Genomic DNA, 53,615 nt, shown 5'->3' with positions numbered 1-53,615 from the left:
CCTGGACGCCATCTGGCGCTCCCTCACCGGGTACGCCGTCGACGAGGAGACCGAGCGTGCACTGACCTCGGTCGCGGCGGTGGCGGCCGCCCTCGGGGAACTCGGCCACGGCGCCCTCACCTTGACCCCGCACCACCGCCGTCCGAGATCCCGCACCGACCCGAACCCCGCCGTTCCCGTGCCCTGTGACGTGTGGCACGATGCTGGCCACCCCCCACCTCCACCGGCTCAGCCATCCCAGGAGACGCTCCTAGTGCAGCAATCCGCCGTCCCGGAACTGGCACACACCCACACCCGGCCCATCCACTGGGTCGCCACCGCCACCGCGGTGGCCGGAGTCGTGGCCCTCTCCTCGATCCTCCAGCCCGGACCCGCGACGGCCGCCCAGGCCTCACCGCCGCACAGCAGCACCGCTCCCGCCCCCTCGGCCACCGCCCCCGCCACCACCGGCGTCGACTTCCCCCTCGACTGCGGCCCCACGGTCAAGCCGATCGTCATGCGGAAGGCCGACGGAGACCTCGACGGCGACGGCAGGCCCGAAACCGTCGCCGCCGTCCACTGCGACGCCCCCATGGGCACCCCGCCCGACGGCGTCTACGTCCTCGCCCAGGCCGCCGGCAGCACCCACGCGCGCGTGGTCGCCACCCTCGTCGACCCCAAGGACCGCACCAACGTCACCACGCTCACCGTCACCGACGGTGCCGTCCTCGCCACACTCCTCGGCTACTCGTCGGCGGACGTGCCCAGTTGCTGCCCCGACCTCAAGGACAGCGTCAAGTGGCAGTGGAAGGACGACAGGTTCATCCGCTCGACACCCGCCGCCGCCCACAGCGTCTGAATCAGGCCATCACGCCCTGTGAGAAATCAGACAACCCTCACGGCCCGTACCTGAACGGTCACTCCGCGTCCGGGCCGTACACCTCGACCCTGTCCGAAACGCGACGTACATGAATGCACTCGCCGGGACACTCCCGCGCCGAGTCCACCACATCCGTCAACAGCGGCAACGGCACCGGCACCGTCGCCCCCTTGGCCTGCAGAAGCTCGTCCTGCGCACTCTTCACGTACGCCAGCCCGTCGATGTCCAGCTCGAACACCTCCGGCGCGTACTGCGCACAGATGCCGTCACCGGTACAGAGATCCTGGTCGATCCAGACCTCCAGCGTCTCCACGCCGACACCGGCCTCCTGCTGCACGCTCATCTCTCCTGCCGTTTGACGCCGAGCCGTACGGGAACGATGCAGGCTCTGACGGGTGTTGAACACTTCGACCCTACCCCCGCCCGCTTCCCAATCATGTTCGGTGGGTATTCCCCTGGCGTGAGGGAGAGCGCAAGGGTGAAGATCGGACACACCCCGACAGTCTTTGTGATCTAGGGGTTTCAATCGACACCCGCCCAGGTAGGGTCTGGAAGCGTCCAGCTCCCCTTGGAGGAGGTGAGGACCGTGGCAGCCCACGACGACGACATGAACCGCGGCATCCGCCCGGGACGAGGGTCCGACGACCCGTCCGGGCAGATTGCCTACCTTGAGCAGGAGATCGCCGTCCTGCGCCGCAAGCTCGCCGACTCTCCGCGACACACGAGGATTCTCGAAGAGCGGATCGTCGAGCTGCAGACCAACCTGGCCGGCGTGTCCGCCCAGAACGAGCGACTCGCCAACACGCTCCGTGAGGCCCGCGACCAGATCGTGGCCCTCAAGGAAGAGGTCGACCGGCTCGCACAGCCCCCGGCCGGCTTCGGTGTCTTCCTCGCGGCGAACGAGGACGGCACGGCCGACATCTTCACCGGAGGCCGCAAACTCCGCGTGAACGTCAGCCCCAGCGTCGAGCTCGACGAGCTCCGGCGCGGCCAGGAACTGATGCTCAACGAAGCGCTCAACGTGGTCGAGGCCATGGAATTCGAGCGGGTCGGGGACATCGTCACCCTCAAGGAGATCCTCGAGGACGGCGAGCGCGCCCTGGTCATCGGGCACACCGACGAGGAACGGGTGGTCAGGCTCGCCGAGCCGCTGCTGGACGTCACCATCCGCCCCGGCGACGCCCTCCTGCTCGAACCCCGCTCCGGCTACGTCTACGAGATCGTCCCCAAGAGCGAGGTCGAGGAACTCGTCCTCGAAGAGGTCCCCGACATCGGGTACGAGCAGATCGGCGGCCTCGGCGGCCAGATCGAGGCCATCCGGGACGCCGTCGAGCTCCCGTACCTCTACCCCGACCTGTTCAAGGAGCACGAACTGCGCCCGCCCAAGGGCGTGCTCCTCTACGGGCCCCCCGGATGCGGCAAGACGCTCATCGCCAAGGCCGTCGCCAACTCGCTGGCCAAGAAGGTCGCCGAGGTGACCGGAGTGGCCGCCGGCAAGAGCTTCTTCCTCAACATCAAGGGCCCCGAGCTCCTGAACAAGTACGTCGGCGAGACCGAGCGCCAGATCCGCCTCGTCTTCCAGCGAGCCCGCGAGAAGGCCAGCGAGGGCACCCCCGTCATCGTCTTCTTCGACGAGATGGAATCCCTCTTCCGCACCCGCGGCTCCGGCGTCAGCTCGGACGTGGAGAACACCATCGTCCCCCAGCTCCTCGCCGAGATCGACGGCGTCGAGGGCCTGCAGAACGTGGTCGTCATCGGCGCCTCCAACCGCGAGGACATGATCGACCCCGCCATCCTGCGCCCCGGCCGCCTCGACGTGAAGATCAAGATCGAGCGCCCGGACGCCGAAGCGGCCAAGGACATCTTCGGCAAGTACCTCACGGAACGGCTCCCGCTGCACTCCGACGACGTCGGCGAACACGGAAACGACAAGACCACCACCGTCCAGAGCATGATCCAGACGGCCGTGGAACACATGTACGCCGAATCCGAGGAAAACCGCTTCCTGGAAGTCACCTACGCCAACGGCGACAAGGAAGTCCTCTACTTCAAGGACTTCAACTCCGGCGCCATGATCGAGAACATCGTGGGCCGCGCCAAGAAGATGGCGATCAAGGACTTCCTGGAAAAGAACCAGAAGGGCCTCCGCGTCTCCCACCTCCTCCAGGCCTGCGTGGACGAGTTCAAGGAGAACGAGGACCTGCCCAACACCACCAACCCCGACGACTGGGCCCGGATCTCCGGAAAGAAGGGCGAACGGATCGTCTACATCCGTACCCTCATCACCGGAAAGCAGGGCGCGGACACCGGACGCTCCATCGACACGGTGGCGAACACCGGACAGTACCTGTAAAGAACAGGGCGGCTGCGGGTGCCCACCACGGGTACCCGCAGCCGACTGTTTTTCAGGCCACGGCTGGAGCAAGGCAATGACGCAAATGATCTCCCCACCGGCACAGAGGCGTTCTAGGCTCTTTCCTACCGCCGGGTTGCGCAGTGCGGAGAGGACGGGCACCGCACCCGCACCGGAGCACCACCGGTATCTGAGCGGCGCCCACGACCGAGGGTGCCGCCGGGCAAGGAGGGCCGCATGACCGTACGGCGAGTAATGGGCATCGAGACGGAGTACGGCATCTCCGTCCCCGGCCACCCCAACGCCAATGCCATGCTCACCTCGTCCCAGATCGTCAACGCCTACGCCGCGGCGATGCACCGGGCCCGCCGGGCCCGCTGGGACTTCGAGGAGGAGAATCCGCTGCGGGACGCGCGAGGCTTCGACCTCGCCCGTGAGGCCGCCGACTCCAGCCAGCTCACCGACGAGGACATCGGCCTCGCCAACGTGATCCTCACGAACGGCGCCCGCCTCTACGTCGACCACGCCCACCCCGAATACAGCGCCCCCGAGGTCACCAACCCCCGCGACGCCGTCCTCTGGGACAAGGCCGGCGAACGGATCATGGCCGAGGCCGCCGAACGCGCGGCCCAGCTCCCCGGCGCCCAGCCCATCCACCTCTACAAGAACAACACCGACAACAAGGGCGCCTCCTACGGCACGCACGAGAACTACCTGATGAAGCGGGAAACCGCCTTCTCCGACATCGTGCGCCACCTCACGCCCTTCTTCGTCTCCCGCCAGGTCGTCACCGGCGCCGGCCGCGTCGGCATCGGCCAGGACGGCCACGAACACGGCTTCCAGCTCAGCCAGCGCGCGGACTACTTCGAGGTCGAGGTCGGCCTGGAGACCACCCTCAAGCGCCCCATCATCAACACCCGCGACGAGCCCCACGCCGACGCCGAGAAGTACCGCCGCCTCCACGTGATCATCGGCGACGCGAACCTCTCGGAGATCTCGACCTATCTGAAGCTGGGCACGACGGCCCTGGTCCTCTCCATGATCGAGGACGGCTTCATCGCGGTCGACCTGGCCGTCGACCAGCCCGTACGCACCCTCCACCAGGTCTCCCACGACCCGACGCTGAAGAGGCTGGTCACCCTCCGCAGCGGCCGCACACTCACCGCGGTGCAGCTCCAGATGGAGTACTACGAGCTGTCGCGCAAATACGTGGAGGAACGGTTCGGGGCGGACGCCGACGACCAGACCAAGGACGTCCTCGGCCGCTGGGAGGACACCCTCACCCGCCTGGAGAACGACCCGATGAGCCTGGCCGGCGAGCTGGACTGGGTCGCCAAGCGGGAGCTCATGGAGGGCTACCGCCGCCGTGACGGCCTCGACTGGGACGCGGCGAAGCTGCACCTCCTGGACCTCCAGTACGCCGACGTACGGGCCGAGAAGGGCCTCTACAACCGTCTCGCGGCCCGCGGGCGCATGAAGCGGCTCCTCGACGAGCCGGAGGTCGAGCGGGCCAAGGCCAAGCCCCCGGAGGACACCCGGGCGTACTTCCGCGGCCGCTGCCTCGAGCAGTACGCCGACGACGTCGCCGCCGCCTCCTGGGACTCGGTCATCTTCGATCTCCCGGGCCGGGACTCGCTCCAGCGCGTCCCAACCCTGGAACCGCTTCGCGGAACGCGAAATCACGTCAAGGAGCTCCTGGACCGCTGCCGCACGGCAGAAGACCTGGTCAAGGTCCTGTCGGGCGGCTGAGCGGGCCCGAGGAAGCTCTCCCGCGGCGGGGTGGAAACCCCGCCGCAAGGGAATCATCGAGGTGGGCCTCGTACGTTGGAGCAACTACGGGGCCGATGTCGGACCCTCCTTGTAGGGTCTGATCATCACCGATCGGCAGGAAGCCGACCTGCCGAACATGTCGGGCGAACTGAGCGGGGTGAGGGTTATGGCGACCAAGGACACCGGCGGCGGCCAGCAGAAGGCGACGCGCTCCACGGAGGAGGTCGAGGAGCAGACGGAAGAGGCGCAGGCTTCCGGCGACCTCAAGGAGCGCCACGAGAAGCTGAGCGACGACGTGGACTCCGTCCTCGATGAAATCGACGATGTCTTGGAGGAGAACGCAGAGGATTTCGTTCGAAGCTTCGTTCAGAAGGGTGGGCAGTAGGCGACTTTCTCCTTCGAATCGAAGGTGGCGGGGGATTCGAGGTTGGGGACCGAGGATGGCGTGAAGCGCTGCTCGCGGTGCAAGGAGCACAAGCCGCGAGCGGCGTTCGCGCAGAACAAGTCGATGCGTGACGGACTGCAGGCCTACTGCCGGGAGTGCGCATCTGCGCACCACCAGCAGCGGCAAGTCGCCAAGGGACGCAATGTTCGTCCGCGAGTGGACGCGCCGCCAGGGCACAAGTACTGCCGCACCTGCGGCGAGATCAAACCGCACAGTGAGTGGACGCGGAATCGAACGGCTTCTGATGGTCTGGCGACGCTCTGTAAGTCGTGCAAGGCGGTGAAGGGGCGCCAGAGGCATCTGGAGCGAAACTACGGCCTCACCGAAGCCGAGCGCGACGCGATGGTCGCCTCGCAAATGGGGCTCTGCGTGATCTGCCTGAAAGCTCCCGCCGTACATGTGGATCATTGCCATCAGACGGGTAGGGTCCGTGGCGTACTGTGCTTCAACTGCAATTCGGCCATCGGCAAGTTGGGAGACGATCCCGACGCAGTTCGTCGGGCAGCCGCCTACCTGGAAGGAACTCCGTGGAAGCCAACACTCGTAGCACCGGGCGTCTACCAGCTGCCTTCCTGACGCCTGGGTCCTCGTCCTTCATGGACTTCCTGTCCGAGCACCAGCCGGAGATGCTCCCGGGCAACCGGCAGCTGCCGCCCACGCAGGGTGTGATCGAGGCGCCGCACGGGACGACCATCGTGGGCGTGACGTTCCCCGGGGGCGTGGTGCTCGCCGGTGACCGCCGGGCCACCATGGGCAACGTCATCGCCCAGCGGGACATCGAGAAGGTGTTCCCGGCCGACGAGTACTCCGCCGTCGGTATCGCCGGTACCGCCGGTCTGGCCGTGGAGATGGTGAAGCTGTTCCAGCTGGAGCTGGAGCACTTCGAGAAGGTCGAGGGGGCCCAGCTCTCGCTGGAGGGCAAGGCGAACCGGCTGTCGACCATGATCCGCTCCAACCTGGGCATGGCGATGCAGGGCCTCGCCGTCGTGCCGCTCTTCGCCGGGTTCGACGTGGACCGCGGCAAGGGGCGCATCTTCTCGTACGACGTCACCGGCGGCCGTTCCGAGGAGCACAACTACGCGTCCACGGGCTCCGGCTCGATCTTCGCGCGCGGCGCGATGAAGAAGCTGTTCCGTGACGACCTGAGCGAGGACCAGGCCACGACCCTCGTGGTGCAGGCCCTCTACGACGCGGCCGACGACGACTCGGCGACCGGTGGTCCCGATGTCGCGCGCCGGATCTATCCGATCGTCACCGTGATCACCGAGGACGGTTTCCGCAGGCTCACCGACGACGAGTCCTCGGAGATCGCCCGTTCGATCCTCGAGCGCCGGCTGCAGGAGCCGGACGGCCCGCGGGCCGCCCTGCTGTAGCGGCCGGTCCGGTTCGTGTGGCGAGTGCTCCAGTGACTTCGACAGAAAGGGACGGATAACCGGTGTCGACGCCGTTCTATGTCTCACCCCAGCAGGCGATGGCGGACCGCGCGGAGTACGCGCGCAAGGGCATCGCCCGTGGCCGCAGCCTGGTCGTGCTGCAGTTTGCCGACGGCATCGTGTTCGTCGGCGAGAACCCGTCCCGTGCGCTGCACAAGTTCAGCGAGATCTATGACCGGATCGGCTTCGCGGCGGCCGGCAAGTACAACGAGTACGAGAACCTGCGGATCGGCGGTGTGCGGTACGCCGATCTCCGTGGGTACACCTATGACCGTGACGACGTGACCGCGCGCGGTCTGGCGAACGTGTACGCCCAGACGCTGGGCACGATCTTCTCCTCGGCGGGTGAGAAGCCGTACGAGGTGGAGCTGGTGGTCGCGGAGGTCGGTGACACCCCGGACGGCGACCAGATCTACCGGCTGCCGCACGACGGGTCGATCGTGGACGAGCACGGTTCGGTCGCGGTGGGCGGCAACGCCGAGCTGATCAGCAACTATCTCGACCAGCGGCATCAGGACGGGATGACGCTGGCGGAGGCGCTCAAACTGGCCGTGCAGGCGCTGTCCCGTGAGTCGAACGGCACGCAGCGGGAGATTCCGGCCGAGCGGCTGGAGGTCGCGGTGCTGGACCGTACGCGTCCGCAGCAGCGCAAGTTCAAGCGGGTCGTGGGCCGTCAGCTGGCGCGGCTGCTGGAGGCGGACGGCGCGGCGACCGAGGCGGAGAGCTCCGAGGAGGAGGACTCCGGGGAGGAGTAGTCCGCCCGTGGAGGCGTGCGCGCTCCCTCACCCCTTCTGTGCCCCGGCCGGGTCGACCGCCGGGGCACAGGGCGTTTCAGGAGGCGCCAGGGGGCGCTGTGGAGCCTCGTACGACCAGGTGGACGGGGATGTCCCCGGCGTCGGGTGTGCGGCCGTCCAGGACGGCGAGGAGGGCGTGCATGCCGCGTTCCCCGAAGAGCTCGGCGTCGAGGCGGACGGTGGTGAGCTCGGGGTCGAGGGCGGTGGCGAGGGCGAGGTCGTCGAGGCCGGTGACGGAGAGGTCGTCGGGGATGCGCAGGCCGAGGCGGCGGGCGGCCTTGTAGGCGCCGGCGGCGAGTTTGTCGTCGTCGCAGACGACGGCGGTGGGGCGTGGGAGGCCGGGGGTGCGCAGGGCGGCCTCGGTGGCGGTCACGGCGCCCTCGATGGAGATCGGTGCCGGGGCGGTCCGCAGGGAGGTTCCGGGGGCGTCCGTGAGGCGTGCGGCGAGTTCCCGCGCGCGTACCTCGAAGGTCCAGGAGGGTACGTCGGCCGCGAGGTGCAGGAAGTGGCGGTGGCCGAGGCCGAGGAGGTGGTCGGTGACCTGGCGGACGCCGTCGGTGATGTCGAGGTTGACGGTGGCGGCGCCGAGGCTGACGGCGGGGTCGCTGTCGAGCATGACGAGGGGGAGCTGGTCGCCGCGGATGGCGGTGAGGGCGTCGGCGGCCATGGAGGAGGCGAGGACGCCGTCCAGGGCGGCCTGGGCGGAGGCGAAGGGGTCGCGGGCGGGGCCGACGCCTTCGGGGGAGGGGTAGAGGACGACGCCGAATCCGTGGTCGGCGGCGACGCGGGCGGCGCCGGTGTAGACGCCGGCGAAGAATTCGGTGGTGAGGGCGGGGACCACGAGGAGGACGGTGCGGGTGCGGCCGAGGCGGAGGTTGCGGGCGGCGAGGTTGGGCCGGTAGCCGAGGTCGCGTGCGGCCTGGCGTACGCGTTCGGCGGTGGTCTCGGCGACCCGGCCGCGCCATTTGTCGCCGAGGACCAGGGAGACGGCGGCCTGGGAGACGCCGGCGGCCTGGGCGACGTCGCGGCTCGTGGGGCGGGTGCTGTGCTGTGCCACCGTCCGCCTGCTCCTTCGTCTGGACTCGTGAACAGCGCACATGGTACGTATGACGAAGGACGTTATACGTAAAACCTCAGACGGGCGGGTGGACGATGGCCACGGGGTACGGGGAGATCCTCAGGGCGCGGCACGCGGCCCGGCTGCTGGTGGGCACGCTGGTCGGCCGGCTGCCGAACGCCACGTCCGCGATCGCGATCGTGCTGTTCGTGCGGGCCGAGGGCGCCACGTACAGCCTGGCGGGCGCGCTGGTCTCGGTGTACGGCGTCGCGAGCGCCGTGGGGCAGCCCGTGCTGGGCCGACTGGTGGATCTTTTCGGGCAGCCGCGCGTCCAGCTGCCCGCCGCGCTGGTCTCGGCCCTGGCGATGGCCCTGTTCGCGTTCTCCGGTACGGATCCGCTGGTGCTCGCCTACGCGGCCATGGTGGTCGGAGGGCTCTTCACCCCGCCGCTGGAGGGCGGGCTGCGGGCCCTGTGGCCGTCGGTGCTGCGCCGTGAGGAGCAGGTGCCGGCGGCGTACGCGATGGACGCGGTGGCGCAGGAGGTGATGTTCACCGTCGGGCCGCTGCTGGTGACGTTGTGTGCCGCGCTGTGGTCGGAGCGGGCGGCCCTGCTGGTGATGAACGGTGTGGGGGTGCTCGGGGCGCTGTCGGTGGTGGTGTCGCCGCCCTCGCGCGCGTGGCGCTCCGCGCCGCGCGAGGCGCACTGGCTGGGTGCGCTGCGGTCGCCCGCGCTGCTGGTGCTGCTGGGCGCGCTGCTGTTCGTGGGGATCGCGATGGGGTCGATCACGGTGGCGTCGGTGCCGTACGCGGACGCGCACGGCGGTGACGCGGTGTACGGCTGGCTGATGGCGGCGCTGGGGCTGGGGGCGCTCGTGGGGGGTCTGGTGTACGGGGCGCGTCAGTGGGCGGGGGTGCCGGAGCGGCGACTGCGGGTGCTGGTGGCGTTTCTGGCGGTGTGTTACGTGCCGCTGATGCTGATGCCGGGCGCGGTGGCCATGGTGGCGCTGGCGACGCTGGCGGGGGTGTTCCTGGCGCCGGTGCTGGCCTGCGCGTTCGTGATCGTGGACCGGCACGCGCCGCGGGGCACGGTGACCGAGGCGTTCTCCTGGCTGGTGACGATGTTCACGGTGGGCGCGTCCGTCGGAACGGGTGTGGCGGGCCCTGTGGTGGAGGCCGGTGGCGCCGTTTGGGGGTTTGCGGTGCCGGGTGTCGCGGGCGGTGTGTCGTTGCTGGTTTTGCTGGTCACGGGGCGGGTATTGGCAGCTCCGGCCGTAAGCGCGGTGGTTGCGTCTTCATCGGAAAATGATCCGAACCGTGCTGCCGAATCCCGTTTCAGCTCCGAGGATCGGGCGTAATGTTCAGTCATGGACCGCCGCATTTTCGGGCTGGAGAACGAGTACGGCGTCACGTGCACGTTCAGGGGACAGCGCCGCCTGTCGCCTGACGAGGTGGCGCGGTACCTCTTCCGCCGTGTCGTGTCATGGGGCCGTAGCAGCAATGTCTTTCTGCGGAACGGCGCCCGCCTGTATCTCGACGTGGGTTCGCATCCGGAATACGCCACACCGGAATGTGACAACGTGACCGAGTTGGTCACCCACGACAAGGCCGGCGAGCGCATTCTCGAAGGACTCCTGGTGGACGCGGAACGACGCCTGCACGAGGAAGGAATCGCGGGCGACGTCTACCTCTTCAAGAACAACACGGACTCGGCGGGCAACTCCTATGGTTGTCACGAGAACTATCTGGTGGCCCGGCACGGGGAGTTCTCCCGGCTCGCGGACATCCTCATCCCGTTCCTGGTGACCCGCCAGCTGCTGTGCGGCGCGGGCAAGGTGCTGCAGACGCCCCGCGGGGCGGTGTACTGCGTCAGCCAGCGGGCGGAGCACATCTGGGAGGGCGTCTCCTCGGCGACGACGCGTTCCCGGCCGATCATCAACACGCGCGACGAGCCGCACGCGGACGCGGAGCGTTACCGCCGGCTGCACGTCATCGTGGGCGACTCGAACATGTCCGAGACGACGATGCTGCTGAAGGTCGGCGCGACGGACCTGGTGCTGCGCATGATCGAGGCGGGCACGGTGATGCGGGATCTGACCCTGGAGAACCCGATCCGGGCGATCCGCGAGGTCAGCCACGACATCACGGGCCGGCGCAAGGTGCGGCTGGCGAGCGGGCGTGAGGCCTCGGCGCTGGAGGTGCAGCGCGAGTACTACGAGAAGGCCGTCGACTTCTGCGAGCGCCGCGGGATCCGTACGGGCACGGTCGAGCAGGTCCTGGAGCTGTGGGGCCGTACGCTGGACGCGATCGAGGCCGAGGACCTGGACCGGATCGGCACCGAGATCGACTGGGTGATGAAGTACAAGCTCATCGAGCGGTACCGGGCCAAGCACAACATGACGATGTCGCATCCTCGGGTGGCGCAGATAGACCTCGCCTACCACGACATCCACCGTCGTCGTGGTCTGTACTACCTGCTGGAGCGCAAGGGGCAAGCGACGCGGATCTGCAACGACTTGAAGATCTTCGAGGGCAAGTCGGTGCCGCCGCAGACCACTCGGGCGCGGTTGCGCGGTGACTTCATCCGGCGGGCGCAGGAACAGCGCCGGGACTTCACGGTGGACTGGGTGCATCTGAAGCTGAACGACCAGGCACAGCGGACCGTGTTGTGCAAGGACCCGTTCCGTTCGGTGGACGATCGGGTGGAGAAGCTGATCGCCGGCATGTGAGCGCCGGAACGCAACACGGGCGCCGTACGTTTCCCGTACGGCGCCCTTCTCACGCCGTAGAGTTGCGCGCACGCCCTTCCCAAGATCGACCGATTACGAGGCTTCATCGTGCGCCGACGCTCACTGCTCCTTGCCGCCGTTCCCGCAGGGCTGGTCACGCTCTCCGCCTGTGGTGACGACAAGTCCGACTCGAGCAAGGCGAGCGAGGACGCGTCGCCCTCGGCGTCCGCGACGTCCGCCGCGCCGGCGCCGAAGATCGTGGACGGTCCGCTGCCGGCCATCACGGCGGGGACGAAGTTCGGTGAGAAGCCGACGGTGGCCAAGGGCACGGGTGAGCCCTCGGACCAGCTCGCGGTGAAGACGGTGATCGCGGGCGGTGGCCGGACCGTCGCGGAGAAGGACTTCATCTGGGCCAACTACCTGGGTCAGATCTGGGATACCGGAAAGGTGTTCGACAACTCCTACGACCGCAAGACCCCGCTGTTCATCCAGCTCGCCGAGGGCTCCATCATCGACGGCTGGCGCTATGCCCTGACCGGCAAGAAGGTGGGCAGCCGGGTGGAGTTCTCGGTGCCTCCGACCTGGGGTTACGGCAAGGAGGGCCAGTCGCAGGCGGGCATCAAGGGCACCGACACGCTGGTGTTCGTGGTGGACCTGGAGGACACCTTCAACGCCAAGAGCTCGGCCAAGGGCACGGACGTCCCGCAGGACGACGCGAAGCTGCCGACGGTCGGGACGAACACCGACGGCGACGCGCCGTCCGTGAAGATCCCCAAGACGGACCCGCCGACGAAGCTGGTGGCGACCTATGTGATCGAGGGCGACGGCGAGAAGGTCGCGGCCGACAGCACGGTGGTCGTGCAGTACCAGGGCTTCGTCTGGGACACGAGCAAGAAGTTCGACTCGTCGTACGACCGCAGCGCGCCCACCTCGTTCTCGCTCCAGCAGGTCGTCAAGGGGTGGGCGCAGGGCCTGACCGGCAAGAAGGTGGGCAGCCGGGTCCTGATCGTGATTCCGCCGTCGCTGGGCTACGGGGACAACCCGCCGAGTGGCAGCGGTATCGAGAAGGACTCCACGATGGTGTTCGTGGTCGACATCCTCGCGGCGTCGTGACGCCGTCCGGGATGAAAGACTGTGCGTGGTGCCTTTCCACAGACCAGCAGTAGACAAGCAGGAGCAGTGACGTGAGCAACGAGAAGCCCGAGATCGACTTCCCCGAAGGCCAGCCCCCGGCGGACCTCGAGATCAAGGACATCTGGGAGGGCGACGGCGAGGTTGCGCAGGCCGGTCAGACCGTCACCGTCCACTACGTGGGTGTCTCCTTCAGCACGGGCGAGGAGTTCGACGCCAGCTGGAACCGTGGCGCGCCGTTCAGCTTCCCGCTGGGTGGCGGCCGCGTCATCAAGGGCTGGGACCAGGGTGTGCAGGGTATGAAGGTCGGCGGCCGCCGCCGGCTGACCATCCCGCCGCACCTGGCCTACGGCGACCGGAGCCCCACGTCGGCGATCAAGCCGGGTGAGACGCTGATCTTCGTCGTGGACCTGATCGCCGTCTGACGTCGTCCGGAAGTCGTCGGAGTCGACCGGCAGTCGTCCGGCGGTCGTCCGACCGGTCGTGACCGGCCGGGGCCCATGCCTGCGCGGGCATGGGCCCTCGGCTTTTGCCGGGGCACCGCGGGGCGGTACGGTCGACGATCGTAAGTACCAAAGGGGAGGCGAAGGGCGTCGATGGCCATTGCCAAGGCCGAGCGGCTGATGAACCTCGCGCTGTGTCTGCTGGGCACGCGCAGGCCGTTGAGCAAGCGTGAGCTGCGTGACTCCATCGAGGCTTACGTCGAAGCCTCCGGCTCCAGGGCGGAGACCAGCGACGACTCCTTCAACCGGATGTTCGAGCGGGACAAGGACGATCTGCGCGAGCTGGGCCTGGTCATCGAGACCGTGGAGAGCCTGGACGGCGAGATCGGCTATCTGGCGCGCCGGGACAGCAACCGGCTGCCGCCGATCACCCTGGACGCCGAGGAGGCCGCCGCTCTCGGTCTGGCCGCGAAGGTGTGGCAGCAGGCCCGGCTCGCGGGCGCGGCCAGCGGCGCGCTCCAGAAGCTGCGCGCGGCCGGTCTGCCCGAGGACGTCGATCCGTACGAGGCGCACGGCGCGCTGGAGCCCAGGATCCCCGTGCACGAGGCGGCGTTCGAGCCGCTGATGCTGGCCTGCCGGGACCGCCGGCCGGTGGTGTTCGACTACCGCAAGGCCACCGCCGCCCGTCCCGAGCCCCGCCATGTGGAGCCGTGGGCGCTGGAGTGCTGGCGCGGGCACTGGTATCTGGCGGGCTTCGACCGGGACCGGGGTGCCGAGCGGGTGTTCCGGCTGTCGCGGATCACCGGCCGGGTCCGTTCGCGCGGGGCGCGTTTCACCGCGCCCGTCCCCGATGTCGTGACGGTCCGGGAGACCGTGGCGAGCTGGGCGGGGGAGACCGCGGACCGCAGCGCGCTGATCCGGCTGCGCACGGGCGCCGGGTACCCCTTGCGGGCGAAGGCCACGGCCGCCCGGGAACTCGGGGACGGCTGGGACGAGTTGGAGATTCCGTACGGACACGGGCTGGACGCCTGGCTGGTGGAGTTCGGGCCGGACGTGGTCGTGCTGGAGCCCGCGGAGCTGCGGGCGGACGTCATGGACCGGCTGCGGGCCGTGGCCAAGGGCTGAGGGGGAGCGGAGCAAGACAGTGGCAGGCAAACCGGTCAGGCCGGCGAACGCGATCGACCAGACCCGTCGGATGCTCTCCCTGGTGACGTATCTCAGGGAGCGTCCGGGGGCCCGGATCGAGGACGTGGCGCGCGCCTTCGGCATCACCGAGGACGAGCTGGTCTCGGACCTCGACGTGCTGCCCATGTGCGGCACCAGCTTCCGCGGCGGCGATCTGCTCGACATCGACACCGACGGCGAGCGCATCTGGTGGCACAACCCGGCGGCGCTGGGCGCGGAGGCCGCGGAACCGCTGCGGCTGGCGGCCGACGAGGCGACCGCGCTGCTGGTCGCCGCCCGCGCGGTGGCGACGCTGCCCGGTCTGCGCGAGGGCGACCGGCAGGCGCTGCTGCGGGCGACGGCGAAGGTGGAGGCGGCGGCCGGTGAGGCGGCGGGCGCGAGCGCGCGGCTGTCGGTGACGTTCGAGTCCGAGGGCGGGGTCTTCGCGGACGTCGACCGGGCGATCTCCGAGCGCCGCCGGCTGTGGATCCGCTACTACTCGCCGGCGCGCGACGAGCTGAGCGAGCGCGAGATCGACCCCATCCGCCTGGTCAGCGTCGGGCACACGTATGTGGAGGCCTGGTGCCGCCGCTCCGAGGCGCGGCGCACGTTCCGGCTGGACCGGGTCGCCGAGATCAAGATCCTCGACGAGCCGTCGGCGCCGCCGGAGATCGAGCTGCGGGATCTGTCGGAGGCGCTGGTGCAGCCGGCCGCCGAGGATCCGGAGGTCGTGGCCGAGGTCGGTCCGGGCGGCCGCTGGGTCGCCGAGTACTACCCGCACGACAGCGCCGATGAGCTTCCCGACGGCGGGCTGCGTATCACTCTGCGCACGCCCGACCCGGCCTCGCTCAGGCGCCTGGCCCTGCGGCTCGGCCGCGACGGCCGGATCGTCTCGCCGCCGGACCTCGCCGACAGCGCCCGCCGCGCCGCCCGCGACGCGCTGGCCGCGTACGACGGCATCGAGGCGCGGGAGGCCGCCGACGGCTTCGAGGCGCCCGGTGCGGCCGGTGCGGCCGGGGCGGCGGCGCCCGACGGGGCCGCGACGCGGGGAGCGGCCGGCGAGCCGTCCGGCCCCGGCGACGGGAGGCGCGGCGGCCCGGCCGGCGGTGAGGCCGAGGCGTCGGCCGGCGTGCGGTACGACGGGCGGACCGAGAGCCGGTCCGACGCGCGGTACGAGGGGCGGTAGCAGCGGTGAGCGAGTCGGTGGCGTCCGGTGCGCGGGGCATCTCGGTGGCTTCGGCGTTCGCGGGCATGCGGAGTGTGGGCCCGGTGACGTTCCGGGCGGGCTGCCCGGACTGCCGCGGGTATTTCGAGCTGGCGGCGGGCGCTCTGCGGCTGGCCATCGGCGCCACCAGCCGCACCACGTTCTACTCCTTCACCTGCCCCGACTGCGGTGTGGCCGTGCGCAAGCCGGCCGGTGAGCGGATCGTGGAGCTGCTCCTGGGCGGCGGGGTGCGGACCCTGCGGCTCCAGGCGCCGTAGCAGGGTCTAGGCTCGCCTCATGTTCTGGCCGATGTTCGCGGTAGCCGTGGGTTTCGTGGGTCTCGCCGTGCTCGCGTGGTTCGCCGTCCGGGTCTTCGTGGAGGCGGGGCGGCTGGGCCGGCAGGTCACGGAGTCCGCCCGCCGGATCAGCCGGGCCGCCGAGGAGCTCGAGCGGGCGTCGGTGAGCGCGGCCGGGGCTGTGGACGCGCTGTGAGTGGCGCTGTGCTGACCCTGGCGTAGGGCTGTGGTGGTTCTGTGAGTCGGGCGCCGAATGCGTTTTGGGCCACTTCGCCCTCCCGCCGTGGCGCCGGGGGCGGGTAGTGTGCAGATCGCGGCCCGGAGAACGAGGCCTGGACCGCGGACCGGGAGTACGCACGGGGATTGCCTCACGTTCACCCCTGAGCGTTACGATCGCTGCCAGCACGATCGTTCGGACACCTGTCCGACCGGTCGCACAGCACCCCCACCCAGCCGCCTCGGTGAGAAGGTAAAGACTTATGTTCGGAAGGCTCGGCGCCCCCGAGATCATTCTCATCCTCGTCGTCGTCATCCTGCTGTTCGGCGCCAAGAAGCTTCCCGACATGGCGCGCTCCCTCGGCAAGTCCGCCCGCATCCTCAAGAGCGAGGCGAAGGCGATGAAGGAAGAGGGCAACAGCACCGCCACCCCGGCGGGCCCGCCGAACCCCGGCGAGGAGGCCCCCGCGCAGCGCACCATCCAGGCCGCTCCCGGCGATGTGACCAGCTCCCGCCCGGTCACCGAGCCGACGGACACGACCAAGCGCTGACGCAGGGCCGGTGACCTCCGGCCCGCCGCACGAGATGGGAACGTGGGTTGCTGAAGTCTGCCCGCAAGGAGGAGAAGGACCCCGAGGGGCGGATGCCCCTCGCGGATCACCTTCGTGAGCTGCGCAACCGGCTCGCGAAGGCGATGCTGGCCATCGTGCTCGTGACGGTCGTGGCCGCCTTCTTCTACAACGACATCATCAACTTCCTCACCAAGCCGATCCTCGACTCGGTCGGCTGTGGGAAGACATTCGAGCAGATCGCGACCGCGCTCAAGGACGGCGACGACGTCAACAAGTGCGCGAGCATCACGATCAACGGTCTGCTCGCGCCGTTCACGCTGGCCCTTCAGGTCTCCCTGATGGCCGGCATCGTGTTCGCCTCGCCGGTCTGGCTCTACCAGCTGTGGGCCTTCATCGCGCCGGGCCTGCACAAGCACGAGCGCAAGTACGCCTACGGGTTCGTCGGCACCGGTGTCCCGCTGTTCCTGGGTGGCGGCTACTTCGCGTACCGGGTGCTGCCGACCACCGCGAAGGTGCTGATCGACTTCACCCCGGGCGGTGTCAACAACCTGCTGCCGCTGGACGACCTGCTGCAGCTGGTCACGCGCATGGTCGTGGTCTTCGGTCTCTCCTTCGAGCTGCCGCTGCTGCTGGTCATGCTCAACATGACCGGGATGGTCACCGGTGCGCGCATGCTCGGCTGGTGGCGCGGAATGATCATCGGCATCACGGTCTTCGCGGCCGTGGCCACCCCCAGCACGGACCCCATCTCGATGCTGGCCCTCGCCGGTCCGATCTGGATCCTGTACTTCGGCGCGACCGCCTTCTCGCTGCTGAACGACCGTCGCAGGCGCCGGCGCGACGCCCTGGGTCCCGCCGACGACGAGGCCTCCGAGCTGGATCTCACCCCCGAGGCGATCGGCGAGGTCGAGTCCGTGTCGGCGAGCCGTGCCCTGCCCGAACAGGCGGGTCCGGAACGCGTCAACGGATACGACGACGTCACCTGATCCCCCGACGCCCGAGCGGCCGGCGCGCACACCCTGCGCGACCGGCCGCTTTCGCGTCCCGGCGCGCGCCGTGGCCGGGGCAGTACGCACAGTAGGCCCCTGAACTGCGCGATCACAGGTTTCACCGACGTCTATCCGGATATTGATCGTCCTGTTGTCACAGGCTCCCGGTACGCTCGAAAGCACGATGACAGACGACCTCTCCCCGGCCGAGCGGTACGCGGCGGCGCGCAGTCGTGCCGCCGAGCAGGCCACCGCGCTCGCTTCCTTCCGCGAGATGTACGACTTCGGTCTCGACCCCTTCCAGATCGAGGCATGTCAGGCACTCGAGGCGGGCAAGGGCGTCCTGGTGGCCGCTCCTACCGGCTCCGGCAAGACGATCGTGGGCGAGTTCGCCGTCCACCTCGCCCTGCAACAGGGCAAGAAGTGCTTCTACACGACACCCATCAAGGCGCTGTCGAACCAGAAGTACTCCGATCTGTGCCGCCGTTACGGCGCCGAGAAGGTCGGCCTGCTCACCGGCGACAACAGCGTCAACTCCGACGCCCCGGTGGTCGTGATGACCACCGAGGTCCTGCGGAACATGCTGTACGCCGGCTCGCAGACCCTCCTCGGCCTCGGGTACGTGGTGATGGACGAGGTGCACTACCTCTCCGACCGCTTCCGGGGCGCCGTGTGGGAGGAGGTGATCATCCACCTCCCCGAGTCGGTCACCCTGGTCTCCCTCTCCGCGACCGTGTCCAACGCCGAGGAGTTCGGCGACTGGCTGGACACCGTCCGCGGCGACACCGAGGTGATCGTCTCCGAGCACCGGCCGGTGCCGCTGTTCCAGCACGTGCTGGCCGGGCGGCGGATGTACGACCTGTTCGAGGAGGGCGAGGGCCAGCGCAGGGCGGTCAACCCCGACCTCACCCGGCTGGCCAGGATGGAGGCCAGCCGGCCCTCCTACCAGGACCGCAGACGCGGCAGAGCCATGCGCGAGGCCGACCGGGAGCGGGAGCGGCGCCAGCGGTCCCGAGTGTGGACCCCGGGCCGGCCCGAGGTCATCGAGCGGCTCGACGCCGAGGGCCTGCTGCCCGCCATCACCTTCATCTTCAGCCGCGCCGCCTGCGAGGCCGCCGTCCAGCAGTGCCTGTACGCGGGGCTGCGGCTCAACGACGAGGACGCGCGCGCCGAGGTGCGCGCCCTGGTCGAGGAGCGCACGGCCGCGATCCCCCGCGAGGACCTGCACGTCCTCGGCTACTACGAGTGGCTGGAGGGCCTGGAGCGCGGGATCGCCGCCCACCACGCGGGCATGCTGCCGACGTTCAAGGAGGTCGTCGAGGAACTGTTCGTCCGCGGTCTGGTCAAGGCCGTGTTCGCGACGGAGACCCTCGCGCTCGGCATCAACATGCCCGCCCGGTCGGTGGTCCTGGAGAAGCTCGTCAAGTGGAACGGCGAGCAGCACGCCGACATCACCCCCGGCGAGTACACCCAGTTGACGGGTCGTGCGGGGCGCCGCGGGATCGACGTCGAGGGCCATGCCGTGGTGCTGTGGCAGCGCGCCATGAACCCCGACCACCTCGCGGGACTGGCCGGCACGCGCACGTACCCGCTGCGCTCCAGCTTCAAGCCGTCGTACAACATGGCGGTCAACCTGGTCGAGCAGTTCGGGCGGCACCGTTCGCGGGAGCTGCTGGAGACCTCCTTCGCCCAGTTCCAGGCGGACCGCTCGGTCGTCGGGATCTCCCGGCAGGTGCAGCGCAACGAGGAGGGGCTGGAGGGCTACAAGGCCTCCATGACCTGCCACCTCGGCGACTTCGAGGAGTACGCGCGGCTGCGGCGTGAACTCAAGGACCGGGAGACCGATTTGGCCCGGCAGGGCGCGGTCGAGCGCCGGGCCGAGGCGGCCGTCGCCCTGGAGAAGCTCAAGCCGGGCGACGTCATCCATGTGCCGACGGGCAAGTACGCCGGTCTGGCGCTGGTCCTGGATCCCGGGCTGCCGGCCGGGCGGGCCAACGGACACCGCGGCTTCGAGCAGCACGACGGGCCGCGCCCGCTGGTGCTGACGGCCGAGCGGCAGGTCAAGCGGCTGGCGTCGATGGACTTCCCGGTGCCGGTCGAGGCGTTGGAGCGGATGCGGATCCCCAAGTCCTTCAACCCGCGCTCCCCGCAGTCCCGTCGGGACCTGGCGTCCGCGCTGCGCACCAAGGCCGGGCACATCCCGCCGGAGCGGGCCCGCAAGAAGCGGTCGCAGGCCGCCGACGACCGCGAGATCGCACGGCTGCGCACCGCGATCCGGGCGCACTCCTGCCACGGGTGCGCCGAGCGTGAGGACCACGCCCGGTGGGCCGAGCGCTACCACCGGCTGCTGCGGGACACCTCGCAGCTGGAGCGCCGGATCGAGGGGCGCACCAACACCATCGCCCGGACGTTCGACCGGATCGTGGCGCTGCTGACCGAACTCGACTATCTGCGGGGCGACGAGGTCACCGACGACGGCAAGCGGCTGGCACGGCTCTACGGCGAGCTGGATCTGCTGGCGAGCGAATGCCTGCGGGCCGGGGTGTGGGAGGGGCTGGCCCCCGCCGAACTCGCCGCGTGCGTCTCCGCGCTGGTGTACGAGGCGCGCGTCGGGGACGACGCGATGGCCCCGAAGCTGCCGTCCGGCAAGGCCAAGGCCGCGCTGGGCGAGATGGTCCGGATCTGGGGGCGGCTGGACGCTCTGGAGGAGGACTTCCGGATCAACCAGACCGAGGGGGTCGGGCAGCGTGAGCCCGATCTCGGGTTCGCCTGGGCCGCGTACATGTGGGCGTCCGGGAAGGGCCTCGACGAGGTGCTGCGCGAGGCGGAGATGCCGGCCGGTGACTTCGTGCGCTGGTGCAAGCAGGTCATCGACGTGCTCGGGCAGATCTCCGCGGCGGCTCCCGTGGAGGGCTCGACCGTGGCCAAGGCCGCGCGCAAGGCCGTTGAGCAGGTGCTGCGGGGAGTGGTCGCCTACTCGTCCGTGGGGTGATCCGGTGTGACGCGGGTGCGGGGAGTCTCTGGCCGGTCGCGCAGCTCCCCGCGCCCCTGGCGCATCACCCCCGGTTCACATACGAGTGCCAGCCTCCGTACCGTGTGATGTCCTCGGCGTCCGTCAGGGCGCCCGGTTCGCACAGGAATCCGGGGACCGCGGTGCCGTCGGCCAGTTCCACCCTGCCCAGGGTCATGGGGCGGGGGAGGGACGACAGGAGGCGCCCCAGGCCCTCGGCCGGCAGGCGCCAGACCTCGGCCTCGATCCCGGCGCCGTTCTCTTCCACCCGCACCAGTCCCGGCTTCGGAGGTGTCGTGTCGAGGGCGTGCAGGCGGTAGACGGGGGCCGTGGTCGTCGTACGTTCCAGCCGGGCGCCCAGGGACAGGAGCTGGGGGTTCAGGGGCTGGCCGGTGAGGTGTGCGCCGACCACCGCGAGACGGGTCTCCGGTGTGAGCCGCCCGGCGATCCGCGCCAGGCGCTCGTCCGTGTGGGCGGGGCCGATCAGCATCACGCCGAACGGGAGGCCGTTCACCTCGCCCGCCGGGACGGCCACCGCCGCCAGGTCGAAGAGGTTGGTGGAGTTGGTGAAGCGGCCCAGCCGGGCGTTGGCGCCCAGCGGGTCGGCGGCGACCTCGGCGAGGGTGGGGTGCCCGGGGGCGGTGGGCAGGAGGAGGGCGTCCGCGTCGGCCAGTTCGGCCAGCGCACGGGTGCGCAGGGCGGCCAGCCGGTCCTGGTCCGCGAAGAGACGGTGGGCCGGGATGTCCCGGGCGCGGGTGATGATGCCGGCGACGGTGGGATCGAGACCCCCGTCGTCCTGACCGCCGTCCTCGATCAACTTGTCGACAAAGGCGCCCACGGCGGTGTAGCGCTCGGCGACGAAGGCGCCCTCGTAGAGCATCGCGGCAGCCTCGGTGAACGGGGTGAGGTCGAGGGGGCGGAGCTCGGCCCCGGACGCCTCCAGGTGCCGTACCGCGGCCTCGTAGGCCTCCGCCCAGCCCTCGTCCAGTTCGCCGAGCTGGGCGCGCGGGGGGACCGCGATGCGCCAGGGGCCGGGGGCGCGGGCCGGGACGGTCGCGGGCACCGCGCCGGTCGCCATGTGGGTCAGGGCCTCCTCCGCCTCCCGGAGGGTGCGGGCGAACACCGTCACACAGTCGAGCGAGGCGCAGGCCGGGACCACGCCCTCGGTGGGGACCAGGCCACGGGTGGGCTTGAGGCCGACGATGCCGTTGAAGGCGGCGGGCACCCGGCCCGAGCCCGCCGTGTCGGTGCCGAGGGCGAGGTCCACGAGGCCGAGGGCCACCGCGACGGCCGAGCCGGAGCTGGAGCCGCCGCTGATGCGCAGGGGGTCGACGGCGCCTCGTACCGCCCCGTGCGGGGAGCGGGTGCCCACCAGGCCCGTCGCGAACTGGTCGAGGTTCGTCGTGCCGAGCAGCAGGGCGCCCGCCGCCCGCAGCGAGGCGACCACGGGGGCGTCGGCGGCGGGCCGGTAGGCGTAGGCGGGGCAGCCCGCCGTGGTGGGCAGGCCCGCCACGTCGATGTTGCCCTTGGCCGCGAACAGCCGGCCCGCCAGCGGGAGGCGCTCGCCCCGCGCGACGCGGTCGTCGAGGGCGCGGGCCTCCGTCTCGACCTCGTCCCGCGGGCGCAGGTCGATCCAGATCTCCGGACGGTCGACCGCCTCGATGCGGGCGTAGGCGGCACGGACGCGGGAGAGCGCGGTGGACAGCGCCTGATCCGGTGCCTGATCCTTCGCCTGGTTCTTCGCCTGATGCATTGCCGGGTACCTCTCTCAGTTCGCGGCCGGGGCCAGGACGAGCAGCGCCGTCCCCGCCTCCACCTGGTCGCCGGGGCGGGCCAGGACCTCCGCCACCACGCCGGCCGTCGGCGCGTGCACCCTGGACTCCATCTTCATCGCCTCCAGCGCGAGCAGCGGCTGACCCGCCGCCACCGCGTCGCCCGGCGACACGTTCACCTGCCAGACCGACGCGGCGAACTCGGCCTCGATCAGCCGCCCGCCCGCCGGGACGCTCACCTCGGCCGGGGCGGCGGGCGGTGCGGACGCGGACTCGGCGCGCGCGAACTCGCCCGCCGCCTCCCACGCGTCGCGCTCGGCCGTGAACGCCGTCTGCTGCCGCCGCCGGAACTCCGCGATGGACGCGGCGTGTTCGGTGAGGAAGGCCTGGTGCTCCGCCAGGGAGAAGGTGCCCTCCTCGATCCGCGGCACGAACCGGCCGGAGGCGAGGTCGGCGCGCAGGTCGAGGAGTTCGTCGGCCTCGACGGGGTACCAGCGGATCCGGTCGAAGAAGCGCAGCAGCCAGGGGGAGCCCGGCTCGAACGCGCCGCGCTGCTGCCACGCCGACCACACCTGGGTCGTACGGCCCACGAACTGGTAGCCGCCGGGGCCCTCCATGCCGTAGACGCAGAGGTAGGCGCCGCCGATGCCGACCGAGTTCTCGGCCGTCCAGGTCCGGGCGGGGTTGTACTTCGTCGTCACCAGGCGGTGGCGGGGGTCGAGCGGGGTGGCGACGGGGGCGCCCAGGTAGACGTCGCCGAGGCCGAGGACCAGGTACTCCGCCGCGAAGACCGTGTCGTAGACGTCCGCGACCGAGGGGAGACCGTTGACGCGGCGGATGAACTCGATGTTCCACGGGCACCAGGGCGCGTCCTCGCGGACCCCGGCCATGTAGCGGGCGATGGCCTCGCGGGTCGCCGGGTCGTCCCAGGACAGGGGGAGGTGGACGGTGCGGGAGGGCACGACCAGCTCGTCCGTGGGCGGCAGGGCGCGCGCCATCCGCCGTACGGCCGTGAGGAGTTCGGGCAGGGGCAGCAGGGCCGGGTCGGTCCGGATCTGGAGGGAGCGGATGCCGGGGGTGAGGTCGCCGACGCCCGGCAGGGCGGCCGCGGCGACCGCCTCCATGAGGGCGTGGACCCGCATCCGCAGGGCCAGGTCCAGCTGCATGGGCCCGAACTCGACCAGCAGGTTGTCGTCGCCGCTGCGGCGGAAGGTGACATCGCCGTCCCGGGCGAGGATCCCGCCGTCGACGATCGCGGGGCGGACCGCGCCGTGTGTGTCGACGGGGGTGAAGCGGACCGTGTCGCCGGGCCGGAGCTGGCCCAGTTTCCAGCGTTCGGAGCTGAGGACGGTCGCCGGGCACACGAACCCGCCGAGGGAGGGGCCGTCGGGGCCGAGCAGCACCGGCATGTCGCCGGTGTAGTCGACGGCGCCGACGGAGTACGGGGTGTCGTGGATGTTGGAGGGGTGCAGTCCGGCCTCGCCGCCGTCGGTGCGGGCCCAGCGCGGCTTGGGGCCGACCAGCCGCACCCCGGTGCGGGCCGAGTTGAAGTGGACCTTCCAGTCGGCGGCGTAGAAGTCGTGGATGTCGTCCTCGGTGAAGAACTCCGGTGCGGCGTGCGGGCCTTCGACGGCGCCGAGGTGCCAGACGGAGCCGAAGGACGGGCGGTCGGTGACCGGGGTGCCCTCGGTGACCTCGCCGCCGTGCAGGACGTCGCCGGTGCGCAGGGCCCGTCCGCCGTGCCCGCCGAACCGGCCCAGGGTGAAGGTGCTCGCGCTGCCGAGGAAGGAGGGGACGTCCAGGCCGCCCGCGAACAGGACGTAGGTGCGCAGGCCGTGTTCCGTCGGCGCGCCGATCTCCAGCAGGGCCCCGGCCGGGACCGTCACCGGCTCCCACTGCGGCACCGGGGCGCCGTCGACCGTCACCGGGGCGGGGGCGCCGGTCACGCACACGGTCGTGGGGTGGGTGAACCGCAGCGAGGGCCCCTGGAGGGTGCATTCGAGGCCGGGGGCGCCCTCGGGGTTGCCGAGCGCCCGGTTGCCGAGCCGGAAGGAGCGGTCGTCCATCGGGCCGGACGGCGGGACCCCGACCTGCCAGTGCCCGGTGCGGCCGGGCCGGTCCTGCACGGTGGTGAGGGTGCCGCCGGCGACGACCTCGATCCGCGGGGTCGGGTCGTGCACCTCGGCGAGGGTGGCCGTGGAGTGGGTCGCCGTGCGGAACCGCGGGTCCGCGAGCGCGGCCCGCACCAGCCCCAGGTTGGTCTCGATGCCGTCGACGCGGGTGCGCTCCAGCGCCTCGTCCAGGCGGCGCAGCGCGTCGGCGCGGTCCGCGCCGTGGGCGATCACCTTCGCGAGCATCGGGTCGTACGACGTCGTCACCTCGGTGCCGGTCTCCACCCAGCCGTCGACGCGGACGCCGTCGGGGAACGCGACCCGGGTCAGCAGGCCGGCGCCGGGGCGGTGGTCGCGGCTCGGGTCCTCGGCGTAGAGCCGGGCCTCCACGGCGTGTCCGCGCGGGGGGCCGGGGTCGCGGACGACGTCCCGTTCGCCGCGGGCCAGGCGCAGCATCCAGGCGACGAGGTCGACGCCGTAGATCTCCTCGGTGACCGGATGCTCCACCTGGAGGCGGGTGTTGACCTCGAGGAACCAGGCCTCCTCGCGGGCCGCGTCGTAGACGAACTCGACCGTGCCGGCGGAGCGGTAGCCGACGGAGGCGCACAGCTCGCGGGCGGAGGCGGCGAGCTGCCGTCGCACGGGGTCGGGCAGGTCGGGGGCCGGGGCCTCCTCCAGGACCTTCTGGTTGCGGCGCTGGAGGGAGCAGTCGCGGTCGCCGAAGGTGACGACCCGGCCCTCGCCGTCGCCGAAGACCTGCACCTCGACATGGCGGGCGTGTTCCACGAGCCGTTCCAGGAAGACGCCGGCCGAGGAGAAGGAGGCGGCGGCGACGCGCTGGACGCGTTCCCAGGCGTCGGTGAGTTCCCCGGGGGAGCGGCAGGCGGACATGCCGATGCCTCCGCCGCCGCCGGTGGCCTTGAGCATGACCGGGTAGCCGACGTCCTCGGCCCGTGCGAGGGCCTCGGGGAGGTCCGCCAGGAGTCCGGTGCCCGGGGCCAGCGGCACCCCGGCCGCCTCGGCCGCCGCGCGGGCGGTGTGCTTGGTGCCGAACAGCTCCAGCTGCTCGGGTGTCGGGCCGACGAAGACGATCCCGGCGTCGGCGCAGCGGCGGGCGAAGGCCGCGTCCTCGGAGAGGAAGCCGTAGCCGGGGTGGATCGCGCCCGCGCCGGTGTCCTTGGCGGCCTTCAGGACGAGGTCGGCGTCGAGGTACGACTCCTTCGCGGGTGCCGGGCCGAGCCGTACCGCCTCGTCGGCGAGCCGGACATGGGGGGCCGAGCGGTCGGGGTCGGAGTACACGGCGACGGTGCGCAGGCCGAGTTCGCGGGCGGTGCGCAGGATACGGACGGCTATCTCGCCCCGGTTGGCGACGAGGAGCTTGGAGAAGGTCATCCGGCGCTCCCGGTGATCGTCATCTCCACCGCCGTCGGCTCGAAGCCGTTGCACGGGTTGTTGATCTGGGGGCAGTTGGAGACGAGGACGAGGACGTCCCGTTCGGCGCGCAGGGCGAGGGAGAGGCCGGGGGCGGAGAGGCCGTCGACGATGCCGAGGGTGCCGTCCTTCTCGACGGGCACGTTCATGTACCAGTTGATGTTGGAGACCAGGTCCCGCTTGCCGAGGCCGTACTTCGCGCCCTCGGCGAGGAAGTTGTCCACGCACGCGTGCTGGGTGTACGTGTGGTGGCCGTAGCGCAGGGTGTTGGACTCCTTGGAGCAGGCGCCGCCGACGGTGTCGTGGCGGCCCACCGCGTCGGCGGTCACCGTCATCAGCGGGGTGTGCTCGTCGGACATCAGCACACTGCCCGTGGTGAGGAAGATGCCGCCCTGGGCGTGGATCGTGTCGGGGGCGCTGTAGCGCACGGACGTGTCGTGGGCGTCGTACACGAGGAAGTCGACGGCCTGGTTGCCGTGCAGGTCGGTGATGGTGAGCGTCTCGCCCTCGCGGACGATCGCGGACCAGGCGGCGCGGGCCGGGACGACGGTCTTCGTGCTCATGCGAGCCCCCTCGCGGTGAGGAATTCGGCGGTGTTGAGGAAGGCGCGGCGGCCTTCGGGGGTGGCGTCCCACAGGGGGTCGCCGGGCCGGGTGGGGGCCGCGCGCCAGGCGAGGACCTCCAGCGGGGTGCTGACGTAGTCCGGGCGGGGGTCGGCCGGGTGCGGCACGTTGGCGATCAGGACGGTGAGGTCCTGTTCGGCGCGCAGGGTGACGCTGCCGCCGGGGCCGGCCGAGCCGGTGAAGTCGAGGGTGCCGTCCTCGCGGACCTCGACGCCCTGGAAGAAGGAGAGGGAGGGGGGCAGGTCGCGGGGTTCCAGGCCGTTCTTGGCGGCGGCCAGCTTGAACAGCTCGCGGCCGGCGGGGGAGGGGCCCTGCGGGGTGCCGTCGCCGTAGCGGGCGGTGTTGCGGGCCAGGGTGGAGGTGCCGGCGAGGGCGTCGTGCCGGCCGGAGGTGTCGGCGATCAGGGAGGCGAGGACACGGCCCTGGTCGGAGAGGAGGAGCACGCCCTCGCCGAGGTAGGCGTTCCACTGGACCTTGACCGTGTCGGCGACGTTCAGCCGCTCCCAGGGGCGGCCGTCCACGTGGAGCAGCAGATGGGCGCAGGCGTCGCCGTGCAGGTCGGTCAGGCGCAGTTCGGTGCCGCGGGCGAGGACCCGGTGGGTGTAGTTGCCGCCCGCCACGGTCTCGGCCCACACCAGGTGGCCCGCCTCGCAGGGCGGGGCCGGCCAGTCGGCCGCCGGGACGACGGGCATGGCCTCGGCCCGGGTGCCCTCCTGGGCGCGGGCGTGGTCGCGTGCTCCGTACGTGGTCGCTGTCGCCGCCATCGCGGACCTCCGGATGTCCGTCGCGCGACGTCCGTCGCGCAATTTCTGTCGCGTGACAGAAATTAGGGCCGGGGCGGGTCGCCGGCATTGCGCGTCCGTTGCCGCCCGGTTACCGAGCCCTCACCGGCGGCTCTCGCGAAGATCGCCGTCCGGCGCGGTGTGCGAGGATCGAACGCATGGGGACGAGCAGGGAGACCGGCGGGCGGCGCGTCGGCCGGCCGCGGGCCGCGCAGCGGCCGGACAGCGGCCTGGAGCCGCGCGCCGAACTGCTCGCCGCCGCCGCGGAGCTGTTCACCACGAACGGCTACGCCGCCACCACCACCCGGGCGGTGGCCGAGCGGGCCGGTATGCGCCAGGCCTCCATGTACCACTACGTCTCCGGCAAGGAGGAACTCCTCGCCGCCCTGCTGGAGTCCACCGTCACGCCGTCGCTGACGTACGCCCGCGCGCTGCTCGCCGAGGACGGGCGGGCGGCCGAGGAGCGGCTGTGGGAGCTGTGCCGCACCGACGTGGAGCTGCTGTGCGGGGGGCCGCACAACCTCGGCGGGCTGTACCTGCTGCCCGAGGTGCGCGCCGAGCGGTTCGCCGGTTTCCATGCGGTGCGCGCCGAACTCAAGGACGCCTACCGGCAGTTGATCGCCGGGACGGCGGTGGGGGGCGGGCTCGCCAAGGGTGAGCTGGATCTGCGGACCGATCTCGTCTTCGGCCTCATCGAGGGCGTCATCCTGGTCCACCGCTCGGACCCCGAGCGGCCCGTCTCCGACTTCGCCCGCGCCACCGCCGACGCGGCCCTGCGCATCACCGGGGCCTGAGCACCGCCTGGGAGTGACCGGCTCACCCGTCCGGGCGGGCCGCTTTTCGTACACCCTTGCGTGATCACTGTATGTGTTCGAGTGGTGCCCGAGTGTGCAAATGGGACTGAGGTTACTCCACTCACGCGATCGGTTTCAGAGGGTCGCCGAATATGACACAGCGATGATCCGGTCGGACTAAGCTCGCCCGCGGCGCACCGAGTTGCGGTGTATTCGTGCGTCTGTTCCCAAATGCTCCGAAGATACCGACAGATCCCTACAGAGGGTGCCCACATGGTGAGTGTTCAGTCCCCACCCGGTCGCCGAGAACTTTCCTTCGCCCGGCTGCTGTTGCTGCCCGCGATACTGATGGCCGCGGTGACCGGAGCCGCCGTCGCCCTGGTGGCGGGGCAGGCACGGCTCGCCGTCGGCGTCTGCGGAGCGGTGGCCACCCTGCTCATCACCGCGGCGGGGGCCGACGCCCGGCGCCGCTGCCGCCGGCTCTGGGAACTGCGCACCGCTTCGGAGCAGCGCGTCACCCATCTGGAGCGGCGCCTCGCCGCCCAGCAGGACGAGAACAGGTTCATCGCCAAGGAACTCGTCCCCCTCGCCGTGGAGTGGCTGCGCGGCGGGAATTCCCCCGAGGAGGTGATGCACCACCTGGGGGAGCGCGAGCCGTTCTTCCACGAGATCGACGACGGACAGCGCGCCCTCGTCAAGCGGTTCCTGGACGCCATCGACTACGAGAACGCCCTGCGCGACTCCGTCCAGCGCGCCTTCGTCAACGTCGCCCGACGCGTCCAGGCGATCGTCCATCAGCAGTGCGCGGAACTGCGGGAGATGGAGGAGGACCACGGCCGCAACCCCGAGGTCTTCGACGACCTGCTCCGCATCGACCACGGCACCTCCATGATCGGCCGCCTCGCCGACTCCATCGGCGTCCTCGGCGGCGGCCGCCCGGGCCGCAGCTGGCCCAATCCGGTCCCGCTCTACAGCGTGCTGCGCGGCGGCATGTCCCGGATCCTGGAGTACCCCCGCATCAAGCTGAACTCCATCGCCAAGGTCAACATCCGCGGCATCTCCGTCGAACCGCTCATCCACGCGATCGCCGAACTCCTCGACAACGCCACCCGGTTCTCACCCCCGAACTCCAAGGTGCAGGTCAACGCCATCGAGGTGCAGACCGGCATCGCCATCGAGATCGAGGACGCCGGCGTCAGCCTCAGCGAGGAGTCCCGCGCCAAGACCGAGAAGATGCTCGACGACGCCATGCGCGGCGTCACCATGCAGGACCTCGGCGGCGCCCCGCGCCTCGGCCTCGCCGTCGTCGGCCGGCTGTGCACCTCCTTCAACCTCCAGGTGTCGCTGCGCACGTCGGCGTACGGCGGGGTCCGCGCCGTCCTCGTCGTGCCCCGCGAGATGATGACCTCCGACCCGGCACCCGGCTACGCCCACGGCATCGGCGCCGCCTCCGCGCAGATCGACCTGAGCAACCTCGAGGGCCCCAAGCGCCCGCCCAAGCGGCGCCGGCCCACCAACCCGAAGATCCCGGCCAACGTCTCCCTCGAGGACGACGTGCCGGTGATCACCGAGTGGACCGACAAGGGCCTGCCGCAGCGCCGCTCCAAGGCCATCGTCCCGATCAGCCAGCGCTACGCCGAGGCGTACGCCGCCCAGGAGGCCGCCGAGCGCGCCGAACGCGAGGGCAGGCCCGACCCGTTCGCGCAGGCGCAGCCCGAACCGCCGAAGCCCAAGAAGAAGAAGCAGGAACCCGGAGTGGCCTTCGAGGCCTTCTGGGAGGGCCTGAAGAAGATCGCCCCGCCGGGTGTCCACCCCACCGACTTCACCCGCAACCCCACCGCATACCTGCACCTGATCCAGGACAAGCCGAAGCCGCCCGAGGCCGACGACGAAGGGGACCTCACGTGATCCAGCAGCGCCAGAACTTCGACTGGGTGCTCAAGGAGCTCTACGACGGCGTCCCCGGCATCGAGATGATCGTCGTGCTCTCCTCCGACGGCCTGCGCATCGCCCGCTACGCCGGTGAACCCGACGCCGCCGACCGCGTCTCGGCCGCCTGCGCGGGCATGCAGAGCCTCGCCACCGCCATCGCCCAGGAGATGGAGTGCGTCGAGGGCGACATGAACCTCATCATGATCGAGATGGACGGCGGCTACTTCTACATGATGTCCGCCGGCGCCAACGCCTATCTCGCCGTCCTGTCCGACGTGTGCTGCGAACCCGGCCGGATGAGCGCCTCCATGCGCGACCTCGTCGTCCGGATCGGAGCCCATCTGACCAGCCCGCCCCGCCGCAACGGGCAGACCGTATGACGCCTCCGCAACGCAGGCGGCGCCAGCCCCTGGCGCTCCCGCCCCCCGCACCGGCCCCGCCCGCCGAATCCCCGGTGGACCGGGAGAAACAGCCCGACCGGCTCTACACGCTCACGGGACCCGACGGCGAGCGGGCGCCGCTGGACCTGGTGACGTTAATCGTGGCGTGTGCCGACCCCCCCTCGTCCGCCACCCCGGAACAGACCGTGGTGCTGCGGATGTGCGCCGCCCCCCTGTCGGTGGCCGAGGTGTCGGCCTACCTCGGCCTGCCGTTCACCGTGGTGACGGTCCTGCTCACCGAGATGCTGGCGGCCGAACTGGTCCAGGCACGCGCCCCGATCGTCCGCCAGAAGCTCCCCGACCGATCCCTGCTCGAAGCGGTGATGCATGGACTTCAAAGGCTCTGACACGGTCCCCGGCCCACGGGCCGAGGACCGGCTTCCGCAGACCACCACGGCCGCGGCGAAGATCGTCATCGTGGGCGGCTTCGGCGTCGGCAAGACGACCATGGTCGGCGCCGTCAGCGAGATCAAACCGCTGACCACCGAGGAGACCATGACCCAGGCCGGCGTCGGCGTCGACGACGACTTCGGCTCCGACACCAAGACCGCCACCACCGTGGCCATGGACTTCGGGCGCATCCGCATCACCGACCAGGTGGTGCTCTACCTCTTCGGCACCCCCGGCCAGGAACGCTTCTGGTTCCTGTGGAACGGGCTGTTCGAAGGCGCCCTCGGCGCGGTCGTCCTGGTCGACACCCGCCGCCTGGAGGTCAGTTACGAGGTCATGGGCCGGCTGGAGGAGGGCGGAGTGCCCTTCGTCGTGGCCGTCAACACCTTCCCCGACGGCCCCCGTTACCCCCTGGAGGACCTCCGGGCCGCCCTCGACCTGGCCCCGGACGTACCGATCGTGGAGTGCGACGCCCGCCGGCGCGCCTCCAGCCGGGACGTCCTGATGACCCTGATGCGGTTCCTGCACACCCTCTCGCTCAGAGGCAGCCTCACCTAGCCCCGAGCCCCCCATTTTTTCTCCCACCCCCCGACAACGAATCCCCCACAGCTGCGGAGCGACCCCTGTGACGCCTGAACACCCCACGACGACCGGACCCCACGACCTCGCCCTGGACCCACCGCCCGGCTGCCCCGCCCACGCCACCGGCACCGGCGGACTGACCCGGCTCTACGGCCCCGGCGCGGAGGACCTCGGCGACCTGTACGAGCAACTGCGCGAGCAGTACGGCCCCGTGGCCCCGGTCCTGCTCCACGACGACCTGCCGATGTGGATGGTGCTCGGCCACGCCGAGAACCTCCAGATGCTGCGGACGCCCTCGACGTTCACCAAGGACACCCGCGTCTGGACGCCGCTGCGTGAGGGCCGGGTCCGGCCCGACCACCCGTACATGCCGCACATCGCCTGGCAGCCGATCTGCGCCCACGCCGAGGGCGACGAGCACAAGCGGCTGCGCGGCGCGGTCACCGCCGCCATGGAGACCCTCGACGAGCGCAGTGTGCGCCGGTACATCTACCGGGCCACGCAGACCCTGGTCAACCGCTTCTGCGAGGAGGGCCGGGCCGACCTGGTCGGCCAGTTCGCCGAGCACCTCCCGATGGCGGTGATGTGCCAGCTCCTCGGCATGCCCGACGAGTACGACGACAAGATGGTCGCCTGCGCCCGGGACGCGCTCAAGGGCAGCGAGACCGCCGTGGAGAGCCACGCGTACGTCGTCGACGCGCTCAGCCGGCTGACCCTGCGCCGCCGCGCCGCCCCCGCCGAGGACTTCACCAGCCATCTCCTCGCCCACCCGGCCGGGCTGAGCGACGACGAGGTCCGCGAGCATCTGCGCCTGGTGCTCTTCGCCGCCTACGAGGCCACGGTCAACCTGCTGTCCAACGTCCTGCGCATGGTCCTGACCGACCCGCGTTTCGTCGCCCGGCTCAACGGCGGCGAGATGACCGTGCCGGAGGCGGTCGAGCAGTCCCTGTGGGACGAACCGCCGTTCAGCACCATCTTCGGCTACATGGCCAAGCAGGACACCGAGCTGGGCGGCCAGCGCATCCGCGCGGGCGACGGACTCTTCTTCGCGCCCGCCCCCGCCAACGTCGACCCCCGGGTGCGCCCCGACCTCTCCGCCCACATGCGGGGCAACCGCTCCCACCTCGCCTTCGGCCGGGGCCCGCACGAGTGCCCCGGCCAGGACATCGGGCGCGCCATCGCCGACGTCGGCGTCGACGCGCTGCTGTCCCGGCTGCCGGACATCCAGCTCGCCTGCGAGGAGGACGAGCTGCGCTGGACGACCTCGATCGCCTCCCGGCACCTGGTGGCCCTGCCGGCGCACTTCGAGCCCAAGCCCCAGCAGGACGTCAAGCTGAAGCCGACCCACGCGGCCTCCGTGCCGCCGCAGCGCGCCTTCCGCCCGCTGCACATCGACCCCAGGCCGACACCCCCCGCCCCCGAGCCGATGGCCGCCCCGCAGCCCGAACCGGCCGCCCCCCAGCAGCCGGTCCGCCGCCCCGGCGCCTGGCAGCGGTTCCTGCTCTGGTGGCGGGGCTACTGAGCCGCCGCCCGGCGGCTATCCGGCCCAACGGGCGTACGACACCCAGGACTCCAGCACCCTGCCGCTGCGCAGCCGGTGCCGGACACCGGTGACCGGATCGGTGAACTCCAGCTCCCGCGCCAGCAGTTGCAGCGGGCGCCGGAAGTCACCGGCCGGGCCGGGCGGGGCCACCTCCGGGTAGAGGGGGTCGCCGAGGATCGGGACGCCCAACGCGTTCATGTGGACGCGTAGTTGATGGGTCTGACCGGTGTGGGGGATCAGCCGGTAGCGGGCCAGCCCGTCCGGCCGGTGCTCGACCGGCTCGATGTCGCTGACCGCGTTCGGCTCCCCCGGCACCTCGAACGCGGCCAGCGTGCCGCGCTCCTTCACGATCCGGCTGCGCACGGTCACCGGCCAGGCCCGCGCCGGGTCGTACGGGGCGACGGCCTCGTACACCTTGCGCACCCGGCGGTCGCGGAACAGCGTCTGGTAGGCGCCGCGCTCCTCGGGCCGGACCGTGAACAGCACGAGCCCGGCGGTGAGCCGGTCCAGACGGTGCGCCGCGCCCAGGGCGGGGATGCCGAGCTCCCGCCGGAGCCGGGCCAGCGCGGTCTCGGTGACATGGCTGCCGCGCGGGGTGGTGGCCAGGAAGTGCGGCTTGTCCACGACGACGATGTGCTCGTCGCGGTGCACGACCTCCAGCGGGAACGGCACCGGCACCTCGGCGGGCAGCTCCCGGTGGAACCACACGAACATGCCCGGTACGTACGGGGCGTCCGGCGCCACCGCCGTCCCGTCGGCGCCGACCACGAGACCGGCCCGCAGCATCCCGTCGACGACCCCCGCGCCCGCCCCGCCGAGCCGCTCCACCAGATGGTCCCGCACGGTGGCCCACCCGCCCTCACCCGGCAACCGCACCCGCACCGCGTCGATCCCGTCGCGCTGCGGCAGAGGGGAGGGCGGGGGAGGGGTACGGCGTCTCATCGGGGTCCAGGGTACGAGGGCACCGGAAAATCCGTTGGCCCGGGCGGGCGTCGTTGGCAGGATGCGCCCCATGCCCTACACCGCCGCCTCGGTGCTGCCCGCCGGAACCCTGTCCGCCTCCCCGCAGCCCGTCCTCGCCACCGGGGACGGACTGGTCCTGCGCCCGTGGCGGACCGAGGACGCCCCCGCCGTGCACGCCGTCTTCCAGGATCCGCTCATCCACCAGTGGCAGCTCCGGGCCGCCGAGTCCCTGGAGGAGGTCGTCGGCTGGATCGAGGAGTGGCAGCAGGCCTGGGCCGGGGAGAAGGACGCCCAGTGGGCCGTCGTCGACGAGGGCACCGACCGGGTGCGGGGGAGGGTGGCACTGCGGGAGATCCTGCTGGGCGAGGGGACGGCCGAGGTGGCGTACTGGACCGCCCCGGAGGCCCGCGGCGGCGGCACGGCGGGCCGCGCCACGGCGGCGCTCGCCCGCTGGGCCCTCGACGAGATCGGCTTCCACCGCCTGGAGCTGACGCACGCCACCGCCAACGAGGCGTCCTGCCGGGTCGCGACGAAGGCCGGTTTCGTCCTGGAGGGCACCCGGCGCAGCGCCGTCCTGCACCGGGACGGCTGGCACGACATGCATCTGCACGCACGCGTGCAGGGCGACTGAGAACCATCACTCGATCGTGGTCACCACCCGGGCACACGCCCCACAAGGGGTCATTGAGGACGCATGATGCGATCTCCGCCACGCTCGTCCCGGGGGACCCATGCGCCAGACCGCCACCGCCGTCCTGCTCGCCGTCACGCTCGCGCTCGCGGGCTGCTCCGGGGGGAGCGGCGACACGGACGCCGAGCCCGGAGCCGAGCCGGGAGCCGAGGCCAGGTCGCCGACACCTACGCCGACACCTACGCCGACACCTTCGGCGACGCAGGAGAGGCTGCGGCCCGTCTGGGGGCCCAGGCTCGAGGCCGCCGCAGGCAAGGGCGGTGAGGGCACGTCCGCCTGCCACCGGCCGTCGAGCGACGCCTGCGCCGGATACGTGCGCGACATCATGGCGGTCGTCACGGGCCTGGCGGACGCGATCAGGACGTCGGGACGCGCGTACCCGAAGGCTCGGGCCCAGATCGCCAGGATGAAGCACGCGCAGGCGGCGTACGCGGCCGCCGGGTGCCACGGGGACCCCGCGGCGGACGATCCGGACTCGCGGTGTCACGGGGTGGTGGCCGTCACCATCGGCGCGTCCACCCTGGACGTGACGCTGCTGACCGACGAGTTCGGCAGGTAGGCGCACGGGCCGGCAGGCCGGGGCACGGTCGGCGGGGCACTGTCAGTGGTGGCGCATAGCCTTCTCGCATCACCGTTCACGCATGCTGCTGGCTGCGCACGCTGAACGCACCGATGCCCCGCCCGTCGGACAGCGCCGACGGCGGGGCATCGCTGTGCCTCGGTCACTCCAGGCCGGGGTCACGACGGCGGACGGCCCGGTAGACGAGCCCGGTTCCCACCGTGACCAGCAGGAACAGCACGGTGAACCACTGGAAGTACCAGTGGCCGCCCGCCGGGTCGTACACCGCGGCCCGGGGCCAGGCCAGGTTGACGGTCATCAGCAGGCCGTAGAGCAGGGCGAGGGCGTTGACGGGGATGCCCCAGCGGCCCAGGGAGAACAGCGGGGCGCCGCTCTCGTCGGTGCCGGCCGAGGGGAGGCCGCCGCGCAGCCGGCGCACCAGCAGCGGGCCGGTGACCATCGCGTAGGCCAGGTACAGCATCACGATGCAGGTGGTGCCGATCGCCAGGAAGGCGTCCGGCGAGGCGAAGTTCAGCAGCAGGAGGGCCGCCGCGAGGACGCCGACGACGAGGGCGGGGGCGCTCGGCATGCCGGTGCGCGGGTTCACCCGGGCGAGGCGTGCGGAGAACGGGAGTTGGCCGTCGCGGGCCATGGAGAACAGCATCCGGCAGGCCGCCGTCTGGATGGCGAGCGTGGCCACCGCGATCGCCACCACCACGTCCGCGAGGAGCACCTTGCCGACGCCGTCGCCGAGGCTGCTGGTCAGGACGTAGGAGAGTCCGTCGACGCCGAGGTGTCCGTCGGTGAGGCTGGGGGCGGCGAGGAGTCCGCCGAGCACGATCAGTCCGCCGAGCAGCCCGGCGGCGCCGAGCGCGGTGAGGATCGTGCGGGGCGCCGTACGGCGGGGGTGGTGGGTCTCCTCGCTCATCTCGCCCGCGCTGTCGAAGCCGATCATCACGTACGCGGCGGTGAACGATCCCACCGCGAGCGCCCCGAACAGGCCCGACTGGGCGGCACCGGTGGTGTGGAAGGTGATGCCGGGCGTGCGCTCGGAGTGGGTGAGCAGCAGGACGACGATGAGGACCGCGCCGATGATCTCGGCGGTCACCCCGACCCGGTTGATCACCGACATGACCCGGTTGTCGACGACGTTGACGAGGGTGGTCAGGGCCAGCAGGACCACGCCGAGCAGGGCCGCGTTGGCCGCGCCGTCGGGGGAGACGGGTGAGGGGTCGGTGCCGATCAGCTGGAAGCCGGACCAGATCGCCGGCAGCACCATCTGCAGGGCGAGCGCGGCGGCCGCGACGACGACGATCTGCCCGATGACCATGATCCAGCCGGCGAACCAGCCGAACGTCGGCGTCGACAGCCGTGACGACCACTGGTAGATCGCGCCGGAGATCGGATAGCGGGCCGCCAGTTCGGCGAAGCAGGCCGCCACCAGCAGCTGCCCGGTCAGCACCACCGGCCAGGCCCAGAAGAAGACGGGCCCGCCGAACGCGTACCCGAAGGCGAAGAACTGGAAGACGGTGGTCAGGACGGAGATGAAGGAGAAGCCGGCGGCGAACGAGGCGTACCGGCCCAGACTGCGGTGCAGTTCCTGGCGGTAGCCGAACTCCGAGAGGGAGCGGTCGTCCGGGTCCGGGGCGTGGGCGGGGGAGTGCGGCGGGTCGGGGCGTACGTCGGCGGGGGAGCTGGTCGTCACGGCGGCACCTGCCTTGGGCGCGAATTCCTGTCGGGCGACAGAAATTAGGGACGCCCTGTTTCGCAGGTGTCACGCCGCCGTGTCCGGGGCGGGCCCAAGTCCTCACGCTCCCCCGGGGAGGGCTACGCGGCCGGTGCCGCACCCTCCTGCTCGGCCTCCACGCGCGCGTTCCAGTCGCGCTTCGCGGCCTGCCAGCCGTCCTCGTTGTGGCCGAGCCGCCAGTAGCCGGAGATCGACAGGTCCTCGCGCGGGACGGCCAGCTCGACGCGGAGCAGCCGGCGCAGTTCCTTCACGGCCGCCGCCTCGCCGTGGACGAACGCGTGCACCCGGCCCTCGGGGAACTCCAGCGCGCTCACGGCCTCGACCAGCCGCTCACCCACCGGCCTGCCGTCGCGGTGCAGCCAGACGACCTCCACGTCGGAGTCGATCTTCTGCTCCTCCTCGGGACCGTCGATCTCGATGAAGGCGTGCGCCACCGCACCGGAGGGCAGCGACTCCAGCGCGGCCGCGATCGCCGGCAGGGCGCTCTCGTCACCGGCGAGCAGATGCCAGTCGGCGGCGGTGTCGGGGGTGTAGGCGCCGCCGGGGCCCATGAAGCGGACGGTCTCGCCCGGCTGGACGCGCGCCGCCCACGGCCCGGCCAGGCCCTCGTCGCCGTGGATCACGAAGTCCAGGGTCAGTTCACGGTGTTCGGGGTTCCAGGCCCGTACGGTGTACGTCCGGGTCACGGGCCACTGCTCGCGCGGGAACTCGGCGCGGATCCGCTCCAGGTCGAAGGGCTCGGGGTAGGTCACACCCGCGGGGCCGAAGAGGAGCTTCACGTAATGGTCCGTGCAGGCGCCCGCCGAGAACTCGGCCAGGCCCTCGCCGCCGAGCACCACGCGCTGCATGTGCGGGGTCAGCCGTTCGGTGCGGACGACCTGCGCGGCGTGGGGCGTGCGCGGCTTGCGTGCCGGACGTTCTGCCATGACGGCCTCCCATGTTCTATGGTTAGGTTTACCTAAGTTAGCATCTCTCCCCCGGGTGATGCCTCTCCTTCGAGAGGTGGATTCACCTCTCGTGTCGAGGATGGCTTTCCGCCGCCGCGCATGTCATTCCGTACGGCGAGAACAATGCTTACGCGCCGGCCGCCCCGGACGCGCCCAGAGTGAGCAGCAGGCGCTGCAGCGACCCGCCGAGGCCCCAGCGCTCCGCGAGCGCCTCCAGTGTCGCCCCGTCCCGGGGCGCGTGGGGCAAAGAAACGTTCACGTCCGGCAGGGGGACGTCACCGGCGACCCGGACCACCTGCGGCGCGACCGCGACGTACGGCCGCGCCTCGTCCAGCCGCTTGCGCTGCGAGGGGGTGAGCTTCGCCTTCGGGTCGTCGACCGCCGCCATGATCCCGGCCAGGTCGCCGAACTCGGCCAGCAGCTTGGCCGCCGTCTTCTCCCCGATGCCCGGCACCCCCGGCAGTCCGTCGCTCGGGTCGCCGCGCAGCAGCGCCAGATCCGCGTACCCGGGCCCGTCGACGCCGTACTTCTCGCGCAGCCAGGCCTCGTCGGTCGTCTGGAGCGTGCCGACGCCCTTGAGCGGGTACAGCACCCGCACCCCGCGCGCGTCGTCCACCAGCTGGTACAGGTCGCGGTCGCCGGTGACGATGTCGACCGGGCCCGTCGCCCGCGCCGTGAACGTGCCGATCACGTCGTCCGCCTCGTATCCGGCGACACCCACCCGCGCGATGCCCAGCGCGTCCAGCACCGCCTCGATCACCGGCACCTGCGGCGACAGCGTGTCCGGCACCTCCTCCTCGTCCGGGCCCACCGGGCGCTCCTCGGCGACGCGGTGCGCCTTGTACGAGGGGATCAGGTCGACCCGCCACTTCGGGCGCCAGTCGGCGTCCATGCAGGCCACCAGCTCGTCCGGCCGGTGGTCCTTGACCAGGCGGTCGATGAAGTCGAGCAGTCCGCGCACGGCGTTCACCGGCGTGCCGTCCGGGGCCTTCACGGAGTCCGGGACGCCGAAGTAGGCGCGGAAGTAGAGCGAGGCGGTGTCGAGGAGCATCAGTCGTCCGGTCACGCCTCGCATCATGCCCCACGGGTGTCCCGGTGACCGGCCGGTATTCACCCCCGTGGCAGGTGTGAACATCGTCTGCATGGCTTGTGAACTGGGACACTTGTGCGTTTGTCCCGCAGGGGCCAGGGCAGGCGCGGCCCCGGAGCGGCACCGGGTTGCACCAGCACATGCCAATGCCCATGCCCGTGCCCTCCTGTCCTGTCCCCGAACGAGTAGGCAATCGTGTCAGCGAGGCTTGAGGCCGAACATCTCTTCAAGGTGTTCGGCGCACGACAGAACCAGGCGAACGAGGCGGTCGAACGGCTCCGCGCCGGAGCCACCCGGGAGGAACTGCGCACCGACGGCACCACCGCCGCCGTCATCGACGCCTCCTTCACCGTCGACCCCGGACAGATCTTCGTCGTCATGGGTCTGTCCGGCTCGGGCAAGTCCACCCTGCTGCGCATGCTCAACGGCCTGCTGGAGCCCACCGCCGGACGCGTCCTCTTCGACGGCCGGGACCTCACCGCCCTGAGCGGCCGCGACCTGCGCGAGGTCCGCGCCCGGAAGGTCAGCATGGTCTTCCAGCACTTCTCGCTCTTCCCGCACCGCAGCGTCCTCGACAACGCCGCCTACGGCCTCGCCGTCCAGGGCGTGCCCCGCGCCGAGCGCGAGCAACGGGCCACCGAGGCGCTCCGCCTGTGCGGCCTGGCCGGCTGGGAGAAGTCCTGGCCCGACGAGCTGTCCGGCGGCATGCAGCAGCGGGTCGGCCTCGCCCGCGCCCTCGCCACCGACGCCGACCTCCTCCTCATGGACGAGTCCTTCAGCGCGCTGGACCCGCTGATCCGCCGGGACATGCAGGACCAGCTGCTCACCCTCCAGCAGACCCTGAAGAAGACCATCGTCTTCATCACCCACGACCTCAACGAGGCCATGCGCCTCGGCGACCGCATCGCCGTGATGCGCGACGGCCGGATCGTGCAGACCGGCACGGCCGAGGACATCCTGCTGCGCCCCGCGGACGACTATGTGGCCTCCTTCATCCAGGACGTCGACCGCTCCCGGGTGCTGACCGCCTCCGCCGTCATGGACCCCCATGTCCGCGGCGACGAGGCCGACTGCGGCTGCGAGACCGCGACCCCCGACACCCCGTTCACCGCGCTGTGCGCGCTCAGCGCCCGGCTGCCCCACCCGGTCGCCGTCCTCGACGGCGGGCGCGGGCTGGTGGGAGTCGTCCCCCGGCAGCGCCTGGTCGGCCTCCTCGGCGACGTGGACGGCGACGCCGTGACGTGCGACCACGGGGAGAAGGTGACCGCCCGTGCCTAGGCTGACCCTCGGCGACCGGGTCGACTCCGGCGTCGACTGGCTCGTCACCCACCTCTCCTGGCTCTTCGACGCGGTCAAGACGGTCGTCGAAGGCATGTACGACGGTATCGACGCCGTCCTCACCGCCCCCCAGCCGCTGCTGCTCGCCGGCATCCTCGCGGTGCTCGCCTGGTGGCTGCGCGGCCTGGTCGCGGGCGTCCTCGCCTTCGCCGGATTCGCGCTCGTCGACTCGCTCGCGCTGTGGGACGAGGCGATGTCGACGCTGTCCCTGGTGCTCGTGGCGACCGCCGTCGCCCTGGTGATCTCGATCCCGCTCGGCATCTGGGCGGCCCGCTCCCAGCCGGTCGCCGCGGTCCTGCGCCCGGTCCTCGACCTGCTCCAGACCATGCCCTCGATGGTCCTGCTGATCCCCGCGATCCTGTTCTTCGGCATGGGCGTCCCGGCCGGCGTCGTCGCCACCCTGATCTTCGCGCTCGCGCCCGGCGTCCGGATGACCGAGCTGGGCATCCGCCAGGTCGACTCCGAACTCGTCGAGGCCGCCGAGGCGTTCGGCACGACACCGCGCGACACCCTGCTGCGGGTCCAGCTCCCGCTCGCCCTGCCGACCATCATGGCGGGCGTCAACCAGGTCATCATGCTCGGCCTGTCCATGGTCGTCATCGCCGGCATGGTCGGCACCGGCGGCCTCGGCGGCGCCGTCAACGAGGCGATCGGTCAGCTGGACATCGGCCTCGGCTTCGAGGCGGGCCTCGGGATCGTCGTCCTCGCCATCTACCTGGACCGGATGACCGGCGCCCTCGGCACCCGGATCTCCCCGCTCGGCCGCCGGGCCGCCGCCCGGGCCCGCACGAGCCCGTGGGCGCACCGCCCGCGTCCGGCCGTCGCCCTCTCCGGCGTGGCCGTCCTCGCCCTGGTGGCGGGCGGACTGGGGATCCTCGGCCCCTCCTCCGGCAGCGCCGCGACCTCCGCCACGGACGTCGGCCGGGGCCGCGAGATCACCATCGGCTACATCCCCTGGGACGAGGGCATCGCCTCCACCTACCTCTGGAAGGAACTCCTGGAGGAGCGCGGCTTCGAGGTGAAGACCACCCAGTACGCCGCCGGACCCCTCTACACCGGGCTCGCCACCGGCCAGATCGACTTCCAGACCGACTCCTGGCTGCCCACCACGCACGCCGCGTACTGGAAGAAGTACGGCGACCGGCTCGACGACCTGGGCCGGTGGTACGGCCCCACCTCGCTGGAGCTCTCGGTCCCCTCGTACGTGAAGGACGTGAACTCGCTCGCGGACCTGAAGGAGCACGCCGCCGAGTTCGGCGGGCGGATCACCGGCATCGAGCCCAGCGCCGGGATGATGGGCCTGCTCAAGGACAAGGTCCTGAAGCGGTACGGCCTCGACGGCGCCTACCGGGTGGTCGACGGCTCCACGCCCGCGATGCTCGCCGAGCTGAAGCGCGCGTACGCCAGGAAGCAGCCGATCGTCGTCACGCTCTGGTCGCCGCACTGGGCCTACAGCACCTACGACCTCAAGAAGCTGAAGGACCCGGAGGGCGCCTGGGGCGAGGGCGACGGCGTGCACACCCTCGCCCGGCAGGGCCTCACCGCCGACCAGCCCGAGGTCGGCGCCTGGCTGAAGGACTTCCGGATGACCGAGGACCAGCTCACCGGCCTGGAGGCACAGATCCAGAAGGCCGGCAAGGGCAAGGAGCAGGACGCGGTCCGCACCTGGCTGAAGGGCCACCCCGGTCTCGTCGACCGCTGGGCCCCGGTGGCCGGGGCCGGACAGGGGAGCCGGGCGGCCGGGTGACCTGACAGCCCCGTCACCGCCTGTCGAGGGGCGGGTTCCGGCGTACGACGCGACGCGTACGCCGGGGCCCGCCCCTCGTGCCGTGTGCGCAGCTGGGAGGCACCTTCGCCACGGCAAGGATCCGGCCAACCACGCAGAGCCACCCCCAGGCCTGGGCTGAGGTGCTTGCTAAGCCGGGGACGAGCGGGAACACTCACGGCCGTTCGCGCATTGAACCGGAAAGCAGAGGGCGAGTGAGCGCCCGGCGACTCGGGCGGCCCGTTCCGCTGGCGCGATCTGTGGGGTCGTGTGTCACGTGGTGTGTCCTCGATGTGACGGGCACATGAAACGGTTTGCCGAACATGCGTAGGGTGCAGAGAACTCTTCAGGACATCGGCGGTTTCGACGAGTGAAGGAGGGAGCCGGAGCGATGGGCGACCACAAAGAACAGCCCCTGCGGGTCGGCGCGGCCGTACGGCGGCGACGCCGGGCCCTGGACCTCACCCTCGCCGTCGTGGCCGAGCGCAGCGGCCTCTCGGTCCCGTTCCTGAGCCAGATCGAGAACGACCGGGCCCGGCCCAGCACCAGCTCCCTGGAGAAGCTCGCCGACGCGCTGCGCACCACGGCCGTCGAACTCCTCGCCGCCGCCGACCCGGCGTGCAGCGTGGACGTCGTCCGCGCCGAGGTCACCGAGACCCCGGAACCCGCACCGCGCTCCCGCTCCCTGGTCCGCGGCCATCACCAGATGCACGCCACGGAGTTCACCGGCGACCACGAGGCCGGCCGTGAATTCCAGTACCGCAACGACCAGTTGATGTATGTCGCCGACGGCGCCGTGGAGATCGAGGCGGAGGGCCGCGCCTACCGCCTGGGCCGGGGCGACACCCTGTATCTGACCGGCGGGGTCCGCCACCGCTGGCGGGCGACCGTCCCGGACACCCGGGTGGTCGTCGTGGCCGTCGCGGAGCACATCGAGGCGGTCCGGAACCGGAAGCGCTGACGCCCGTGCGGATCGTCTCGCTGGTGCCCTCGCTGACCGAGGTGGTGGCCGTCTCCCTGCCCGGCGCGCTGGTCGGCGCCACCGACTGGTGCAGCCATCCGGCCGACCTGGACGTCACCCGGATCGGCGGCACCAAGAACCCCGACGTCTCCCGCATCACCGCCCTCGCGCCCGACCTGGTGATCGCCAACGAGGAGGAGAACCGCGAGCCGGACCTCTCCGCCCTGCGTGCGGCGGGCGTCGAGGTGCTGGTCACGGAGGTGCGGGACGTCCCGCAGGCCTTCCGGGAACTGGCCCGCGTCCTCACGGCCTGCGGCGCGCGGTCCCGGCCGCGCTGGCTGGACGAGGCCGAGGAGGAGTGGGCCGGGCTCAAGGAGCCGGAGACCCGCCTCTCGGCCGTCGTACCGATCTGGCGCCGCCCCTGGATGGTGCTGGGCCGCGACACCTTCGCCGGGGACGTGCTCGCCCGCCTCGGCGTCGACCACCTCCACACGCACCATGAGGACCGCTACCCGAGGATCGCCCTGGAGGAGCTCCGGGCGGCCGCCCCCGACGTCGTCGTCCTCCCCGACGAGCCGTACCGCTTCACCCCCGAGGACGGCCCCGAGGCCTTCCCCGGACTTTCCTGCGCGCTCGTCAGCGGACGGCAGCTGACCTGGTACGGCCCCTCGCTCGCCGAGGCGCCGCGGGCACTGGCCGAGGCCCTGCGGGCAGCGCTCCGCTGAGCAGCCCCCGGACGGTGCACGCGGCGACGACACCCCACGCGGCCACGAGGACGGCGTACAGCGCGACCGAGAGCACGGCGAAGGCGACCAGCCCCGTGTGCCGGGCCAGGACCGCGGCGCCGGTCACACAGGTCCCGACCGGGAACGTGAACGCCCACCACGTCATCGTGAAGCACATTCCCTCCCGGCGGGCCCGCGCCACCTGCGCGCCGGCCAGGCACAGCCACAGCAGGGCGAACCCCATGACCGGCACGCCGTACAGCACGGCGAACACCGCGAAGGCCCGGGCCTCCGGCCCCGGTACGGCCCCCGGCGCCGCCTCCGCGAAACGGCCGACGGCGGTGGTGGACTGGCCCAGCGGACCGAGGACCAGGAAGAGGGCCGGGGTGAGCGCCGGCGGCAGCGGGCCGCCGGTCAGCAGCCGCCCGAACACCACCGGCAGCAGCGCGAGGGTGGCCAGCAGACTCAGCCCGAACAGCGCGAGACACGCGAGGAGCAGGGTCGCGCGGGCCTGACCGGGCGGCAGATACGGCACCAGCGCCGGTCCCGAGGCGGCCGACACCATGGGGGCGACGAGCGGCAGCAGCCACACCGGCGTCGGCTCCGCCCCGTGGTGGCGTACGGCCATGAGGTACGGCACCCCGACCGCCGCCGCCAGCGCCACGACCGTACCGGCGCCGAACAGCACGGCGTCGAGCACGACCGCGGGCCCGGTGCCGAGCCAGTCCCGCCCGACGGACAGGGCACCCGCGCCGACGGCGAGCAGCGCCATCGCCAGACAGCCGTAGAAGGGCGCGGCCGCCGGGTCGAGGAGATCGGCGCGGGCCCGGTCGCGGTGGTGGCGCCAGTGCAGGGCGCGGGCGGTCAGGAGGGTCACCAGCAGGATGAGGGAGAGCGCCCACAGGGCCGTGCAGGCCGGGCGCAGGCCCGGTGGGTGGACGGGCAGGGCGGCTCCGGCCGTGCCGACGACCGCCGTGCCCATCACGGTGGCGTACCAGTTCGGCCCGAGATACCGGACGAAGGGGAGCGCGGGGCGGGGGGTGAGGGGCAGCGCGGGGGCGACGGTGACCATGGTCTCCACGGTCGTGGTTCCCCGCCGTCCGGACCAGGGACGCCCTCGCTATGGGGACATAAACTGGACTTATGAGCAGGGGTACGTCGGAGGAAGAGCCCGGGGTCACGGGTTCCCTCGCGCATCGCGTCCCGGAACTCGGGGCGCTGGAGCTGCTGCTGGCCGTGGCCAGGCTGGGCAGTCTGGGGGCCGCCGCGCGCGAGCTGGGCATCACCCAGCCGGCCGCGAGCAGCCGGATCCGTTCCATGGAACGGCAGCTCGGGGTGGCGCTCGTCGACCGTTCGCCGCGCGGGTCCCGGCTCACCGACGCGGGCGCGCTGGTGACGGACTGGGCCCGGCGGATCGTGGAGGCGGCGCAGGCCTTCGACGCGGGGGCGCAGGCGCTGCGGGACCGGCGGGACTCACGGCTGCGGGTGGCGGCGAGCATGACGATCGCGGAGTATCTGCTGCCGGGGTGGCTGGTCGCGCTGCGCGAGGGCCGGCCCGACACGGCCGTCTCCCTCCACGCCGGGAACTCGGCGACCGTGGCGGAGCGGCTGCTGTCCGGGGAGGCGGACCTCGGCTTCGTGGAGGGGCTGACGGTCCCCGCCGGTCTCGACTCCGCCGTCATCGCCCACGACCGGCTGATCGTGGTGGTGGCACCCGGGCACGCCTGGGCCCGGCGCCGGCGGGGGCTGGCCGCCGCCGAGCTGGCCGTCACCCCGCTGATCCTCCGGGAGAAGGGCTCCGGCACCCGGCAGGTCCTCGACACGGCGCTGGGCGGGCTGGCGCGGCCCCTGATCGAGCTGTCCTCGACGACGGCGGTGAAGGCGGCGGCGGTGAGCGGGGCCGGGCCCGCGGTGCTCAGCGAACTGGCGGTGGGGGAGGAGCTGTCCCTACGGCGGCTGGTGGGTGTGCCGGTGGAGGGGGTCTCGCTCGCCCGGGACCTGCGCGCAGTGTGGCCCACCGGGCACCGCCCGACGGGCCCGGCGCGGGACCTGCTCTCCCTGACCCGCGGCTGACCCGACCCATGCCCAGCCACCACCCGACCCGGCGGGGAGAAAGGCCGGCGACCACGGGCGGGCCCCGGGCGCCGCGGCCCCCGCCTGGCTCAGGGAGTGGTCCCGGTCGCCTCGATCAGCGCACGCAGCACCCGCAGGTCCTCGCCCATCTCCGGATGCCACTGCACCCCGAGCACCCAGCCGTCGTCGGCCGCCGGCTCCACCGCCTCCACGGTCCCGTCCGCCGCGTACGCGCTCGCGACCAGACCGCGGCCGAGACGGTCGACGGCCTGGTGGTGGTACGTGGGCACGGCGCTCTCCTCGGGGACGGCGGCGGCGTACCGCGTGCCCGGGACCGGCTTGACCGGGTGGCTGCCGAACACCCCGACCACCTCCGCGTGCCCCTCGATGTGCTGGGTCAGCGTGCCGCCGAGCGCCACGTTCAGCAGCTGCATGCCCCGGCAGATCCCCAGCAGCGGTACGCCCGCCGCCAGCGCCGCGTCGATCAGGGCGAGTTCCCACGCGTCCCGCTCCCGGGCCGGCGGGCCGGTACGGGGGTCGCGCTCGGCGCCGTAGCGGACCGGTTCGACGTCAGGGCCGCCCGCGATCACCAGGCCGTCCAGGCGGGCGACCGTCGCCGCCGCGTGTCCGGGCACGTCCGGCGGCAGCAGCGCGGCCAGACCGCCCGCCCGCTGCACCAGGCGCGGATAGCCGGCGGGCAGCAGCACGGCGTCCAGTTCCCACACGCCCCAGCGCGCCCCGGCCTCCAGATACGTGCTGACCCCGATCAGCGGGCGGCCGCCGTCCGTCATCCGTCCTCCCGACCCGTTCCGTCACCCCGTCCGTCCAATGGACTGTACGCGCACCTTTCGACGGCCGGAAGATCGCGCCGGGCCGGCGGATCCGGGACGACCGCCCGGCGGGGCTCACGCCAGGAAGCCCCTCAGCAGCGCCGCCGTCCCCGCGCAGTGCTCGCGCATCATCTCGCGCGCCCCGTCCGCGTCCCCGTCCAGCACCGCCTCCACCAGGGCGATGTGCTGGCGCTGCGAGTGCTCCAGGTTGCGCACAAGGAGCGGGATGCAATCCAGCAACTCGTTCACCGTCGCCCGCACGGCCGCGTACTGCGCCGTCAGCGAGGGGGAGCCGCACAGCTCGGCCAGTGTGAGATGGAGCAGGGTGTCCAGCCGCCGGTAGTCGGCCAGCGGGGCGTCCCCCGTCCGGGCCAGGGCGTCCCGCAGCCGGTCCGCCTGCTCACCGGTCAGCCCGTGCGCCGCGCACAGTCCCGCCGCGCCGACCTCCAGCACCTCGCGGAACCGCAGCACGTCCTCGATGTCGACCTCGGCGATCCGGCGCCGCAGCTCGTCCTCGCCGCCGGCGTCCGCGCGCGGCAGCACGAACGTTCCGCCGTAGCGGCCCCGCCGGGACTCCACCAGACCCTGGTCCTGGAGCACCTTCAGCACCTCGCGCAGCGTCACCCGGCTGATCCCGAGCCGCTCCGCCAGGTCCCGCTCGGCCGGCAGCCGCTCACCGCCGGGCACCAGACCCAGCCGTACGACCTGGAGGATCTGCTCCAGCGCCTCCTCGAAGCCGTTCCCCGCGCGCACCGGCCGCAGCACCGGGGTCAACCGGTCGTCGAGCCCGCCGTCCGCGTCCCACGACATCCGGCCGTGCCCCCTTCCCAAGCAATGGTTCTCAGCAATACCTTATCTCCCGGTCACCGGATCCAGTAGAGGAAGCCCGAAGGAGGCCCTCCCGTGGCAGACCGCACACCCCCGCTCGGCGTCGAGGAACTGCACGCCCTCGTCGCGAGCGGTGAGATCGACACCGTCGTCCTGGCCTTCCCCGACATGCAGGGCCGACTCCAGGGCAAGCGGTTCGCCGCCCGCTTCTTCCTCGACGAGGTCCTCCACCACGGCACCGAGGGCTGCAACTACCTCCTCGCCGTCGACACCGAGATGAACACCGTCGACGGCTACGCCATGTCCTCCTGGGAGCGGGGCTACGGCGACTTCGCCATGCACCCCGACCTGTCCACCCTGCGCCGCGTGCCCTGGAACGCCGGGACCGCGATGCTCGTCGCCGACCTCGCCTGGAACGACGGCTCCCCGGTCGTGGCCGCCCCGCGCCAGATCCTGCGCCGCCAGCTGGAGCGCCTCGCCGAGCACGGCCTCACCGCCCAGGTCGGCACCGAGCTGGAGTTCATCGTCTTCAAGGACAGCTACGAGCAGGCCTGGGACGCCAACTACCGGGGGCTGACCCCGGCCAACCAGTACAACATCGACTACTCGGTCCTCGGGACCGGACGCATCGAGCCGCTGCTGCGCCGCATCCGCAACGACATGGCCGGTGCCGGTCTCACCGTCGAGTCCGCCAAGGGCGAGTGCAACCCCGGCCAGCACGAGATCGCCTTCCGCTACGACGAGGCCCTCGTCACCTGCGACCAGCACGCGATCTACAAGACCGGCGCCAAGGAGATCGCCGCCCAGGAGGGCTGCTCCCTCACCTTCATGGCCAAGTTCAACGAGCGCGAGGGCAACTCGTGCCACATCCACCTCTCGCTCACCGACGCCGACGGCCGCAACGCGTTCGCCGCCGAGGACGGCGGGATGACCGACACCATGCGGCACTTCCTCGCCGGCCAGCTCGCCGCCCTGCGCGACTTCTCGCTCCTCTACGCCCCCAACATCAACAGCTACAAGCGGTTCCAGCAGGGCTCGTTCGCCCCGACCGCCGTCGCCTGGGGCCACGACAACCGCACCTGCGCCCTGCGGGTCGTGGGACACGGCCGCTCGCTCCGCTTCGAGAACCGGCTGCCCGGCGGGGACGTCAACCCGCACCTCGCGGTCGCCGGGCTGGTCGCGGCCGGGCTGTACGGCATCGAGCAGCGGCTGGAACTGCCCGAGGCCTGCCCCGGCAACGCCTACACCGCCGACTACGCGCACGTCCCCGGCACGCTCCGCGAGGCCGCCGAGCTCTGGGAGACCAGCCCGGTCGCCAAGGCCGCCTTCGGGGACGAGGTCGTCGCCCACTACCGCAACATGGCCCGCGTCGAGCTGGAGGCCTTCGACGCCGCGGTCACCGACTGGGAACTGCGCCGCTCCTTCGAACGCCTGTGAAAGGTCCTCTCTTGTCCGACCCGCACGAGCTCGTCGTCCTGAACCCGGCCACCGAGGAAGTCGTCGCCACCGTCCCCGCCGCCGACCCGGCCGACGTGGACGCGGCCGTCCGGCGCGCCACGGGGGCCCAGCACCGGTGGGCCGCGCTCGCACCCGCCGACCGGGCCCGACTGCTGCGCCGGTTCGCCGACACCGTGGACACGCACCTCGAAGAGCTGGCGCGGCTGGAGGTCCGCGAGGCCGGTCACCTCCTCGGCAACGCCCGCTGGGAGGCCGGCAACGCCCGCGACCTGCTGCTCTACGCGGCCGGCGGCATCGAACGCCTCACCGGCCGGCAGATCCCGGTCCCCGGCGGCTGGGACGTCACCTTCCACGAGCCGCTCGGCGTGGTCGGCGTGATCGCCCCCTGGAACTTCCCGATGCCGATCGCCGCCTGGGGGTCCTTCCCGGCCCTCGCGGCCGGCAACGCGGTCGTCCTCAAGCCCGCCGAGACCACCCCGCTCACCGCCCTGCGCCTCGCGGAGCTCGCGCTCGAAGCCGGCCTGCCCGAGGGGCTGTTCCAGGTCCTGCCCGGGTACGGCGCCGTCGCCGGACGCGCGCTCGTCGACCACCCCGGCGTGGCGAAGATCGTGTTCACCGGCTCCACCCGCACCGGCCGCGAGGTCATGGAGCGCTGCGCCCGCCAGGTCAAGCCGGTCACCCTCGAACTCGGCGGCAAGAGCCCCAACGTCGTCTTCGCCGACGCCGACCTGAAGCGGGCCGTCGACCCCTTCTCGTTCCTCGACAACTCCGGCCAGGACTGCTGCGCCCGCACCCGGATCCTCGTCCAGGAGTCGGTGTACGACGAGGTGGCCGACCTCCTCGCCGCCGCGCTGTCCGCCGTCGTGGTCGGCGACCCGGCCGACGAGGCCACACAGATGGGGCCGCTGATCTCCCGTCAGCAGGTGGACCGCGTAAGGTCGTTCGTCCCCGACGACGCCCCCGGGCTGCGCGGCGGTGCGCCCGACGGGCCCGGCTTCTGGTTCGCGCCGACCGTCCTCACCGGCGCCGCGCCCGACTCCGACGCCGCCCGCGAGGAGATCTTCGGCCCCGTCGCCGTCCTGCTGCCCTTCACCGACGAGGCGGACGCGATCCGGCTCGCCAACGACACGCCCTACGGCCTCTCCGGCTCCCTCTGGACCCGGGACATCGGCCGCGCCCTGCGCGTCTCGCAGGCCGTGCGCGCGGGGAACCTGTCCGTGAACTCCCACTCCAGCGTCCGCTACTGGACCCCGTTCGGCGGCTTCAAGCAGTCCGGCGTCGGCCGCGAGCTGGGCCCGGACGCCCTGACCGCCTTCACCGAGACCAAGAACGTGTTCATCTCCACGGAATCCAACACGGCAACCAGCACGGAGGGCCCCGCACAGTGACCGAACAGAGTGTGTGCCGTCGTCTCGTCGGCCGTACGGCCGTCATCACCGGAGCCGGCAGCGGCATCGGCCTCGCCACCGCCCGCCGGCTCGCCTCCGAGGGCGCCCACGTCGTCTGCGGCGATGTCGACGAGGCCCGCGGCAAGGCGGCCGCCGAGGAGGTCGGCGGGATCTTCGTGAAGGTCGACGTCACCGACGCCGAGCAGGTCGAGGCCCTGTTCAAGACGGCGTACGACACCTACGGCAGCGTCGACGTCGCCTTCAACAACGCGGGCATCTCGCCGCCCGACGACGACTCCATCCTGGAGACCGGCCTGGAGGCCTGGAAGCGCGTCCAGGAGGTCAACCTGACCTCCGTGTACCTGTGCTGCAAGGCCGCGATCCCGTACATGCGGCGCCAGGGCAAGGGCTCGATCATCAACACGGCGTCGTTCGTGGCGAGGATGGGCGCGGCCACCAGCCAGATCTCCTACACCGCGTCCAAGGGCGGCGTCCTCGCCATGTCCCGTGAGCTGGGCGTGCAGTTCGCCCGGGAGGGCATCCGCGTGAACGCCCTCTGCCCCGGGCCGGTCAACACCCCGCTCCTCCAGGAGCTGTTCGCCAAGGACCCGGAGCGGGCCGCCCGCCGGCTGGTGCACATCCCGGTGGGCCGGTTCGCCGAGGCCGAGGAGATCGCCGCGGCCGTGGCCTTCCTGGCCAGCGACGACTCCTCGTTCGTCAACGCCGCCGACTTCCTGGTGGACGGCGGTATCTCGGGGGCGTACGTCACCCCGCTGTAGGGCTCACAGGAACGTGTGGCCCTCACCCCGGTAGGTGGGCACGGTCGCGGTGACCGTGTCCCCCTCCACCAGGTGCAGCACGTCGAACCGCTCGCACAGCTCACCGGCCTTCGCGTGCCGGAACCACACCTTGTCGCCGATCAGCAGATCGTCGGCGGGGGAGCCGATGAGCGGGGTCTGCACCTCGCCGGGGCCCTCCTGGGGGTCGTACCGCAGCCCCTCGGGGAGGTACGGCACGGGAAGCCGGTCGGGCCCGGCCGCACCGGAGGCCGGGTACCCGCCGCCGAGGACGGTCACGACCCCGACTCCCGGCCGCCGTACGACGGGCTGGGCGAACAGGGCGGCCGGACGCCCGGTGAACGACCTGTAGTTGTCGAAGAGCCGCGGCACGTACAGCCCCGACCCGGCGCCGATCTCCGTCACCGCGTCCTCGGCGGCCGTGTGCTGCACACTGCCGGTGCCGCCGCCGTTGACGAACTCCAGGTCCGGGGCGACGGCCCGGACCGCCCGCACCACCGCGGCGCGCCGCTCGGTGAGTTCACGGCGGGCCGTGGCCTGCATCAGCCGGATCGCCCGGGACCGGAAGGGCCGCCCGGCCACGTCGTCCCCGACACCGGCGATATGACCCTCGTACGCCATGATCCCCACGAGCCTGAACCCCGGCCGCCGGGCCACCGCCCGTGCCACCTCGGCGACCTGGGCCGGCGTGTGCAGCGGGGAGCGCAGGGCGCCGACCCGCACCCGGCCGCCGAGCAGCTTCAGCGAGGTGTCCAACTCCAGGCAGACCCGGATGACTTCGGTGCCGCCGGCGCGTGCCGCGTCGATCAGGTCCAGCTGGGCGACGTCGTCGATCATCACCGCGACGGCGGCCGCGAGCTTGGGGTCGGCGGCGAGCTCGGCGAAGGCGGTGCGGTCGGCGGAGGGATAGGCGAGCAGGATGTCGTCGAAGCCGGAACGGGCGAGCCACAGGGACTCGGCCAGGGTGAACGACATGATGCCCGCGAAGCCGTCCTTGGCGAGGACCCGCTCCAGCAGGGTCCGGCAGCGCACGGACTTGCTGGCCACACGGATCGGCTTGCCGCCGGCCCGGCGGCGGAGGTCCTCGGCGTTGGCGTCGAAGGCGTCCAGGTCGACGATCGCGAGAGGGGCGTCGAGATGCTCGGTGGCCCGGTCGTAACGGGCCCGGTCGGCGGCGCGCGCAGTCATGAACGAAGCCTGCCAGACTCGATTACCGCAGGGTAGGGGGATGTTCCGGGCAGATGCCCCGTCGGTCACGGACCGGTTCCCGTTCGCTCGGCAACAAGCCGTAGAGTGACGCGCACGCACGGAGGTCGGCTCCGGCCGGAGATCCGCGCCGGGATGCCGCTCACTCCGCGCGGGTATGCGTGCCTGGACGGACCACCGCGTCCGCGCCGGGCCGCCCGGGCACACGCACGACGGCCCGCGTACGAGAACGACGGCCCGGGCCAGAGGAAACGGGGGGTGCATGAGTACGGAAGCACGCCGCGCCTCGGTTCCCCCGCGCCCTGACGTGCCGCCCTCGGTGGGCGAGGGCCACGAGGAACAGCCGACCGCCGCACCCGGGGAGAAACCCGCGAACGACACAGCGAAGCCGTCCGGAGCCGAGGGGAACGGCACGAACGGCGTCGCGGGGCCGCGGAACGGCGCCCCGCACCCCCGAACCCCGTCCCCTTGGGTCCGCCCGTACGCCCCGCCCGCCGGCCAGGAGGCCGGCGGCCCGCCGTTCACGCCTCCGGACCGGACCCTGCGCTTCTCCGCCCCCTTCGCCCCGGATCCGGCGGACACCCCGCTCCCACCCCCCGCGTCGGCCCGCTTCCCCGACGCCCCGCCCCCACCGCCCGCCCCTCCGCGCACCGGCTCCGCACCGGAGGCCCGCCTGGGTTCCGGCACCGCAGCGACCGATCGCCCGGACGCCGGCACCGCACCGGGCGACCGCTCGACGGGCCGGGGTCCCGGCCCGCGCCCCGGTGCTCCGGCCGGCGATCGCGCGGACAGCACCACCGAGCTGCGCTTCGGCGGTCGTGCCCCGGGCCCGGCGGCGTCCTGGTCCTCCGACTTCTTCGGCCCGCGTCCGGGGACGACGGCTCCGCGTACCGCCGAGCCCGCCGACGGCAGCGGCTCGCGTCCCACCGCTCCCGTCTCCGGCAGTGCCTGGAGCCCGCTGCCCCGCAGCTGGGTCCCGAGCCCGAGTGCCGCCGTGGAGCCGGAGACGGGGCAGGGCCCGGGCTCCGCCCGACGCTCCGCCGCCCCGCAGCCGTCGGCGACCGAACCGGACGACCGGCCGGCCTGGACGCCCACCTCCGCCATACCGCCCCCCGACTTCACCCTCCCGCCCCCGGCCCCCCGCCAGGCACCCCCGAAGCCCACCACGCGCCCGACACCGGCCCCACCCACGCGCCCGGCCACGGGCGACTCCGCCGGTCCCCCGTCCGACCCGAGCACCACAGCCCACCCCGCGACAGCCACGGGAGCCTCTGGCCGCCCTGCCCCGGCCACGGGAGCCCCCAGCCGCCCCACCCCGGCCACGGGAGTCTCCAGCCGCCCCGCCCCGGCCACGGGCGTTCCAGGCGGTCCCGCTTCGGGCCCGGGT

General features: G+C 71.9%; 48 protein-coding genes and 1 pseudogene. 35 read left to right on the top strand and 14 right to left on the bottom strand.

Annotated features, from left to right (window positions below):
- Nucleotides 1–253: 253 nt before the first annotated feature.
- Nucleotides 254–838 carry a hypothetical protein gene (locus tag ABZ490_RS27425; protein ID WP_358995179.1) on the top strand — a complete coding sequence of 195 codons (585 nt, stop codon included), beginning with the start codon at nt 254–256 and terminating at the stop codon, nt 836–838.
- 58 nt (nt 839–896) lie between these two features.
- Here ABZ490_RS27425 and ABZ490_RS27420 read toward each other — a convergent pair whose 3' ends face one another.
- Nucleotides 897–1,202, bottom strand: coding sequence for a ferredoxin (locus ABZ490_RS27420; RefSeq protein WP_358995154.1), 306 nt, complete (start codon nt 1,200–1,202; stop codon nt 897–899).
- 243 nt (nt 1,203–1,445) lie between these two features.
- Between ABZ490_RS27420 and arc the strand changes: the two genes are divergently transcribed.
- The 6 genes from arc to prcA all read left to right on the top strand — a co-directional run bounded on the left by arc (nt 1,446) and on the right by prcA (nt 7,615).
- Nucleotides 1,446–3,212: a proteasome ATPase gene (gene arc, locus ABZ490_RS27415; RefSeq protein ID WP_358995151.1), complete on the top strand. Its 1,767-nt coding sequence runs from the start codon at nt 1,446–1,448 to the stop codon at nt 3,210–3,212.
- A 237-nt stretch (nt 3,213–3,449) separates the two neighbouring features.
- Nucleotides 3,450–4,961, top strand: a complete 1,512-nt coding sequence (dop, locus tag ABZ490_RS27410; protein WP_358995148.1) for a depupylase/deamidase Dop — start codon at nt 3,450–3,452, stop codon at nt 4,959–4,961.
- Between the two features lie 187 nt (nt 4,962–5,148).
- Nucleotides 5,149–5,367: a ubiquitin-like protein Pup gene (locus ABZ490_RS27405; protein ID WP_358995145.1), complete on the top strand. Its 219-nt coding sequence runs from the start codon at nt 5,149–5,151 to the stop codon at nt 5,365–5,367.
- A gap of 42 nt (nt 5,368–5,409) precedes the next feature.
- Nucleotides 5,410–6,003: an endonuclease VII domain-containing protein gene (locus ABZ490_RS27400; RefSeq protein WP_358995142.1), complete on the top strand. Its 594-nt coding sequence runs from the start codon at nt 5,410–5,412 to the stop codon at nt 6,001–6,003.
- Nucleotides 5,955–6,800: a proteasome subunit beta gene (gene prcB / locus ABZ490_RS27395; RefSeq protein WP_358995139.1), complete on the top strand. Its 846-nt coding sequence runs from the start codon at nt 5,955–5,957 to the stop codon at nt 6,798–6,800. The genes ABZ490_RS27400 and prcB overlap by 49 nt, the downstream gene beginning before the upstream one ends.
- 62 nt (nt 6,801–6,862) lie before the next feature.
- Complete coding sequence (prcA, locus tag ABZ490_RS27390) at nt 6,863–7,615, top strand: proteasome subunit alpha (protein WP_358995136.1); 753 nt, start codon at nt 6,863–6,865, stop codon at nt 7,613–7,615.
- Nucleotides 7,616–7,691: 76 nt separating this feature from the next.
- Here the strand turns inward: prcA and ABZ490_RS27385 are convergent, their stop codons facing one another.
- Nucleotides 7,692–8,711, bottom strand: coding sequence for a LacI family DNA-binding transcriptional regulator (locus ABZ490_RS27385; protein ID WP_358995133.1), 1,020 nt, complete (start codon nt 8,709–8,711; stop codon nt 7,692–7,694).
- Nucleotides 8,712–8,806: 95 nt separating this feature from the next.
- Here ABZ490_RS27385 and ABZ490_RS27380 point away from each other — a divergent pair, with 95 nt between their 5' ends.
- The 11 genes from ABZ490_RS27380 to ABZ490_RS27330 all read left to right on the top strand — a co-directional run bounded on the left by ABZ490_RS27380 (nt 8,807) and on the right by ABZ490_RS27330 (nt 20,444).
- Nucleotides 8,807–10,066, top strand: coding sequence for an MFS transporter (locus ABZ490_RS27380; protein WP_358995130.1), 1,260 nt, complete (start codon nt 8,807–8,809; stop codon nt 10,064–10,066).
- A gap of 9 nt (nt 10,067–10,075) precedes the next feature.
- The gene (gene pafA / locus ABZ490_RS27375) at nt 10,076–11,437 is read left to right on the top strand and encodes a Pup--protein ligase (protein ID WP_340382033.1); all 1,362 of its coding nucleotides are present in this window, start codon (nt 10,076–10,078) and stop codon (nt 11,435–11,437) included.
- A 108-nt stretch (nt 11,438–11,545) separates the two neighbouring features.
- Entirely contained in the window at nt 11,546–12,550 is a 1,005-nt protein-coding gene (locus tag ABZ490_RS27370) for an FKBP-type peptidyl-prolyl cis-trans isomerase (RefSeq protein ID WP_358995125.1), read from the top strand.
- A 71-nt stretch (nt 12,551–12,621) separates the two neighbouring features.
- The gene (locus ABZ490_RS27365) at nt 12,622–12,993 is read left to right on the top strand and encodes an FKBP-type peptidyl-prolyl cis-trans isomerase (RefSeq protein ID WP_358995122.1); all 372 of its coding nucleotides are present in this window, start codon (nt 12,622–12,624) and stop codon (nt 12,991–12,993) included.
- Nucleotides 12,994–13,164: 171 nt separating this feature from the next.
- On the top strand, nt 13,165–14,136 hold the full coding sequence (locus ABZ490_RS27360) for a WYL domain-containing protein (RefSeq protein WP_358995119.1): 972 nt from the start codon (nt 13,165–13,167) through the stop codon (nt 14,134–14,136).
- Nucleotides 14,137–14,155: 19 nt separating this feature from the next.
- Nucleotides 14,156–15,361: a WYL domain-containing protein gene (locus ABZ490_RS27355; protein WP_358995116.1), complete on the top strand. Its 1,206-nt coding sequence runs from the start codon at nt 14,156–14,158 to the stop codon at nt 15,359–15,361.
- 5 nt (nt 15,362–15,366) lie between these two features.
- Nucleotides 15,367–15,657 (top strand): hypothetical protein, encoded by a 291-nt coding sequence (locus tag ABZ490_RS27350; protein ID WP_067250484.1) that lies wholly within the window; start codon nt 15,367–15,369, stop codon nt 15,655–15,657.
- Between the two features lie 19 nt (nt 15,658–15,676).
- The gene (locus tag ABZ490_RS27345) at nt 15,677–15,871 is read left to right on the top strand and encodes a hypothetical protein (RefSeq protein WP_358995113.1); all 195 of its coding nucleotides are present in this window, start codon (nt 15,677–15,679) and stop codon (nt 15,869–15,871) included.
- Between the two features lie 283 nt (nt 15,872–16,154).
- Nucleotides 16,155–16,442 carry a Sec-independent protein translocase subunit TatA gene (gene tatA / locus ABZ490_RS27340; protein WP_358995110.1) on the top strand — a complete coding sequence of 96 codons (288 nt, stop codon included), beginning with the start codon at nt 16,155–16,157 and terminating at the stop codon, nt 16,440–16,442.
- 47 nt (nt 16,443–16,489) lie between these two features.
- Nucleotides 16,490–17,449 carry a twin-arginine translocase subunit TatC gene (tatC, locus tag ABZ490_RS27335; RefSeq protein WP_358995107.1) on the top strand — a complete coding sequence of 320 codons (960 nt, stop codon included), beginning with the start codon at nt 16,490–16,492 and terminating at the stop codon, nt 17,447–17,449.
- A gap of 142 nt (nt 17,450–17,591) precedes the next feature.
- Nucleotides 17,592–20,444, top strand: a complete 2,853-nt coding sequence (locus ABZ490_RS27330; RefSeq protein ID WP_358995104.1) for a DEAD/DEAH box helicase — start codon at nt 17,592–17,594, stop codon at nt 20,442–20,444.
- A gap of 64 nt (nt 20,445–20,508) precedes the next feature.
- On the opposite strand, the gene atzF is transcribed toward ABZ490_RS27330, so the two are convergent.
- Genes atzF through ABZ490_RS27310 form a run of 4 tightly spaced genes read right to left on the bottom strand, consistent with a single transcriptional unit; the run spans nt 20,509 to nt 27,163 of the window.
- Nucleotides 20,509–22,215: an allophanate hydrolase gene (gene atzF / locus ABZ490_RS27325; RefSeq protein ID WP_358995101.1), complete on the bottom strand. Its 1,707-nt coding sequence runs from the start codon at nt 22,213–22,215 to the stop codon at nt 20,509–20,511.
- A 15-nt stretch (nt 22,216–22,230) separates the two neighbouring features.
- Nucleotides 22,231–25,737: a 5-oxoprolinase/urea amidolyase family protein gene (locus tag ABZ490_RS27320; RefSeq protein ID WP_358995098.1), complete on the bottom strand. Its 3,507-nt coding sequence runs from the start codon at nt 25,735–25,737 to the stop codon at nt 22,231–22,233.
- Nucleotides 25,734–26,339: an urea amidolyase associated protein UAAP2 gene (locus tag ABZ490_RS27315; RefSeq protein ID WP_358995095.1), complete on the bottom strand. Its 606-nt coding sequence runs from the start codon at nt 26,337–26,339 to the stop codon at nt 25,734–25,736. Before ABZ490_RS27315 ends, ABZ490_RS27320 begins: the two co-directional genes overlap by 4 nt.
- Nucleotides 26,336–27,163, bottom strand: a complete 828-nt coding sequence (locus ABZ490_RS27310; RefSeq protein ID WP_358995092.1) for an urea amidolyase associated protein UAAP1 — start codon at nt 27,161–27,163, stop codon at nt 26,336–26,338. The genes ABZ490_RS27315 and ABZ490_RS27310 overlap by 4 nt, the downstream gene beginning before the upstream one ends.
- Nucleotides 27,164–27,339: 176 nt before the next feature.
- Between ABZ490_RS27310 and ABZ490_RS27305 the strand changes: the two genes are divergently transcribed.
- The 6 genes from ABZ490_RS27305 (at nt 27,340) to ABZ490_RS27280 (ending at nt 32,841) form a co-directional block, all read left to right on the top strand.
- Nucleotides 27,340–27,975: a TetR/AcrR family transcriptional regulator gene (locus tag ABZ490_RS27305; protein ID WP_358995089.1), complete on the top strand. Its 636-nt coding sequence runs from the start codon at nt 27,340–27,342 to the stop codon at nt 27,973–27,975.
- 273 nt (nt 27,976–28,248) lie between these two features.
- The gene (locus ABZ490_RS27300; protein WP_358995086.1) at nt 28,249–29,883 is read left to right on the top strand and encodes an ATP-binding protein; all 1,635 of its coding nucleotides are present in this window, start codon (nt 28,249–28,251) and stop codon (nt 29,881–29,883) included.
- On the top strand, nt 29,880–30,287 hold the full coding sequence (locus ABZ490_RS27295) for a roadblock/LC7 domain-containing protein (RefSeq protein WP_055638917.1): 408 nt from the start codon (nt 29,880–29,882) through the stop codon (nt 30,285–30,287). The genes ABZ490_RS27300 and ABZ490_RS27295 overlap by 4 nt, the downstream gene beginning before the upstream one ends.
- Nucleotides 30,284–30,694, top strand: a complete 411-nt coding sequence (locus tag ABZ490_RS27290; protein WP_358995082.1) for a DUF742 domain-containing protein — start codon at nt 30,284–30,286, stop codon at nt 30,692–30,694. The genes ABZ490_RS27295 and ABZ490_RS27290 overlap by 4 nt, the downstream gene beginning before the upstream one ends.
- The gene (locus ABZ490_RS27285; protein ID WP_358995079.1) at nt 30,675–31,295 is read left to right on the top strand and encodes an ATP/GTP-binding protein; all 621 of its coding nucleotides are present in this window, start codon (nt 30,675–30,677) and stop codon (nt 31,293–31,295) included. The genes ABZ490_RS27290 and ABZ490_RS27285 overlap by 20 nt, the downstream gene beginning before the upstream one ends.
- A gap of 67 nt (nt 31,296–31,362) precedes the next feature.
- The gene (locus ABZ490_RS27280) at nt 31,363–32,841 is read left to right on the top strand and encodes a cytochrome P450 (protein WP_358995076.1); all 1,479 of its coding nucleotides are present in this window, start codon (nt 31,363–31,365) and stop codon (nt 32,839–32,841) included.
- 15 nt (nt 32,842–32,856) lie between these two features.
- Here ABZ490_RS27280 and ABZ490_RS27275 read toward each other — a convergent pair whose 3' ends face one another.
- The gene (locus ABZ490_RS27275) at nt 32,857–33,804 is read right to left on the bottom strand and encodes an RluA family pseudouridine synthase (RefSeq protein WP_358995073.1); all 948 of its coding nucleotides are present in this window, start codon (nt 33,802–33,804) and stop codon (nt 32,857–32,859) included.
- Nucleotides 33,805–33,874: 70 nt separating this feature from the next.
- On the opposite strand from ABZ490_RS27275, the gene ABZ490_RS27270 reads away from it, so the two are divergent.
- Together ABZ490_RS27270 and ABZ490_RS27265 are read left to right on the top strand one after the other, a co-directional pair.
- Nucleotides 33,875–34,456 carry a GNAT family N-acetyltransferase gene (locus tag ABZ490_RS27270; protein WP_358995070.1) on the top strand — a complete coding sequence of 194 codons (582 nt, stop codon included), beginning with the start codon at nt 33,875–33,877 and terminating at the stop codon, nt 34,454–34,456.
- Between the two features lie 100 nt (nt 34,457–34,556).
- Entirely contained in the window at nt 34,557–35,075 is a 519-nt protein-coding gene (locus tag ABZ490_RS27265) for a hypothetical protein (RefSeq protein ID WP_358995067.1), read from the top strand.
- A gap of 163 nt (nt 35,076–35,238) precedes the next feature.
- Here the strand turns inward: ABZ490_RS27265 and ABZ490_RS27260 are convergent, their stop codons facing one another.
- The 3 genes from ABZ490_RS27260 to ABZ490_RS27250 form a co-directional block, all read right to left on the bottom strand.
- Nucleotides 35,239–36,780, bottom strand: a complete 1,542-nt coding sequence (locus tag ABZ490_RS27260; protein ID WP_358995064.1) for an amino acid permease — start codon at nt 36,778–36,780, stop codon at nt 35,239–35,241.
- A gap of 122 nt (nt 36,781–36,902) precedes the next feature.
- Nucleotides 36,903–37,748: a siderophore-interacting protein gene (locus ABZ490_RS27255; protein WP_358995061.1), complete on the bottom strand. Its 846-nt coding sequence runs from the start codon at nt 37,746–37,748 to the stop codon at nt 36,903–36,905.
- A gap of 148 nt (nt 37,749–37,896) precedes the next feature.
- Entirely contained in the window at nt 37,897–38,844 is a 948-nt protein-coding gene (locus tag ABZ490_RS27250; RefSeq protein ID WP_358995176.1) for a 5'-3' exonuclease, read from the bottom strand.
- A gap of 210 nt (nt 38,845–39,054) precedes the next feature.
- Here ABZ490_RS27250 and ABZ490_RS27245 point away from each other — a divergent pair, with 210 nt between their 5' ends.
- The 4 genes from ABZ490_RS27245 (at nt 39,055) to ABZ490_RS27230 (ending at nt 43,648) form a co-directional block, all read left to right on the top strand.
- Entirely contained in the window at nt 39,055–40,137 is a 1,083-nt protein-coding gene (locus ABZ490_RS27245; protein ID WP_358995058.1) for a betaine/proline/choline family ABC transporter ATP-binding protein, read from the top strand.
- A complete protein-coding gene (locus ABZ490_RS27240; RefSeq protein ID WP_358995055.1) occupies nt 40,130–41,944 on the top strand; it encodes an ABC transporter permease/substrate binding protein in 1,815 nt (604 codons plus the stop codon). Before ABZ490_RS27245 ends, ABZ490_RS27240 begins: the two co-directional genes overlap by 8 nt.
- 409 nt (nt 41,945–42,353) lie before the next feature.
- The gene (locus tag ABZ490_RS27235; protein ID WP_358995052.1) at nt 42,354–42,923 is read left to right on the top strand and encodes an XRE family transcriptional regulator; all 570 of its coding nucleotides are present in this window, start codon (nt 42,354–42,356) and stop codon (nt 42,921–42,923) included.
- Nucleotides 42,924–42,928: 5 nt separating this feature from the next.
- Entirely contained in the window at nt 42,929–43,648 is a 720-nt protein-coding gene (locus tag ABZ490_RS27230) for a helical backbone metal receptor (protein ID WP_358995049.1), read from the top strand.
- Here the strand turns inward: ABZ490_RS27230 and ABZ490_RS27225 are convergent.
- Nucleotides 43,560–44,720: a TDT family transporter gene (locus ABZ490_RS27225; RefSeq protein WP_358995173.1), complete on the bottom strand. Its 1,161-nt coding sequence runs from the start codon at nt 44,718–44,720 to the stop codon at nt 43,560–43,562. The two genes, ABZ490_RS27230 and ABZ490_RS27225, sit on opposite strands and share 89 nt — an antisense overlap.
- A 71-nt stretch (nt 44,721–44,791) precedes the next feature.
- Here ABZ490_RS27225 and ABZ490_RS27220 point away from each other — a divergent pair, with 71 nt between their 5' ends.
- On the top strand, nt 44,792–45,721 hold the full coding sequence (locus tag ABZ490_RS27220; protein WP_358995046.1) for a LysR family transcriptional regulator: 930 nt from the start codon (nt 44,792–44,794) through the stop codon (nt 45,719–45,721).
- Nucleotides 45,722–45,810: 89 nt separating this feature from the next.
- On the opposite strand, the gene ABZ490_RS27215 is transcribed toward ABZ490_RS27220, so the two are convergent.
- Nucleotides 45,811–46,512 carry a gamma-glutamyl-gamma-aminobutyrate hydrolase family protein gene (locus tag ABZ490_RS27215; protein WP_358995043.1) on the bottom strand — a complete coding sequence of 234 codons (702 nt, stop codon included), beginning with the start codon at nt 46,510–46,512 and terminating at the stop codon, nt 45,811–45,813.
- A 114-nt stretch (nt 46,513–46,626) separates the two neighbouring features.
- Complete coding sequence (locus tag ABZ490_RS27210) at nt 46,627–47,361, bottom strand: FCD domain-containing protein (protein ID WP_358995040.1); 735 nt, start codon at nt 47,359–47,361, stop codon at nt 46,627–46,629.
- 93 nt (nt 47,362–47,454) lie between these two features.
- Between ABZ490_RS27210 and ABZ490_RS27205 the strand changes: the two genes are divergently transcribed.
- From ABZ490_RS27205 to ABZ490_RS27195, 3 genes are read left to right on the top strand one after another with little or no spacing between them, the layout of a single operon-like run.
- A complete protein-coding gene (locus tag ABZ490_RS27205) occupies nt 47,455–48,816 on the top strand; it encodes a glutamine synthetase family protein (protein WP_358995037.1) in 1,362 nt (453 codons plus the stop codon).
- A gap of 11 nt (nt 48,817–48,827) precedes the next feature.
- Nucleotides 48,828–50,225, top strand: a complete 1,398-nt coding sequence (locus ABZ490_RS27200; protein ID WP_358995034.1) for an aldehyde dehydrogenase family protein — start codon at nt 48,828–48,830, stop codon at nt 50,223–50,225.
- Complete coding sequence (locus tag ABZ490_RS27195) at nt 50,222–51,004, top strand: 3-oxoacyl-ACP reductase (protein ID WP_358995031.1); 783 nt, start codon at nt 50,222–50,224, stop codon at nt 51,002–51,004. The genes ABZ490_RS27200 and ABZ490_RS27195 overlap by 4 nt, the downstream gene beginning before the upstream one ends.
- A 3-nt stretch (nt 51,005–51,007) precedes the next feature.
- Here the strand turns inward: ABZ490_RS27195 and ABZ490_RS27190 are convergent, their stop codons facing one another.
- Nucleotides 51,008–52,210 (bottom strand): amino acid deaminase/aldolase, encoded by a 1,203-nt coding sequence (locus tag ABZ490_RS27190; protein ID WP_358995028.1) that lies wholly within the window; start codon nt 52,208–52,210, stop codon nt 51,008–51,010.
- 280 nt (nt 52,211–52,490) lie between these two features.
- On the opposite strand from ABZ490_RS27190, the pseudogene ABZ490_RS27185 reads away from it, so the two are divergent.
- A pseudogene (locus ABZ490_RS27185) lies at nt 52,491–53,615 on the top strand (hypothetical protein); the annotation flags it as partial.

It is taken from the genome of Streptomyces sp. NPDC005811 (genome assembly GCF_040630405.1).
Classification (GTDB): Bacteria; Actinomycetota; Actinomycetes; order Streptomycetales; family Streptomycetaceae; genus Streptomyces.
The sequence above is the reverse complement of the archived record's forward strand: the minus strand, read 5'-3'. Positions and strand labels throughout refer to the sequence as shown.

Excerpts from the sequence above, each read along its gene's own strand:
- ABZ490_RS27420 (WP_358995154.1), bottom strand. The coding sequence starts at position 1,202 with ATGAGCGTGCAGCAGGAGGCCGGTGTCGGCGTGGAGACGCTGGAGGTC.
- dop (WP_358995148.1), top strand. The coding sequence starts at position 3,450 with ATGACCGTACGGCGAGTAATGGGCATCGAGACGGAGTACGGCATCTCC.
- ABZ490_RS27405 (WP_358995145.1), top strand. The coding sequence starts at position 5,149 with ATGGCGACCAAGGACACCGGCGGCGGCCAGCAGAAGGCGACGCGCTCC.
- ABZ490_RS27380 (WP_358995130.1), top strand. The coding sequence starts at position 8,807 with ATGGCCACGGGGTACGGGGAGATCCTCAGGGCGCGGCACGCGGCCCGG.
- pafA (WP_340382033.1), top strand. The coding sequence starts at position 10,076 with ATGGACCGCCGCATTTTCGGGCTGGAGAACGAGTACGGCGTCACGTGC.
- ABZ490_RS27360 (WP_358995119.1), top strand. The coding sequence starts at position 13,165 with ATGGCCATTGCCAAGGCCGAGCGGCTGATGAACCTCGCGCTGTGTCTG.
- ABZ490_RS27345 (WP_358995113.1), top strand. The coding sequence starts at position 15,677 with ATGTTCTGGCCGATGTTCGCGGTAGCCGTGGGTTTCGTGGGTCTCGCC.
- tatA (WP_358995110.1), top strand. The coding sequence starts at position 16,155 with ATGTTCGGAAGGCTCGGCGCCCCCGAGATCATTCTCATCCTCGTCGTC.
- atzF (WP_358995101.1), bottom strand. The coding sequence starts at position 22,215 with ATGCATCAGGCGAAGAACCAGGCGAAGGATCAGGCACCGGATCAGGCG.
- ABZ490_RS27320 (WP_358995098.1), bottom strand. The coding sequence starts at position 25,737 with ATGACCTTCTCCAAGCTCCTCGTCGCCAACCGGGGCGAGATAGCCGTC.
- ABZ490_RS27315 (WP_358995095.1), bottom strand. The coding sequence starts at position 26,339 with ATGAGCACGAAGACCGTCGTCCCGGCCCGCGCCGCCTGGTCCGCGATC.
- ABZ490_RS27310 (WP_358995092.1), bottom strand. The coding sequence starts at position 27,163 with ATGGCGGCGACAGCGACCACGTACGGAGCACGCGACCACGCCCGCGCC.
- ABZ490_RS27305 (WP_358995089.1), top strand. The coding sequence starts at position 27,340 with ATGGGGACGAGCAGGGAGACCGGCGGGCGGCGCGTCGGCCGGCCGCGG.
- ABZ490_RS27300 (WP_358995086.1), top strand. The coding sequence starts at position 28,249 with ATGGTGAGTGTTCAGTCCCCACCCGGTCGCCGAGAACTTTCCTTCGCC.
- ABZ490_RS27290 (WP_358995082.1), top strand. The coding sequence starts at position 30,284 with ATGACGCCTCCGCAACGCAGGCGGCGCCAGCCCCTGGCGCTCCCGCCC.
- ABZ490_RS27285 (WP_358995079.1), top strand. The coding sequence starts at position 30,675 with ATGGACTTCAAAGGCTCTGACACGGTCCCCGGCCCACGGGCCGAGGAC.
- ABZ490_RS27275 (WP_358995073.1), bottom strand. The coding sequence starts at position 33,804 with ATGAGACGCCGTACCCCTCCCCCGCCCTCCCCTCTGCCGCAGCGCGAC.
- ABZ490_RS27270 (WP_358995070.1), top strand. The coding sequence starts at position 33,875 with ATGCCCTACACCGCCGCCTCGGTGCTGCCCGCCGGAACCCTGTCCGCC.
- ABZ490_RS27265 (WP_358995067.1), top strand. The coding sequence starts at position 34,557 with ATGCGCCAGACCGCCACCGCCGTCCTGCTCGCCGTCACGCTCGCGCTC.
- ABZ490_RS27255 (WP_358995061.1), bottom strand. The coding sequence starts at position 37,748 with ATGGCAGAACGTCCGGCACGCAAGCCGCGCACGCCCCACGCCGCGCAG.
- ABZ490_RS27250 (WP_358995176.1), bottom strand. The coding sequence starts at position 38,844 with ATGCGAGGCGTGACCGGACGACTGATGCTCCTCGACACCGCCTCGCTC.
- ABZ490_RS27235 (WP_358995052.1), top strand. The coding sequence starts at position 42,354 with ATGGGCGACCACAAAGAACAGCCCCTGCGGGTCGGCGCGGCCGTACGG.
- ABZ490_RS27225 (WP_358995173.1), bottom strand. The coding sequence starts at position 44,720 with ATGGTCACCGTCGCCCCCGCGCTGCCCCTCACCCCCCGCCCCGCGCTC.
- ABZ490_RS27220 (WP_358995046.1), top strand. The coding sequence starts at position 44,792 with ATGAGCAGGGGTACGTCGGAGGAAGAGCCCGGGGTCACGGGTTCCCTC.
- ABZ490_RS27215 (WP_358995043.1), bottom strand. The coding sequence starts at position 46,512 with ATGACGGACGGCGGCCGCCCGCTGATCGGGGTCAGCACGTATCTGGAG.
- ABZ490_RS27210 (WP_358995040.1), bottom strand. The coding sequence starts at position 47,361 with ATGTCGTGGGACGCGGACGGCGGGCTCGACGACCGGTTGACCCCGGTG.
- ABZ490_RS27190 (WP_358995028.1), bottom strand. The coding sequence starts at position 52,210 with ATGACTGCGCGCGCCGCCGACCGGGCCCGTTACGACCGGGCCACCGAG.